Genomic DNA, 46,336 nt, shown 5'->3' on the forward strand with positions numbered 1-46,336 from the left:
CCAGCGACCCGGCCGGCGCGGGTCCGACCGACAGCGCGGCCGGCCCCGTCGACGGAGGCCCGGCAGGCGGCGGCAACGGCAGCGGTCCCCACGGCAGCGGCTCGAACGGCAGCGGCCCGAACGGCAGCAACGGTGCCGGTTCGAACGGCCACGGCACGGCGGTGGGCTCCCCCTGGAGCGCGCCGGAGTGGTCCCCGCGGCCTCCGGAGCCGGCCCCGGGCGCGGCGGCACCTGCTGCGCCGGGTGCCGCGCTCACGTATCCGGCCCCACCGGCCGAACCTGTCGCCCGTCCCGAGGGCCCCGGCGCCTACGCCCCGGGCGGCCCCGGCCCGTACCCGCCCGGTCCGCCTCCGCCCGGCCCGCACCCGTGGGAGCTGTACCCCCCGGGCGGCTACCCCCCGGGCGGCTACCCGGCGAACGCCTTCCCGCCGGGGCCCTACCCCGGTGCCCTGCCGCCGGGTCCTCCGCCGGCGGGGCCGGCGGCCACGCGCCCCGCGGGCCGGGCGCGCGGCCCCTTCCCGGTCCGCACCCACCGGTGGGGCCTCGGCGCCTACGTGCTCGTCGAAGCCGTGTTCCTGCTCACCTCCGTGCTGGTCGGCTGGGCCGTGCTCGGGGACGTGCCGATGGTCGGCAGCCTCATCATCGCGCTGGCGGTGCCCACCGTGCTCGCGGCCGGCACGGCGGTGCTGATCACCGTGCTGCGCGGCAACGGACCGCGGATCGACCTGCACCTGCAGTGGTCGTGGCGCGATGTCGGACTGGGCCTCGCGTTCGGGCTGGGCGGCCTCGCCGTGACGATCCCGGCGTCGCTCGTGTACGTCTCGATCGTCGGGCAGGACGCCAGTTCGGCGGTCGGTGACGTCTTCGGCTCGATCAGGACCGGCCCGGTGCTCGCCGTGGTCGTGCTGGTCATCGTGGTGTTCCTCGCGCCGCTGTGCGAGGAGATCGTCTACCGCGGGCTGCTGTGGGGCGGGGTCGAGCGGCTGGCGAACCGCTGGGTGGCCTTCGCCGTGACCACCCTGCTGTTCGCGATGGCCCACTTCGAGTTCACGCGGACGCCGCTGCTGCTCGTGGTCGCGATCCCGATCGCGGTGGCGCGCCTCTACTCGGACAGGCTGCTTCCCAGCATCGTCGCCCACCAGGTCAACAACCTGCTGCCCGGCGTCGTGCTGATGCTCGGGCTGCTGGGGGTCATGCCGGCCGGGTGACGGCCGTACGGGCGGATCGGGCGGCTCCGTGCGTCGCGGCGCCAGTGCGTCTGGCAGAATGGTGGATCGGCTCTGCGGCTGGCCCTCTACCGTGCCGCGGCCACCACACGTCGACGAAGCGCAGCCCGTAACCCCACGCGAGCCGCGCGGACTCACCCGAAGCACCATGATCCGCGAGGAGCACCCACCAGCGTGGCCGTCAAGATCAAGCTGATGCGACTGGGCAAGATCCGTCAGCCGTACTACCGCATCGTCGTGGCCGACGCCCGCAACCGCCGCAGCGGCCGGGCCATCGAGACCATCGGCAAGTACCACCCGAAGAACGAGCCGAGCCTGATCGAGGTCGACTCGGAGCGGGCGCAGTACTGGCTCGGTGTGGGTGCGCAGCCCACCGACCCGGTGCAGCACCTGCTGGAGATCACCGGCGACTGGCAGAAGTTCAAGGGCCTGCCCGGCACCGAGGGCACCCTGAAGCCGCAGAAGGAGAAGGTCGACCGCCTCGCGCGCTTCCAGGCGGCACTCGCCGCGGCGGGCGAGGAGCCCACCACGGAGGCCACGACGCCGCGCAAGCGCGGGGACCGCCGGCCGAAGGCCGACTCCGCCGAGGGTGAGGCCACCTCGGCCACTGAGGCCACCGAGTCGTGAGTGTCCTCGCGGACGCGCTCGACCACCTCGTCCGGGGCATCGTCGACCACCCGGACGACGTGCAGGTGGAGCTCGTCACCACACGCCGGGGACGCACCCTCGAGGTTCGGGTGCACCCGGAGGACCTCGGCAAGGTGATCGGCCGGGGCGGCCGCACGGCCACCGCGCTCCGCACCGTCGTCGGGGGTATCGGAGGCCGGGGCGTGCGGGTCGATGTCGTCGACACCGACCGGTAACGGCACCCGGCACGACTCCGGCACCACCGAGCTGCTCGTGGGTGTCGTCGCCCGGGCCCACGGCCTGCGCGGCGAGCTCGTCGTCGACGTGCACACCGACTCACCGGACGAACGGTTCGCCCCCGGCGCCGTGCTCACCGCACGCCGCGCCGGGGTTCCGGACGGCCCGCTCACCGTCGAGTCCGCCCGGCCGCACTCGGGGAGGCTCCTCGTGCGCTTCGTCGAGGTGCCCGACCGCAACGCGGCCGAGACGATGCGGGGTGCCCGGCTGCTGATCAGCACCGACGCCGTGGCACCGCCCACGGATCCGGACGAGTTCCACGTCCACCAGCTCGAGGGTCTGCGGGCCGAGCTGGAGGACGGTTCCGTCGTGGGGACGGTCCGTGAGGTGATCTACGGCCCGGGTGGGGAGCTGCTCGTGCTGGCCCGTCCCGACCTGCCGGACGCGCTCGTGCCGTTCGTGCGCCCGATCGTGCCCACCGTCGACCTGGACGGCGGGCGCGTGGTGCTCACCCCTCCCGAGGGCCTGCTCGACGTGACCTGACCTCCTCACCGCTTTCTGCTTCCTCCCAGCGGGGTGGCACCGCCGACGTTCGACGTCCGCGGTGCCACCCCCCTGTCGTTTCCGGACTGTCAACCAGGGTTGACAACGCCGCCACTGTCAACGTAGGTTGACACCCATGACGGATGCGACACAGGTCGCGGCGGCGGCGTCCAGCAGGGACCCGGCCGTCGGGTTGGCGGCGGTGGCGTCCCTGCGGGGGCTGTTGGAGTCGTTGGAGGAGCTGCAGGTCACCAACGCCCGAGCGCAGGGCTGGTCCTGGCAGCAGATCGCGGACGTGCTGCGGGTGAGCAGGCAGGCCGTCCACAAGAAGTACCGCCGGTTCGGGTTCTGAGGGGAGCGGAGATGTTCGAACGTTTCACGGAGAAGGCGCGCCTGGTGGTGGTCGGCGCGCAGAAGCAGGCGAGAGAGCGCGGGGCCGACGCCATCCGCAGCGAGCACCTGCTGGCTGCGTTGTTCGCCGTACCGGACAACCTGGCCGTCACCGTCCTGGGAGCGCTCGGCGTCGACCGCGACGTCGTGGAGGCCGAGGTCGGGAAGCTGCGACCGGACGGCACCCCGATCCCCGACGCCGAGGCGCTGGCCACGCTCGGCATCGACCTCGACGAGGTGCGCCGCCAGGTGGAGGAGGCCTTCGGCCCCGGGGCGCTGGACCGGACCCGGGCTGCGGCGGGCCGTCGCCCGAGGGGGCACATCCCGTTCGACCGCACGGCGAAGAAGGTGATGGAGCTCGCCCTGCGCGAGGCCTTGCACCTCAAGCACAACTACATCGGCACCGAGCACATCCTGCTCGGCATGCTGCATTCCGCCACCGGGGCCGCGCACGACATCCTCGTCTCGCGGGGAGTGCGGCAGGACGCCACGCGGATCATCGTCGAGGAGCTCGTCCGCGGCCGCCGGGCGGGCTGACCCGCCGCGTACGGTGCCCCGGTGCGGATCGACGTCGTCACCATCTTCCCGGCCTACCTCGCGCCCCTGCGGGAGGCGTTGCTGGGCCGGGCGATCGGGGCCGGGCTCGTCGACCTGGCGGTGCACGACCTGCGGAGCTGGACCCGCGACGTCCACCAGGCCGTGGACGACTCCCCGTACGGCGGCGGTCCCGGGATGGTGATGCGCCCGCAGGTGTGGGGGCAGGCGCTCGACGACGTGCTGGCGCAGAACGGTCCGGCGCGGCTGGTGGTGCCCACCCCGGCCGGCCGGCCGTTCACCCAGGCCACCGCGGAGGCCTGGGCCACCGAGCCGCGCCTGGTGTTCGCCTGCGGCCGCTACGAGGGGATCGACCAGCGGGTGATGGACGACGCCGCCACCCGGATGCCCGTCGACGAGGTGAGCATCGGGGACTACGTACTCGTCGGCGGCGAGGCGGCCGTGCTGGTGATGGTCGAGGCGATCGTGCGCCTGCTGCCCGGGGTGCTCGGCAACCCGGAGTCCGCGCAGCAGGACTCCTTCTCCGACGGGCTCCTGGAGGGGCCCGCCTACACCCGGCCCGTGAGCTGGCGCGGGCTCGACGTCCCCGAGGTGCTCCGCAGCGGCAACCACGCCCTGATCGCGCGCTGGCGCCGCGACCGCGCCCTCGAACGCACGGCGGCGCGCCGCCCCGATCTGCTCGCTCTCCTGCCCGAGGATGCGCTCGACGACAACGACCGAGCGTTCCTCGACCGCATCTCGGACGGGTGATTTCACCGTGCCGGATCGCGTCTGGCACTATGGACGGGTTGCCAGCGCTCGACGACTCGTCGAGCCCGTCGGCGCCACCAGACCTGAGTGGGAACGGCGCCCCCGCACGACCGCTATCACGGACCGAGGACGGATCTTCGCGATGAACACCCTGGACGCCCTGGACGCACAGCAGCTGCGCTCCGACATCCCCGCCTTCCGGCCGGGGGACACGCTCAAGGTGCACGTGAAGGTCGTCGAGGGCACTCGCTCGCGCGTCCAGGTGTTCCAGGGCGTCGTCATCCGACGCCAGGGTGCCGGGGTGCGGGAGACCTTCACGGTCCGCAAGGTGTCGTTCGGCGTGGGCGTGGAGCGCACCTTCCCGGTGCACTCGCCGAACCTCGACAAGATCGAGCTGTTCACCCGCGGCGACGTCCGCCGGGCGAAGCTCTACTACCTCCGTGAGCTCCGCGGCAAGGCCGCGAAGATCAAGGAGAAGCGCGAGACACCGTCCGCGTCCTGACCACACCGGTCAGGTTGACGTAGCCTCGTGGGCGTGGCCCTACCCGAGCTCCCCGACGACCGACGGGCCCCGCCCCGGCGTTACTCGCCGGCGGACCAGCCGGCGTCAGCGCGGCCCGAGGGGCAGTACCCCGGGGCGCGCGTCGGGCCGCAGGCTCCTGGTGGATCGTCGCCCGGCATGCCGCCGGCACGGCCCGGGGCTGCGTCGCCGTACGGCGGGCAGCAGGCCGTCAGAGGGCCGCAGAACGGCGTTCCCGGCCGCGGTGGCCCTGGTGCGCCTCTCCCGTCTTCGCCGCGCCGTCCGGCCGGGCCGCCTACCAACGGGCGCCGTCCCGTCGACCGGCCGGTGCCCCCGCGGCGCCACGACCCGGCCGACGACGAGCCGACGGTCGTCCACCACGACCTGATCGGCGCGGACGACGACTCCTACTCGGAGATTCCCGGCCGGCACCGGCGCCGCGCAGGCGCTGCTCCGTCCACGCGTTCCGGAGGCGACGACGGCGATCCGCCGAGCAGCGGCAAGCTCCGCAGCGGGCGTCGCAGGCGACCGACCTTCTGGAAGGAACTGCCGCTGCTCATCGTGGTGGCGCTGGTCCTGACGTTCCTCATCCAGACCTTCCTCGCCAAGGTCTACGTGATCCCGTCGGGCTCGATGGAGACCACGCTCCACGGCTGCACCGGATGCAACAACGACCGCGTGCTCGTCGACAAGATCACCTACCGCTTCACCGACCCGGCGCCCGGCGATGTCGTGGTGTTCCGCGGCCCGGACAGCTGGAGCAGCGAGATCAGCGTCCAGGAGCCCACCAACGCGGTGACCAGGGCGCTTCAGGGGCTGGGATCGCTGATCGGTCTCGCCCCACCCGACGAGAAGGACTTCGTCAAACGCGTGATCGCGGTCGGCGGCCAGACCGTGTCGTGCTGCGACTCCCGGGGCCGCGTGATGGTCGACGGTGAACCGCTCGACGAGCCCTACATCTACTACCTGCCCGCAGCCGGGCCGCCGAAGCAGACCTACTTCGGGCCGATCACGGTGCCCGAGGGCGAGCTGTGGATGATGGGCGACAGCCGCAACAACTCCGCCGACTCGCGGGTCCCCGACCACGGGCCCGTCCCGGTGGCGAACGTGATCGGGAAGGCACGGGTGATCGTGTTGCCGCTCTCCCGCTTCGGGTGGATCGCGTCGATCGACCCGCAGTCCACCGCGGTCGGCATGCCCGCACCGGGCGCGCCGGCCGGGGCACCGCTCGGGCTCGGGCTGGTGGGCACGTTGCCGCTGGCCCTGTGGCGGCGCAGGCTGCACCGGCCCGATGCGGAGCTATGGGGCTTCCTCCCCGGCCGGTCCCGCGTCTGAGCGGGGCCCCGCCCGTCCGGCGTCCGACCGCCGGGCCCCTGTCGCCCGCCCCTGTCCGCCCGGTGGAGACTGCTCAACTGATGCCCGCACGCCCTGCCCCACGCCGCTCTCCGGCCCGCCGCTCCGCTCGGCCGGCCCTGCCCCCCGAGCTCCGTCCCGCGCGTGCCGTCGTGCGTCGATCCGCGGGTAGCTGGACCTTGCAGTCCACCCTGCAGCGGCACGGTCTCGGACCGGTGGCGGGCGTCGACGAGGCGGGTCGCGGCGCCTGTGCCGGGCCGCTGGTCGTCGCGGCGTGTGTCCTGCGGCCCGGGGACGCCAAACGGCTCGACGGCCTCACCGACTCCAAGCTGCTCACCCCGGCGGCGCGCGAGCAGTACTTCACGCTGATCACGCGGTGGGCGCAGGACCACTGCGTGGTCGTCATACCGCCGGAGGAGGTGGACCGCCGCGGCGTGCACGTGGCCAACATCGAGGGCATGCGCCGGGCCGTGGCCGGTCTGACCGCGCGGCCGGGGTACGTCCTCACCGACGGGTTCCCGGTTCGCGGCTTCGGCAGCCCCGCGCTCGCTGTGCCCAAGGGCGACCAGGTGGCGGCGTGCGTCGCGGCGGCGTCGGTGCTGGCCAAGGTCACCCGGGACCGCATCATGGTCGCCCTGCACGGCGAGTTTCCGCAGTACGGGTTCGCCGAGCACAAGGGCTACTGCACGTCGCTGCACGACGCCGCGCTCGTGGAGCACGGGCCGAGCCGGGTGCACCGCTACTCGTTCGTCAACGTGCGGGCCGCCCGCGGCGACGACGTCACTGCGGACGTCGCGGCCCTCGAGGCCGCTGCCGCCGTCGGCCTCCCCACTGCCCTGGTCCACAATGGGTCGCTCGCCATCGGGTTGTCCGAGGTGGGTGCCGAAGGAGGGATGGAACCGTGAGCGCCGAGGATCTCGAGAAGTACGAGACCGAGATGGAGCTCACGCTCTACAAGGAGTACCGGGACATCGTCGCCCAGTTCTCCTACGTCGTGGAGACGGAGCGGCGGTTCTACCTGGCCAACTCCGTGGACGTGGCCGCCCGGAACGCGGACGGGGAGATCTACTTCGAGGTGCGGATGTCCGACGCCTGGGTGTGGGACATGTACCGGCCTGCGCGGTTCGTCAAGCACGTCCGGGTCCTCACCTTCAAGGACGTCAACGTGGAGGAGCTGGACAAGCCGGACCTGCGGTTACCAGAGGGTGACCAGTTCGGTTCCTGAATCCTTTTCCGGCAGTTCGGCACATTTGTTCGCGCGATCCCGTCGCGCCTTTCCGGTAGCCGCTGAATAGCATGCGCAGCGGACTGCACGAGGAAAGGTGAGAAACTTCGTGGACACTCGTCGAGAGCGCCCCGCCGACATGATCGTGCGGGGCGCCGTCGTCTACACCCTCGATCACCGCCGCCCCTGGGCGAATGCCCTCGCCGTCCGGGACGGGAGGATCGTCGCCGTCGGCGACGACGCCGACGTGGAGGCCCTCGCCGGTGCCGGCACCACGTCCGTCGACGTCGGGGGAGCCATGGTCATGCCGGGGCTCGTCGACGTCCACACGCACGTCGGGTTCGCGGGCCAGCAGGCGGCGTGGGAGCTGGCGCTGTCCCCGATGGCCGGCCCGGAGGAGATCCTGGCGGCGGTCGCGGCCCGGGCGCAGGAGGTCGGGCCGGACGAGTGGGTGGTCGGCGGCGTCGTCGGCGGCCATGTGCTGGAGGCGGCCGGGACCGCGGAGATGCTGGCGGCGATCGACGCGGCGGGCCACGGCAGGCCCGTGCTGCTGCGGGAGGCCTCCCTGCACCACCGGTGGGTCAACTCCCGCGCACTGGTGATCATGGGTGTCGACGACAGCACCCCGGACCCGAAGGACGGGCGGTACGGGCGCGATGTCGACGGCCGGCTCGTCGGGCTGCTCTTCGAACACGCGTCCACCGTGGGGGAGCTCGCCGTCCGCAGGAGCACGGCGGACGTGCACGCCCGTGATCTGCGGTCGGCCCGCACGGCGGTGTCGATCCTCAACGCGTGCGGGGTCACCGCCACGCAGGACGCCGCCACAATGGGATGGTGGCTCGACGTGTTCACCGAGCTCGACAATGCGGATGAGCTCGACGCGTGGATCGTCGGTTCGATGCCGGCGCGGGAATTCATCGAATCCGGTCCGGTCGGCCCCGAACTGTTCGATTCCGCGGATTCGCGCCGTTCCGTCCATGTTCGTCCGAACTTCGTCAAGGCGGTGCTCGACGGGGTGCCGATGACGCGCACGTCGAAGTTCCTGGAGCCCTACAAGCCGGATCCGCAGCGGACCTGTGCCTGTGCCGGGACGTTCAGCGGCGAATCGTGGTTCACCGACGAGGATCTCCTCGACCTGATGGAGCAGGCGGTCGGGCGGGGGCTGCACGTCAAGCTGCACGCCACCGCCGACGGCACGGTGCGTCAGGTCCTCGACGCCGTCGAGATCATGCGCGTCCGGCACGGCGGCGCACCCGTCTTCCACATCGCCCACACCGAGTTCGTGCACCCCGACGACGTGGCCCGGTTCGCCGAACTGGGCGTCGTGGCCGACGCGTCACCCGTGCTGTGGTTCCCCAGCCCGATGACCGAGATCATCGGACAGCAGGTGCCGGACCACGTGATGGACCGCATGTGGCCGCTGCGTGAGCTCACGGAGTCGGGCGCCCTCCTGGCGGCGGGCTCCGACTGGCCTGCCGCCATGCCCATGCCGAACCCCTGGCTCAGCATCGAGACGATGGTGACGCGCCGCAGCCCGGACCCGGGCTTCCCCGGCGCGCTCAACCCCGACCAGGCTCTGGACCTCGCCACCGCCGTCGAGGCGCACACGGCGAACCCGGCGCGGGCCATGGGGCTCGGCGAGGAGGTCGGGCGCCTCGCGGTCGGGCTGTCGGCCGACTTCATCGTGCTTGACCGGAACCTCTTCGAGATCCCCGTGCAGGACATCCACGACACGCGCGTGCTGCAGACCTGGTTCGCCGGCCGCCTCGTGCACGACTCCACCACCTGACGCGCCCGCCCTACACCGTCGCTCCGACATCGGGGTCGCGTCCGGGCTCCCCGGGACGACGTTGTCCCCCTCACCCCCGGACTGTCCACAGTTGCGGGAACGGGCTGTCCCAGGCCACCCCGGACGTCGATCGTTGTCGGCATGGCAGCGAAGGACGTGCTCGGGCGCCACGGGGAGGACCTCGCGGCGCGATACCTGGAGCAACGGGGTCTCGTGGTCCTGTCCCGCAACTGGCGGTGCCGGCACGGCGAGCTCGATCTGGTCGCCACCGATGCCGACCGGCTGGTGGTGTGCGAGGTCAAGACGCGCTCCAGCGTCCGGTTCGGTGAGCCGGCCGAGGCCGTCGACCGGCGCAAGGCCGCCCGCATCCGGCGGATCACCCAGGCCTGGCTGGCCGCCCACCAGGTGCGGTGGTGCGAGATCCGGTTCGACGTGCTCGCGGTCGTCGCCGAGCCGGGCAGGCCGGTCACGGTGCAGCACTACGAGGCGGCGTTCTGATGGGCCTCGCGCGGGCGTGGTCGGTCGCCCTGCTCGGGGTGGAGGGCCGCGTCGTCGAGATCGAGGCCGACGTCGGTGGCGGATTGCCGGGGGTCCACCTGCTGGGCCTGCCGGACGCGGCACTGCACGAGTCGAAGGACCGGGTGCGGGCCGCCATCGTCAACTCCGGGCGGGTGTGGCCCAACGAGCGCATCGTGCTGGCGCTGTCACCCGCCACGCTCCGCAAGACCGGCAGCGGGTTCGACCTGGCCCTCGCCTGCTGCATCCTCCGCACCACCGAGGTGGTGGAGCAGTCGGCGCTCGACGGCACGGTGCTGCTCGGCGAGCTCGCGCTGGACGGCAGGCTGCGCCCGGTGCGCGGCGTGCTGCCGTGCCTCCTGGCGGCCCGCGCCGCCGGGATGAGGCGGGTGGTGGTGCCCGAGGCCGCCCTGCCGGAGGCAGCGCTGGTGGACGGCATCGACGTCCGCGGGGCGCGCAGCCTCACCGAGGTGCTGGCGTTCCTGCGAGGCAACCACAGCCTGCGCGCCCCGGTCGCGGCCCAGGAGCACGACGGTCCCGAGCCGCCCGACCTCGCCGATGTCGTCGGGCAGGACGACGCCCGGCACGCCCTGGAGATCGCGGCGGCCGGTGGCCATCACGTCCTGCTCGTCGGGCCGCCGGGCACCGGCAAGACCATGCTCGCCCAGCGGTTCGTCGGGCTGCTGCCCCGGCTGGCCGACGACGAGGCGCTCGCGCTCGCCGCCGTGCGGTCGGTGGCGGGGAAGCTCCCGCCGGGGAGCGGGCTCAGCACCGTGCCGCCGCTGGTGGCGCCCCACCACTCCAGCTCGATGGCGGCGCTCATCGGAGGCGGCAGCGGGCTGGCGCGCCCGGGAGCGGTCTCGCTCGCGCACCGGGGTGTCCTGTTCATGGACGAGGCACCGGAATGGGGAGCCACCCTGCTCGACGCCCTGCGCACCCCGCTCGAGGAGGGTGAGGTCCGGCTCGCCCGCGCCGACGGCACCGTGCAGTACCCGGCGCGCTTCCAGCTCGTCCTCGCCGCCAACCCGTGCCCCTGCGCCCCCGCCCACGACCGCGACTGCATCTGCTCGTCGCTGGTGCGCCGGCGCTACCTCGGCCGGTTGTCCGGCCCGTTGCTCGACCGCGTCGACCTGCGGGCCCGGATGTTCCCGGTCACCGCGCTCTCCGACGCCTCGGGCCTCGCCGAGAGCACGGCCACGGTGCGGGCCCGGGTACTTGCGGCCCGGGCGGCCGCGGCCGAGCGCTGGGCCGGGCAGGGATGGCGCACCAACGCCGAGGTTCCCGGCCCCGTACTGCGCACCCGGTTCGCGCTCCCGCGCAGCGCGGTGCGGCCGCTCGACGCCGGGTTGCGCGCCGGCGAGCTCACCGCGCGCGGCGCCGACCGTGCGCTGCGGGTCGCGTGGACTCTCGCCGACCTGGCCGGCCGTGAGCGGCCCGACCAGGAGCTCGTCGAGACCGCGTTGTTCTTCCGCGACCGGAGGGCGGCATGAGCGAGCAGAGCCCGACGGGTGTGCCCCCCGTGGCGCAGGACGTGCTGCTCGCGCGCGCCTACCTCTCCCGGGTGGCCGAGCCACCCGCACCCGCACTGGCCCGGCTGGTGGCCGAGATCGGGCCGGTCGAGGCCGCCCGGAGGGTTCACGAGGGGCGGGTGAGCGAGCCGGTGGCGGGGGAGACGAGTGCCCGCCGGGCGGTCCGGCGGGCCGAGGCCGACCTCGCCGCCGCTGCAGCGGCGGGTGCTCGGCTGCTCACCCCCGAGCACGCCGAGTGGCCGCACTGGCCGTTCGCCGCGTTCGAGGTCAGCGGCCGGCGGGAGCTCGCGCCGCCGCTGGCGCTGTGGGTCCGAGGGCCGGGCCGGCTCGCCGCTCTCTGCGAACAGTCCGTCGCCGTCGTCGGTGCCCGCGCGGCCACCGGCTACGGCAGCCACGTGGCGGGGGATGTCTCCGCGGGCCTGGCCGACCGCGGGTTCACCGTGGTGTCCGGCGCCGCGATCGGGATCGACGGCGCGGCCCACCGCGGGGCTCTCGGCGTCGAGGGCCCCACCGTCGCGGTCCTCGCCTGCGGGGTCGACCGGGCCTACCCGGCGGCCCACCAGATGCTGCTCGAGCGGATCGCGGGGAGCGGGCTGGTCGTCAGTGAGTACCCGCCCGGATCCGTTCCCGGACGCCACCGGTTCCTCGTCCGCAACCGGCTGATCGCGGGCATGGCGGCAGGCACGCTCGTGGTGGAGGCCGGACTGCGCAGCGGCGCGCAACGCACGGCGGCCGACGCCACGGCGCTCGGCAGGCTCGTGATGGCGGTGCCTGGGGCCGTCACGTCGGGGCTCTCGGCGGGCTGCCACCGGCTGATCCGTGAGGGAGCGCTCCTGGTCACCCGCACCGAGGAGGTATTGGAAGCCGTCGGCCGGCTCGGGCTCGACCTGGCCGAGACACCCGGTTCCGGGATCGAGCGGCCCACCGACGGGCTCGATCCCGTCGCGGCCGTGGTGCACGACGCGCTCCCCGCCCGCGCGCACCGGGAGACGCGATGGCTCGCCATGGAGGCCGGGGTGCCGATCGGCGCGGTTCGCGTCGCCCTCGTCGATCTGGAGCGGCGCGGCCTCGTGGAGCACTGCGACGGCCGCTGGCGGCGCCCGCGGGGTGACGAGCAGTGAACTACGCGACACCTGCGTCGAGGATTGCTCACCACTGCCGGTGGGAACGTCCACCTGTGCGGCCGATCATGAGTGCGCAGTCGGAGGTGGCTCAGCCCTCAGCGGCCGGCCCCCTCGAGAGCGAGCTGCGGGCGCTGCTCGCAGCCGGAGCGCTCGAGTTCCCCCTTCCCCGAGCGGGCCGCACGGCACAGCGATGGAGCCGGCTTGCGGAGTGGGGCCGTCGCGATCTGGGGTTGGCCCGGCTCGCGGAAGGTCACACCGACGCCGTCGCGATCCTGGCCGAGGCCGGACATGATCGGCGCCCCGGCGCCCTCTACGGTGTGTGGGCCGCCCGGTCGGCCGGCACCGGCGCCCGGCTCGTCGCCTCCGGCGACGAACTGCGGTTGCACGGCACGGTCCGCTTCTGTTCGGGGGCGCGCACCATCGACCGTGCGCTGGTCGTCGCCGACGCGCCCGTGCCCGCCCGGGGCGACGGCCCGGTGCTGGTCGACATCGCGTTGGACCAGCCGGGCGTCGTTCCCGATCCCAGCACCTGGGCGACCGCTGCGATGGCCGGCGCCGACACCGCCGACGTCCGGTTCGACGACGTCCTGGTCCCGGCCGCCTCGCTGGTCGCCCAGGACGGCTGGTACACCGCCCGGCCGGGCTTCCTCGCGGGCGGAGGGGGCGTCGCGGCGGTGTGGTGGGGCGGTGCGGCAGGCGTGCTCGACCGTGCCGTCGGCCATCTCCCGCCGGAGCCCGATCCTCACCAACTCGCTCACGTCGGTGAGCTGCATGCCCTCATGGAGGCCGCGTCCGCCCTGCTCACTCGCACAGCGCGAGCCCTCGACCCCCCAGCAGCGAACGGAGCGGCACCCGCCCCAGCGGTGTCGGACTCACCAGCGCCCGCCACAGCAGCACCCGCAACAGCCGCACCCGCAACAGCGGAGCTCAGCGCGGGAGCACTCGGCGCCTCGCTGGGTGCTGCCCAGGCGCGGGAACTCGCGGAGGTCCGGTGCGCGGTCGAGCGGATCGCCCGTGAGGTGGTCGAACGGGTGCCGCGGATGGTCGGCGCCGCCCCGCTCAGCCGCGACGGCCGTCTCGCACAGGCACTGGCGGACCTGTCGCTCTACATCCGCCAACACCACGGCGAGCGCGACTACGCGGCTCTGGGAGCTGCCGTCGTCGCCATGAGGAACGGCCGGTGAGCGACACGACGGCTGCCGGGCGAGCCATCACCTCGCCGGGCTCATGGAGCGATGCGATCCGGGCGCACCGGCTGCCACCGTTCGACGTGGACGCGCACGACCGCGTCGTCGTCGTGGCCGCCCATCCGGACGACGAGACCCTCGGCGCCGCAGGCGTCCTCCGGGCTCTGCATGCGGCAGGGGCGGTGATCACGCTGGTGGTCGCCACCGACGGCGAGGCCGCCTATCCGGGGCTGGGGGAGGCGGCGCGCCGGGAGCTCGGGACCGCGCGGCGCGCCGAGCTGGCCGCGGCGCTGGAGGTGCAGGGACTGGCCGAGGTGCCGGTCCACTGGCTCGGCCTTCCCGACTCGGCACTGCAGGAGCATGCCGACGCGCTGCGGCAAGCGCTGGAACCTCTGCTCGCCGACGCCGACGCGTATCTCGCGCCGTGGCCCGGCGACCCGCATCCCGACCACCAGGCGGCCGGTGCCGCCGCGGCCGCGGCGGCACCGGTCACGGCCCACGGCTGGTCCTACCCCATCTGGACGTGGGCATGGACCGAGCCTGGCGACCCCGCGGTGCCGTGGGAGCGGGCTCGGGTGGTGGCGCTCGACGAGCCGGCCAGGGCGATCCGCCGCCGTGCCGTCGTCTGCTTCGCATCGCAGGTGGGGCCCGGCCCCGACGGGTCCCCTCCGGTCCTCGCCGCGGGCCTGCTGGAGCACGTCGATCGCGACGTCGACCTGCTGTTCCGGGAACCCCGCGTCCACTCGGCGCCGGTCGAGCGGTTCACCACGCTCTACGACGGAGGGCACGACCCGTGGGACACGGACTCCTGGTACGAGCGCCGCAAACGCGGTGTCGTGCTGGCGAGCCTGCCCCGGGAGCGCTACCGCACAACCTTCGAGCCCGGCTGTGGCACCGGTGAGCTCACTCTCGAGCTCGCCGGTCGCTGCCGGCGGGTGCTCGCGTCCGACCCGGTACCGGCGGCCGTCGAACGCGCCCGCCGCCTCTGCCGCGACGCGCCGACCGCCCACGTCACGGTCGCGGCACTCCCGGACGCCGTGCCGGGCGAAGCGGTGGACCTCGTCGTGTTCAGCGAGATCCTCTACTACCTGGGCGCCCCAGCGCTCGAGGCCACGCTCGACCGCACCCTCGCCGCCCTGGAACAGGGCGGCGACGTCGTCGTGGTGCACTGGCGCGGCTGGCCGGCCGAGGCGCCCCGGGATGCGGCCGCCACCCACCGGGTGCTGTGTGCGCGCCCCGAGCTCGACGTGCTCGTGGAGCACACCGACGAGGAGTTCCTCCTGCATGTCCTCCGGCGCCGGTGAGCGTCCGCCCGATCACCGCGGTCGGCGTGGTCGTCCCCGCCCACAACGAGCAGGAACACATCGGCGCGTGCCTGCAGAGCGTCCGGACGGCATTGGCCCGGCTGCCGGTGGGAATCGCGAGCGCGGTCACCGTCGTGCTCGACCGCTGCACCGACGACACGCCCACGCTCGTCGAGGAGTGGGAACGGAGCTGGCCGGAGCTGGCGGCCCTGCGCATCGCGGCGCTCGGGGGCAGGCGCGTGGGTGGAGCGGCGGGTCCCGAACCGGCATACATCGTTGCCGGCTCGGGCGTCGGTGCGGTCCGTGACCTGGGGGTCCGCCTGACACTGGAGCGTCTGCGCGCGTATCCCACCGGGGCCACGTGGCTCCTGCACACCGACGCCGACACGACGGTGCCGCCCGACTGGGCTCTCGCCCACCTGCGGCACGCCGCGCCCGGGGTGTCCGGCGTGGCCGGTCTGACCGAGCTCTCCGGCGCGCACCACCTCTCGGTCGTGGCGCAGCAGCGCTACCGCGCGCTGGTCCGTGCCGGTCTCGACGGCGACCGGCACGCCCACGTCTACGGCGCGAACCTCGGTGTGCGCGCCGACGCCTACCTCGCCGTCGGCGGCTTCCCGCCGGACGGTTCCGGCGAGGACCACGGCCTCTGGCGGCGGCTCCGCGCCGCTGGCCACGTGCTGGCAAGGCCCACCGCGGTGCGGGTGCGCACCAGCGCACGTCTTCGCGGCCGGGCGGCAGGGGGACTGGCCGACCTGCTGTGCTCGCTGGAGGCCGGATCGGCGGGAGAGACCGCGGCGCCCGCAGCGGAACGGGGGCCGTAGCCATCTGCCCGCGCGGCCGTCCGCGGTCACGGTTGCCCGCGGGGGAAGCCCGGCCGCCCATGCCTACTGTATGCAGTGCGAGAAGATCTCCGCAGGCTCTTGACCAGGAGCGTTCGGCCGCCCACCGTCGACCTGTGACCATGCCGCCGCAGCTCGCGCCCGGTGTCGCGGAGGCTCTGGAGGAGTTCCTCCGGCACCTGGAGTTGGAGCGCGGCCGCTCTCCTCACACCGTGCGGGCCTACCGGGCCGACCTGACAGGGCTGCTGGCCGACGTCACCGATCTGCCGGAGCTCGACCTTCCGGTGCTGCGTCGCTGGCTGGCCGCCGGGCACGGGGCGGGCGCGGCCCGGTCCACCCTTGCCCGCCGGGCGGCGGCCGCCCGCACCTTCACCGCGTGGGCCCGGCGCAGCGGCCGGATCACCACCGACCCCGGAGCCCGGCTGGTGTCCCCGCGCCCGCGCCCGGCGCTGCCGGACGTGCCCACGGCGGCGGAAGCGGCGGCGGTGCTCGACGCCGCCGGCTCGGGTGCGGCGGAGGGGGAGCCCGTCGCGCTGCGCGACCTGCTGGTCCTCGAACTGCTCTACGCCACGGGCGTCCGTGTCGCGGAGCTGTGCAGCCTCGATCTCGACGACGTCGACGGCGACCGGCGCGCCCTGCGGGTGATCGGCAAGGGCGACCGGGAGCGCACGGTCGTCTACGGGGTGCCCGCCGAAGCCGCGCTGCGCCGATGGCTCGACACGGGCCGCCCGGCGCTGGTGCGCAGCGAGTCGCCGCCCGCCCTGCTGCTCGGTGCCCGCGGAGGCCGGTTGGACCCTCGAGTGGCCCGTGACGTGGTGCATCGGGCCCTCACCGCGGTGCCGGGCGCGCCGGACGTCGGGCCGCACGGCCTGCGGCACGCGGCCGCCACGCACATGTTGGAGGGCGGCGCGGACCTCCGTTACGTACAGGAGTTGCTCGGTCACGCTAAGCTAGCGACCACTCAGCTCTACACACACGTGACAGTCGAGCGGCTGAAGGTGGTACATGAGCAGGCGCACCCCAGGGCGTGATGGCGTCCTGGTCCAATCGGTGCAGCTCAGAGCCGTGGCGGGCCCGGTGGTCACCGCCCCGGTCGCGCCTGCGGACGAGCATCCGGAGCCCGTCGAGCCCGAGAACGGCGCGATCGAGCAGTCCCCGGTCGACGACGTGTGGACCGCTTACTTGGCGCAGCGGACGCGTGCGCTCCGCGACCGCCTGGTGGTGCACTACACGCCGTTGGTCCGGTCGGTGGCCCATCGGGTGGCCGCCGGGCTGCCGTCCTACGTCGAACACGCCGACCTGGTGCAGTGCGGTGTCTTCGGGCTCATCGACGCCATCGAGCGGTTCGACCCGCAGCGCTGCCCGCGGTTCGAGAGCTACGCCACCCAGCGGATCCGCGGCGCGATCTTCGACGAGCTGAGGGCGCAGGACTGGGTGCCGCGCAGCGTGCGTGGGCGGGCCCGTGAGCTGGAGCGCGCACAGGAACGGCTGGAGGGTCGCCTGCTGCGCGCGGCCACGGATCGGGAGCTGGCCACCGAGTTGGGCGTGCCGGTGCACGAGCTGCGTTCGCTGACCCGCCAGGTGCAGCTGATCAGCGTCGAGGCGCTGGAGGAGAACAGCGGGGGCGTGTCGGAGCTGCTCACCGACGAGAGCGCCCCCGACCCCATGACGATCGTGCAGGCCCACGAGACGCTGCGGCAGCTCTCGGTGGCAGTGGAGCAGCTCGGTGAGCGGGACCGCACCGTGGTCCGGCTCTACTACCTGGAGAACCGGACCCTGGCCGAGATCGGCTCGCTGCTCGGGGTGACCGAGTCGCGGGTCTGCCAGCTCCACTCGCGGCTGGTGGGACGGCTGCGCGGACGCCTGGAGGAGCTCGCCGTCGGTTGACGGCGACCCGTCTCGTGGTCACGTCAGCCGTCCGGCCACGGGACGGGCACGGGAAGCAGGCGGACCCGCGGTGGGCGCAGCAGCACGAGTGGGTCGAGGTAGTCGGTGCGGTCCCGGCGCAGGCCCCAGTGCAGGCACGCCTGCGCCGGGCAACCGGCGTGGCCGGGCCTCAGCAGGCCGATCACCTCCCCGGCGCGGACGACGGCCCCGGCGGCGACCACCGGACCCACCGGCTCGTAGGTGGTGCGCAGGCCGTCGTCGTGCTGAACCGACACGATCTCGCGGCCGGCGACGGGCCCTGCGAACACGACCGTGCCCGCCCGTGCGGCGAGGACGGGCTGTCCGGGGGCCCCGGCGAGATCGACGCCCCGATGCCCGGGTGCGTACGGGTGTGCCGGTGCGCGGTACGGGGTGACCACCGCCGGTGCGGGCAGCAGCGGCCACGCGTACCGGGCCCCGGGAGCGGGGACACCGGCGCCGGGTGGGGGAGCCGGGGCCGCGGCGTCGGCGGCGGGGAAACCGGCCCCGGCCGACCCCATGACCAGGGTGGCCGCCAGCACGGCCGTCACCAGTACCCGCACCGGGCGCACGGCGGGCGCGCGTCCACCGGGCCGCGTGCTGGGTCGGTACCGGGCCACACCTCACCCTGCACCGGCGATGGGCCCGCGGTGCCGGTTCCCTCGTCGCTGTGGACGGCCGGGAGTGCATGTGGACAACCCGGGGACGCGAGGAGAGGTGCTGTGCCGCCCCGGCGTACACTTCTCTTGCACCCCGACTGCTGTCAGGGGTGACTTCGCGCGCTCGCGTTCTTGCCCGGTTCGGCAGTGTCCGACCCACAGGCAGAAACGGTGGACGGGCGGTCCCGCATCAAGCATCACGTGGGTCCGGACACCGGCGCGACGCCAGGGCGGTGCCGCCATCCGGCGCTCCGCGTAACCGCGCGCGTGGTCGCCGAGCGGCCACGCCCGACCGAGAGGTGAGCACCGGCCGTGGCCGTCGTCACCATGAAGCAGTTGCTGGACTCAGGTGTGCACTTCGGGCACCAGACCCGGCGCTGGAACCCGAAGATGAAGCGCTACATCCTCACCGAGCGCAACGGCATCTACATCATCGACCTGCAGCAGACCCTGTCGTACATCGACCGGGCCTACGAGTTCGTCCGCGAGACCGTGGCGCACGGCGGCACGATCATGTTCGTCGGCACGAAGAAGCAGGCGCAGGAGGCCATCGCCGACGAGGCGGGCCGCGTCAACATGCCGTACGTCAACCAGCGCTGGCTGGGTGGGATGCTCACCAACTTCCAGACCGTGCACAAGCGCCTTCAGCGGATGAAGGAGCTCGAGTCGATGGAGCAGACGGGGGGGTTCGAGGGTCGCACCAAGAAGGAGATCCTCATGCTCACCCGCGAGAAGACCAAGCTCGAGAAGACGCTCGGCGGCATCCGGGACATGACCAAGGTCCCCAGTGCGGTCTGGATCGTGGACACCAAGAAGGAGCACATCGCCGTCGGTGAGGCCCGCAAGCTGGGCATCCCGGTGGTCTCCATCCTGGACACCAACTGCGACCCCGACGAGGTCGACTTCCCGATTCCGGGCAACGACGACGCCATCCGCTCGGCCGCGCTGCTCACCAAGGTGATCGCGCGTGCCGCCGCCGACGGGCTCATGGCCCGCGCCGCCCGCACCCGTGGTGACGGCGACGAGAAGCCGGACGCGGGCGTCGGCAGCGACGAGCCGCTGGCCGAGTGGGAGCAGAACCTGCTCACCAACGGAGCCGGTTCCGACGGTGCCAGCCTCACGGCCGCGGCTCCCGCAGCCGAGGCGCCGAACCCGGCCTCCGAGCCGGCTCCGGCCACCACCAGCAACGGCACGCAGCAGACCGCGGGCTGATCCAGCTCTCCGTCCGGGGCCGGCCGTACCGGCCGGCCCCGGACGTTGCTCGTCCGAACCCGCCTGAACAGAAACGGACCAGAGGCAGCACCATGGCGAACTACACCGCCGCCGACGTCAAGAAGCTCAGGGACCTCACCGGTTCCGGGATGATGGACTGCAAGAAGGCGCTCGAGGAGTCCGAGGGCGAATTCGACAAGGCCGTCGAGCTGCTGCGCATCAAGGGCGCAAAGGACGTCGGCAAGCGCGCAGGGCGCGACACCGCCAACGGCCTCGTCGCCGCCGAGGGCGGCACGATGGTCGAGCTCAACTGCGAGACCGACTTCGTCGCGAAGAGCGCCGACTTCCAGGCTCTCGCCGACAAGGTCCTCCGGGTTGCCGTCGACCAGCACCCGGCCGACCTCGACGCCCTCAAGGCGGCGCCGCTCGACGGCGGCACCGTCGAGGACGCCGTGCTGGCGCTGTCGGCCCGCATCGGCGAGAAGCTCGAGCTCAAGCGCTACATCCACGTCGACGGGCCGGTCGCGCTGTACCTGCACCGGCGCGCCTCCGACCTCCCGCCCGCCATCGGCGCGCTGGTGGCCTACGAGGGCCCCGACGACGACGCCGCACGTGGTGTCGCGATGCACATCGCCGCCGCCCGGCCGCAGTACACCACCCGCGACCAGGTGCCCGGCGACGTTATCGAGAACGAGCGGCGCATCGCCGAGGCCACCGCGCGCGAGGAGGGCAAGCCCGAGCAGGTCCTTCCCCGGATCGTCGAGGGCCGCATCAACGGCTTCTACAAGGACGTCGTCCTGCTGGAGCAGCCGTCGGTGCAGGAGCCCAAGAAGACCGTGAAGGCGCTGCTGGACGCGGCGGGCGTCACCGTCAAGGACTTCGCCCGCTTCGAGGTCGGCCAGGCCTGATCGGGCCGCCCTCTCCGCGATGAGTGACGGGACGTTCATGACCGACCTTCGGACCGGCCCCGCCGGCGCCCACCCCGGATTCCGCCGCGTGCTGCTCAAGCTCGGCGGCGAGATGTTCGGCGGTGGGGCCGTCGGCGTGGACCCGGGGGTCGTCGAGACCGTCGCCCGCCAGATCGCCGAGGTCGTCGCCACCGGGGCGCAGGTCGCGGTGGTGATCGGCGGCGGCAACTTCTTCCGCGGCTCCGAGCTGCAGCAGCGCGGCATGGACCGCGCCCGGGCCGACTACATCGGCATGCTCGGCACCGTCATGAACTGCCTCGCGCTGCAGGACTTCCTGGAGCGCGAGCACCACATCGACACGCGGGTGCAGACTGCCATCACGATGGGCCAGGTCGCGGAGGCCTACATCCCGCGGCGCGCGATCCGGCACCTGGAGAAGGGCCGCGTCGTGATCTTCGGCGCCGGTGTGGGCATGCCCTACTTCTCCACCGACACGGCGGGCGCGCAGCGCGCGCTGGAGATCGGCGCGGAGGCGCTGTTGCTCGCCAAGGGCGTCGACGGCGTCTACACCGCCGACCCCAAGCTCGACCCCAGCGCGAAGCTGTTCGACGAGATCACCCATCGTGAGGTTCTGGAGCAGGGGCTCAAGGTCGCCGACGCCACCGCGTTCAGCCTCTGCATGGACAACAGGATGCCGATCATCGTGTTCAACCTGCTGGTGGAGGGCAACATTGCCCGCGCGGTGCGGGGTGAGAGGATCGGCACGCTGGTGAGCACGCCCGACTACCCGCAGGAGCCTAGGGAGCAGCCGTGATCGACGAGACGCTCTTCGACGCCGAGGAGAAGATGGAGAGGGCCGTCTCGGTGGCCAAGGACGATCTTGCGAGCGTCCGCACCGGCCGGGCCACCCCGAACATGTTCTCCCGAGTCGCCGTCGACTACTACGGTGCGATGACACCGATCAACCAGCTCGCCTCGATCAACGTGCCCGAGGCCCGCATGGCGGTCATCAAGCCCTACGACTCCGGCCAGCTCAAGGCGCTGGAGAAGGCGATCCGCGACTCCGACCTGGGGCTCAACCCGAGCAACGACGGCCAGATCATCCGCGTGGTCATTCCTCAGCTGTCCGAGGAGCGCCGCCGCGAGATGGTGAAGGTCGCGCGGGGCAAGGGCGAGGACGCGCGGGTCACCATCCGCAGCATCCGCCGCAAAGCCATGGACGAGTTGCATCGGATAGTCCGTGACGGCGACGCGGGCGAGGACGAGGTCGGGCGGGCGGAGAAGGAGTTGCAGGCCACCACCGACCGGTACGTCCACCAGGTCGACGACCTGGTGAAGCACAAGGAAGCCGAACTCCTCGAAGTCTGACTCGGTGACGGCCTCCTCCCCCCAAGCCGCGGCCATGGTCCCTCCGGCCAGCCGGCCCTCCCGCGCGGGACGCGACCTCGCGGCGGCCATCGCCGTGGGCGTCGCCCTCGGCGTGGTGATCCTCTCGTCCCTGCTGATCCAACGGCATTTCTTCATCGGCGTCCTCGCCATGGCCACGGCCGTCGGCACCTGGGAGCTCGCGGGTGCGCTGCGCCGCGGCGCCGGGATCGAGGTGCCGTTCGTGGTGCTGCTGCTCGGTGGCCAGGCGATGGTGTGGCTGTCGTGGCCGTTCGGCCTACGTGGCCTCGCCGTCGCGTTCGCGCTCACGGCGCTGGCGATCATGCTGTGGCGGATGCGCGCCGGGGCGCTGCACTACGTCCGTGACGTCACGGCGGGGCTGTTCACCGCCGCGTACGTGCCGCTGTTCTGCTCCTTCGCCGTCCTGATGTTGGTGGCCGACGACGGCCTCGGACGGGTGCTCACGTTCCTGATCTGCGGGGTGGCGTCCGACATCGGGGGCTACGCGGCCGGGGTCTTCCTGGGCCGGCACCCGATGGCCCCCATGATCAGCCCGAAGAAGTCGTGGGAGGGCTTCGCCGGGTCGCAGATCGCCGGCATGCTCGCCGGCGCGCTGTGCGTCCACTTCCTGCTCGGCGGTGCCTGGTGGGCCGGCGCGCTCACCGGCGCGGCGCTGGTGATCAGCGCAACCCTGGGCGACCTCGTGGAGTCGATGGTCAAGCGCGACCTCGGGATCAAGGACATGGGCACCCTGTTGCCCGGTCACGGCGGGCTGATGGACCGGTTGGACTCGTTGCTGCCCACCGCCGTCGTGGCCTGGTCGCTGCTCAGCATCGTCGTCCCCGTCCGCTGATGCGGGCGCTGCGCGCTGCCCTGGCAGCCGCGGGGGACGTGGCCATCCCGAGCCCCAACATCTGGAACTGGCCCGAGGTCTACGAGCAGGAGAACGCCGCACAGGACTCCGACGGCGCCGTGTGGACGATGCTGCGTGAGCTCGTGCCGTGGGCCGGTGCGGACGTCCTCGACGTGGGCTGTGGTGACGGGTTCCACCTCCCGGTGTTCGCGGCGGAGGCGGCCTCGGTCACGGGCGTCGAACCGCATCCGCCGCTGGTCGAGCGGGCACGGCGGCGGGTCGGGGACCGCGCGCGGGTGCTGCGGGCCGGCGCCGCAGCGCTCCCGCTCCCGGATGCGAGCGTCGACCTCGTGCACGCGCGCACCGCGTACTTCTTCGGTCCGGGGTGCGAGCCCGGCCTCGCCGAGGCGCAGCGGGTGTTGCGGCCGGGTGGGGCGATCGCGATCGTCGATCTGGACGCCACCGTGTCGCCCTACGGGCGGTGGATGCGCGCTGACATCCCGCGCTACGACCCGGCACGCGTCGAGCGCTTCTTCGAGCAGCAGGGCTTCTCGATGCGGCGGGTCGCGACCGAGTGGCGGTTCCCTGACCGCGCGGCCTGTGAGGCGGTGCTGCGGATCGAGTTCTCCCGCGCGGTGGCCGAGCGGGCTGTCGCGGAGACCGTGGGCGTCACGGTCCCGGTGGGCTACCGCGTGCACGTGCGGCGCAAGGAAACCTTCCGCTCGGCGTGACGGTGCCGCCGCCACCCCGTGTCGTCCGCTGGATACCGTGGGGAGCATGCGTGGACCCGTGGAGCCCCACCTGCCCTACCTCGAGCCGATCGTCGGCGGAGCGTGGTGGACGGTCGGTGCGGCAGCGCTCGACTCAGGTGCCGGCACCGTCATCCTGGCGGCCGGACTCGGCGTCACCGGCGGGCTGATCGTCGCCCTCCGGAGCAGGTACGGCACGGGATCCCCGCTACCCCCGGGCGGGCGCGGGCGCTTCCTGCGGCTGCTGGGCATCACCGTGGCCCTCGTGGCGGTGGCCGGCACCGTGCTCGGCTCCACCGGCCTCGGCGAGCTGGCGGTCCCGGCGGCGTGCGCGATGGTCGGGGTGGCGCTGGTGCCCCTCTCGTCGCAGCTGGACGAGCGTTCGCTGCTCGCCGTAGGTGGTGCGCTGATGGTGCTCGGGGCGGCCGGAGCGTTGTTCGCCCTCGACTCCGTGGGCAACACGTACTCGCAGGGTCTGGTCGGGATGGTGGCCGGCGCCCTGCTGTGGGTGGCGGCCGCGCACCGCACGGGCCTGCTCACGGAGGCCCGCGGCCGGGTGCGCCGCTGACCGCCGCCGCGACTCCCCTCTGAGGGGGACCCGGTTCCCTCGCTGCCGGGATGGCGTAGCACCGCGCTGAGCGGATCGTTCTCCCATGGTCATCACGCACGAACGCAGACGTGCCTCGGTCCCGTCCACAGCCGCCCTGACCTGGTCGGCACTCGCCTCTTGTCTCGGCCTGTGGTGGTGGTGGCAGCCGCAGCACTACCCGTTCGGCCCGGGCGAGGGGAACACCTTCGGCACCGTGCTGGGCGTGGTGCCCGAGGCCGCCGTGCCGCCTGCACTCGTCGTTGCGGGCGGGTGGGGGCTGGTGGCTTCGGGACTCGCCGCGCTTCGGGCCCCGAGCCGGGCTGTGACCGCCGTCGTGGTGGCCACGGCGGTCGGGTACGCGGCGGTCTTCGGGTTGGTCCTGCCGGGCATACAGCCGCTCTCCCTGGTCGGTTACGCGATGGCGATGCTCGGGCCGGTCGTGCTGTTCGGGACGGTGGTCGCCGGGGCGTGGCGGTGGCGCGGTGGGCCCTGGGCAGTGGGTGCGTTCGTGCTGACGGGAGTGCTGGCGTGGGCCACGGGGCTGGCCGATGCCGCAGTGCTGCGTCGCTACCTCGACGTCATCGTCGGGACCGCCGACAAGGCAGGCCCACCTGCTGTCCTGCTGTTCTTCCTCGTCGGGGGCCTCCTCTGGGGTGTGCTCGGAACGCGAACGGTGCTGCGGGCCACGACGGGGCGACCGGTCCCGGGCTGGATGAAGCCGGAGGCCGCGGCTCGCTGGGGCAAGGTCACCGTGGCGATCGCCGCGGCCTGCGCGTTGCCGTACGGCCTGGTGCGGCTCACCTGGCTGACACCGTGGCCGGTGGGCGGCAGCGCGGACCTTCTGACCGCGGAGCCGGAGATTCGGCTGCACGGCCTGCTTCTCGGCCTCGCCGCGCTGGCCGGGGCGGTGCTCACCACGGGGCTGATCGCCCGCTGGGGCGAGGTCTGGCCCCGCTGGGTTCCGGTGGTGCGGGGACGGCCGGTGCCGGTCGCGGCGGCGGTCGTCCCCGGCACTCTCGTGGCGGCGCTGTTCACGGTCGCGGCGGTCCCGCTCTCCGTCATGGTGGTCGCGAGCGGCTCCCCGGTGCTGCTGCTGGTGTTCCCGTTCCCCGTATGGGGGCCCGCGCTCGGCGCTGCCGTGCTGGCCTACGCCCTCCGCCGCCGGGGAGAGGCCGGGCGAACTGGCACAATGGGAACGTCATGACTGCCCTGCCTCTGGTGTTCGACGCGCCCCGGCGCTCCACCCCGCCGCGCCACCTCGCCGACCTCGACCCGGCCGACCGCCGGGCCGTGGCCGGTGAGCTCGGCCTGCCCGCCTTCCGCGCCGACCAGCTGGCCCGCCACTACTTCGGCCGCCTCACCGCCGACCTCGACGCGATGACCGACCTCCCGGCCGGTGTGCGCGACACCCTGCGGACGCTCCTGCCACCGCTCGTCACGCCCGTGCTGGAGCAGTCCTGTGACGACGGGGCCACCCGCAAGACGCTGTGGAAGGGCCACGACGGCACCCGCGCCGAGTCGGTGCTGATGGGCTACCCGGACCGCGCCACCGTGTGTGTCTCGAGCCAGGCCGGCTGCGGCATGGCCTGCCCGTTCTGCGCCACCGGCCAGGGCGGGCTGGAGCGCAACCTGTCCACCGGCGAGATCGTCGAGCAGGTCCGCCAGGCCGCCGCGGCCGCCCGCGACGGCGCCCTGGGTTCTCCCGCGCGGCTGTCCAACGTGGTGTTCATGGGCATGGGGGAGCCGCTGGCCAACTACAAGCGGGTCGTCGCGGCCGTCCGGCGGATCACCGAGCCGGCTCCCAACGGCCTGGGCATCTCGGCGCGCGGGGTCACCGTGTCCACGGTCGGACTGGTGCCGGCGATCGACAAGCTCGCTGCGGAGGGGCTGCCCGTCACGCTGGCGGTGTCGCTGCACACGCCCGACGACGAGCTGCGCGACACCCTCGTGCCCGTGAACAACCGCTGGAAGGTCAGCGAGGTGCTCGACGCGGCGCGCCGCTACGCACAGGCCACCGGACGCCGCGTGTCGATCGAGTACGCGCTGATCCGCGACGTCAACGACCAGCCGTGGCGGGCCGACCTGCTCGGCAAGCTCCTGCGCCAGCAGATCGGCACCAAGCGTGTGCACGTCAACCTCATCCCGCTGAACCCGACGCCGGGCAGCGAGTGGGACGCCTCGCCCCGACGCGTGCAGGACGAGTTCGTCGCACGGGTCCAGGCCGCCGGGGTGGCGTGCACCGTGCGCGACACCCGGGGCCGCGAGATCGCCGCCGCGTGCGGGCAGCTCGCCGCCTCACAGGCCTGACGAGTAGTCCGAAATCGAGCGGCGACCGCGGCCGGCCAGTTCCGCGCGCGCCCGGCACGATCAGCTCGGTCTTGCACAGACCGATCGTGGACTCCATGAGCACGTTGTCCAGCGCGTCATCAACCGTTCCTGTCGAGCCCGCGATCCCGGCCTCGGCGCATTCCTCGGTGAACGCCGGCGCCGTGTATTGGGCGCGCCCGAATGATGCACAACAGACTTCGCAGGCATATCGGACTAAATGATCATCATCCTTGACGTTTTCGCGCGACGCTGGTTGGCTCGGCCCTAGTAGTTGCTATGTCAAATAAGTTGTAGCGGTAAGACATGACGTTCCGGGGCCACGTTTCCCCCGGCGCCGACCGGGCTTGCTCTTCCCCGAGCGCTACAGCGTGGACCCGCCCTTCGGTCCGCAGGCAACCTGACAAGAGGAGATCTCGATGAAGCTCGGACTCGGCCTTCCGCAACGCACCGGATTCGATCTGCGGCAAGACGTGATCAACGTGGCAAAAGCCGCGGAGGAGAACGGTTTCGCCAGTGTGTGGGTCTTCGAGCGCCTGCTCTTCCCCACCGAACCGACTCAGGGGCTCTATGGCTATCCCGGGCTGGACTGGCCCGAGGCGTACCAGTCGGTGGCTGAGCCTTTGGTGGTACTCACCGCCGCGGCCGCCGTCACTGAGCGGGTACGGCTGGGCACCAGCGTCCTCGTCGCACCGATGTACCGCCCCGTCCAGCTGGCGAAGTCGCTGGCGACCCTCGACCAGATCAGCGGCGGGCGCCTCATCGCCGGTCTCGGAACCGGCTGGTCGGAGGATGAGTTCGCGGCCGTGGGGGTACCGCTGTCCGGTCGCGGCCGCGAGCTGGACCAGGCACTCGACGTCTTCGAGGCGGCGTGGGGCCCGGACCCCGTCAGCTTCGAGGGCCGCGGGATCAGACTCGACAAAGCGATCTTCGGTCCGAAACCGGTTTCGAAGATCCCGGTGATGTTCGGTGGCGGCACCGCGAAGGTCACGGAGCGGGTGGCTCGGCGCGGTGACGGCTGGCTGCCCACCGCCATGCCGGTGAAGGTGACTGCTGACATGTGGAACCAGCTTCGGGAGAAGGCCGAGGGCTACGGCCGCGACGCCTCTGCGCTGGAGCTGATCGTCCGGGCGAACGTCGTTCTCACCGACCAGCCGGTGGCCGGCGAGCGGATGCCGTTCATGGGGAGCCTGGACCAGGTCGTCGAGGACTGCGTGGAGACCGCCCGGCTCGGAGCTGATGAGGTGCTCGTCGACCTCCAGGGGCAGCACCCCTTCCTGGGTGTGAACTGGGTGCTCGACACCGCGCTGGAGATCAAGCGACAGGTCGACGCGGCAGGCGTCTGACAGGTGCCGCCGGAGTGGGGAGGGCTGCGGCCGCTCCCCACTCCGGCACGCCTGCGTCAGCCGCTGCTGAGGACGTCGGCGAGATCGAAGCGCACGGGCCGTTCCAACTGCTCGTAGGTGCACGACTCCGGATCACGGTCCGGGCGCCAGCGCACGAACTGGGCGGTGTGGCGGAACCGCTCGCCCTCCATGTAGTCGTAGCGGACCTCCACCACCCGCTCCGGGCGCAGGGGGACGAACGACAGGTCCTTGCCGGCGTTCCAGCGGCTGGTCTCGTTCTTGCGCGGCGTCCGCTCGCCCTGCTCGTGGGCGGCCCAGTTCCACGGGTGTGCGTCGAACGTCGTGACCAGCGGCTGCAGCTCGGTGAACAGCGACCGCCGGGTGGCCATCGGGAACGCGCCGACCACACCGACCGAGTTGAGCACGCCGCGGTCGTCGAAGAGACCGAGCAGCAGCGACCCGAGGGCGTCCGGCCCGGACTTGTGGACCCGGTAGCCGGCGACGACGCAGTCGGCCGTGCGCTCGTGCTTGATCTTGCTCATCACGCGCTTGTCGGGCTGGTAGGGCAGGTCGAGCTTCTTGGCGATGAGCCCGTCCAGGCCGGCGCCCTCGAACTGCTGGAACCACGTCCGCGCCGTGTCCAGGTCGCGCGTGAGCGGCGTGAGGTGGATCGGCGGTGCCGCGCCGGCGAAGGCGCGTTCGAGCGCGGCGCGGCGTTCCTCGAACGGCTGCTCGGTGAGGTCGTCGTCGCCCAGCGCGAGCAGGTCGAAGGCGATGAAGCTGGCCGGCGTCTCCTCCGACAGGAGCTTCACCCGGCTCGCCGCCGGATGGATCCGCTGCTGGAGAGCCTCGAAGTCGAGTGTGTTGCGCGCGGTGTCGGCGACGACGATCTCCCCGTCGACGACGGCCCGCTCGGGGAAGTGGGTGAGTACGGCCTCGACCACCTCGGGGAAGTACCGGGTCATCGGACGTTCGTTGCGGCTGCCGATCTCCACCTCGTCGCCGTCCCGGAAGATGATCGACCGGAAGCCGTCCCACTTCGGCTCGTAGAGCTGGCCTGCGGGGATGTCGCCGATCGGCTTGGCCAGCATCGGCGAGACGGGCGGCATGACGGGGAGGCGCACCGGGCCAGTCTGGCGACTACCCGCCCACGGGTCGAGGGGATACGCCCGTCAGCAGCCATCAGTGGGCCGGTGCCGTTCCACGATCGCCGCGTCGCCGGCGCCGTCCGGGACCGCTGCTGCTCCCGCTGTCCGCAGGCAGGGGATCATCGAGGACGTGACTGCTTCGGTGAACGCATCCCCATGCCGCGGCTGACCCGGGCCGAGCTGGAGGCGGCGCGGGACCGCACGATCGAGGACGTGCTCCCGGGCCCCGGCGACCCGGCCCTGCGCGTGCTCTTCTGCGGCATCAACCCGGGCCTCGTGTCGGCCGCCACCGGGCACCACTTCGCCCGCCCCGGAAACCGGTTCTGGCCTGCCCTGCACGGGGCGGGCTTCACCCCGCGGCTGCTGCTGCCCGCGGAGCAGGGCGAGCTGCGTGGCCTCGGGCTGGGCATCACCAACATGGCGCCCCGGGCCACGGCGCGCGCGGACGAGCTGACGGTGGCCGAGATGGTGGCGGGCGGGGTGCGGCTGCGGGAGCTGGTGCGGGACCAGCGTCCCCGCTGGCTCGCGGTGGTCGGGGTGACCGCCTACCGGGCCGCGTTCGACGCGCCGCGCGCCGCGGTCGGGCCGCAGGACGAGCGCCTGGGCTCCACCCGGATCTGGGTCCTGCCCAACCCGAGCGGCCTCAACGCCCACTGGTCGCTGCCGGCGATGGCGGAGGAGTTCGGCCGCCTCCGCGCGGCAGCCGACGACTGACCGGGTGGAGTGCGGATGTCAGGAGTCGAGGTCCTGGACGTCATCGGGAGGCGGTTCCTCGGCGCCGTCGCGGGCGTCGCGGTCGGCCCACTCCAGCAGCTCGTCGATCAGGAAGACGGCGTCGTCGATGCCGGCGTGGAGGTCGCCCAGCTCGGCGTACCGGGGCGGCACCGTGGCGATGGTGAAGTCCTGGGGGTCGGCGTCGTCCACCTCGTCCCACCTGATCGGCGTGGAGACCACGGCCTCCGGCACCCCGCGCACCGAGTAGGCGCTGCGGATCGTGTGGTCGCGGGCGTTCTGGTTGTAGTCGACGAAGATCGACCGGGGGTCGCGGTCCTTGCGCCACCACGTCAGATCGACGAGATCGCAGCGGCGGCCGACCTCGCGGGCGAAGGCGTGCGCGGCCCTGCGCACGTCGGAGAATCCGTGGTCGGGGGAGATCCGCACGTAGACGTGCATGCCCTTGCCGCCCGACGTCTTCGGCCATCCGGTCGCGCCGAGCTCGTCGAGCACCTCGTGGGCGACGTGGGCGACCCGGCGCACGTCGGCGTAGGACGCCTCGGGCATCGGGTCGAGGTCGATCCGCCACTCGTCGGGCCGCTCGACGTCCGCGCTGCGCGAGTTCCACGGGTGGAACTCCACCGTGGACATCTGCACCGCCCACACGACGTCGGCCGGGTGCTGCACGCACAGCTCGTCGGCGTGCCGGTTCCAGCGGGGGAAGTGCACACGGACGGTCCGCACCCAGTCCGGGGCGCCCTTGGGCAGCCGCTTCTGGTGCACCTTCTCGCCGGTGACGCCCGTGGGGAAGCGGTGCAGCATGCACGGGCGGTCGCGCAGCGCCCGCACGATCCCGTCCGAGACGGAGAGGTAGTAGCGGGCCAGGTCGAGCTTGGTCTCGCCCCGGGCCGGGAAGTAGACGCGGTCCGGGTTGCTCAGCCGGACGACGCGGTCACCGACCTCCAGCTCGACGGCGGGACCGGCCATCGTGGCTCAGCGGCGCCAGGCGTGGCGACGCCGGATCGAGTTCATGATCAGGCTGAACGCGATCAGGACGGCGATGCCGACGAGCCAGATGTCCTCGGTGTTGCCCTCGTGGTTGCCGATCGTGAACAGCAGCAGGATCACGACGGTGGCCCAGCCGGCGATCATGGAGCCGCGGGGGAAACCGCCGTGCCAGCCCCACTCCACCGACGGCTCGTCCAGCGGGTCAACCGCAGGTCGCCGCGCCAGCTCTCGGGAGTTCCTCGCCACGCCGTCCTCCAGGTCCACGGATGTGGGCCTCATCGTCGCACAACGGCGCAGCAGGGATGATGGGCGGTGATGAGTGTGAGTAGACGTTCCGTTCTCGTGCTGGGGTCGACGGGTTCCGTCGGTACCCAGGCGCTCGACGTGCTCGCGGCCCACCCGGACCGGTTCGAGGTGACGGGCCTCGCCGCGGGCGGCGGTGACCTCGACCTGCTCGCGCGGCAGGTCAGGGCGCACGGGGTGCCCCGGGTGGCGGTGGCCCGCGCCGACGCCGCCACGGCACTGCGCGACCTGGTGCCGGGTGTCGACGTCCTGAGCGGTCCCGATGCGGCCACCGAGCTCACGGCCACCGCGGGCGCGGACACCGTGCTCAACGGGATCACCGGATCGGTGGGCCTCGGCCCGACGCTGGCGGCCCTCGCGTCCGGGGCCACGCTGGCACTGGCCAACAAGGAGTCGCTGGTGGCCGGGGGAGCGCTGGTCACCGGGGCGGCCGCGCCGGGCCAGATCGTGCCGGTCGACTCGGAGCACTCCGCGCTCGCCCAGTGCCTGCGCGGTGGCCGTGCCGACGAGGTGGAGCGGCTGGTGCTCACCGCGTCGGGCGGCCCGTTCCGCGGCAGGCAGCGGGCCGACCTGGCCGATGTCACCGTGGGCGAGGCGATGGCGCACCCGACGTGGGACATGGGCCCCGTGATCACGATCAACTCGGCGACCCTGGTGAACAAGGGCCTCGAGCTGATCGAGGCGCACCTGCTGTTCGACGTGCCCTACGAGCGGATCGACGTGGTGGTGCACCCGCAGTCGATCGTGCACTCGATGGTCACCTTCATCGACGGCTCGACGCTCGCGCAGGCAAGCCCGCCCGACATGAAGCTGCCCATCGCGCTGGCGCTCGGCTGGCCCGAGCGGCTGTCGGGGGCCGCGTCGCCGTGCCGCTGGGCCGCGGCGCAGAGCTGGACGTTCGAGCCCCTCGACGAAGACGCCTTCGCCGGCGTGCGGCTGGCGCGCGCGGCGGGCGTGGTGGGCGGGTGCCTGCCGGCGGTGCTCAACGCCGCCAACGAGGAACTGGTGGGCGCGTTCGTGGCCGGTGCGCTGCCGTTCCTCGGGATCACCGACGTGCTGGAACGCGTTCTCGACACCGCCGACGGCTGGCACGCCGACCCCGCTACCGTGGCCGACGTGCTGGCGGCGGAGGAGTGGGCGCGGGCCCACGCCCGCGAAGCCGTCTCGCGCAGCGCCGGTGGAGCGAGCATCGGTACCGGAGGACCTGGAGTGACCACATGATGACCGTGATCGGAATCGTGATCTTCTTCGTGGGGATCCTCTTCTCGGTCGCCTGGCACGAGCTCGGTCACTTCACCACGGCCAAGTGGTTCGGGATCAAGGTCCCCGAGTTCATGGTCGGATTCGGGAAGACGATCTGGTCGCGCCAGGTCGGCGAGACGGAGTTCGGGCTCAAGGCCGTGCCGCTCGGCGGCTACATCCGCATGATCGGGATGATCCCGCCCGCGAGGGGCGAGACGCTCGGGCGGAGCCGGCGCACCGGCCCGTTCCAGGGCCTGATCGACGACGCGCGCCAGCAGTCGGCGATGGACGTCCGGCCCGAGGACGCCGACCGGCAGTTCTACCTGCGGGCACCGTGGAAGCGCATCATCGTGATGTTCGCGGGCCCGTTCATGAACCTCATCTTCGCGGTGGTGCTGTTCGCGATCGTGCTCATGGGAATCGGCGTGCCGACGTCCACCACTTCGGTCGGCGCGGTGAGCGCGTGCGTCGTCTCGGCCACAGCGCCCACCGAGCAGTGCCCGGCCGGGGCGCCCCCCACGCCCGCCGCCGCCGCGGGGTTCCGCCCCGGCGACCGGATCATCGCCTTCAACGGCCGCCCGTTCACGGAGTTCGACGGCCGCGACCTGCAGGAGGCCATCCGGGCGTCCTCGGGCACGGTGACGGTCACCGTCGAACGTGACGGGCAGCGCCTCGACCTGCGCCCGACGCCCATCCGCACCGAGCTGGCCGCCTTCGACGGCGGGCAGCAGACCGTCCAGGGCAGCTTCCTCGGGGTCAGCCTCGTGTCGGCGTACGAGCGGAAGGACGTCGGCGCGGTCTTCGGCCAGATCGGGGACATCGTCGCCCGCACGGGGCACGCGATCGTGCAGCTCCCGGCCCGGGTGCCCGGCCTGTTCGGAGCGGTGTTCCTCGGCGAGCAGCGCGACGTGAACGGCCCGATCGGCATCGTCGGGGCCTCCCGGATCGGGGGCGAGATCCTCGCCTCCGACGCCCCGCCGGTCGCCGAGCTCTCGGTCTTCCTGCAGCTGCTGGCCGGGCTGAACATCTCGCTGTTCCTGTTCAACCTGCTGCCGATCCCGCCGCTGGACGGCGGGCAGATCTTCCCGGCGATCTGGGAGGCCATCAAGCGGCGGATCGCGCGGCTGCGTGGCCGTCCCGACCCCGGTCCGGTCGACGTCGCGAAGCTGATGCCCGTGGCCTACGTCGTGGCGCTGGTGTTCATCGGGTGGAGTGCCCTGCTGTTCGTCGCCGACATCATCAACCCGGTACAGCTGTTCTGATCACGTCCCCGCAGGTCGGGGGCCCGGGACGTGGCCCCCGACACGACCTGCAGCGACATCGGTGGCCGCGTGGATACTTGAGAGTCGTGAGTATTTCCGCGGGTCTGCCCGCTCCCCACCCGGGCCTGCGCGACCCGTACGCCGAGAAGGCCCCTCTCGCCGTGTTCGACATCGACGGGGTGCTGGCCGACGTCCGGCACCGGCTGCACCACCTGGAGGCCAGGCCGCAGCGCTGGGAGCGCTTCTTCCACGCCGCCGACCGCGACCCGCTCCTCGTCGAGGGTGCGGAGCGGCTGCGTGCGGCGCTCGCCGAGTACGACGTCCTGTACCTGACCGGTCGGCCCGAGCGCACCCGGGCGCTCACGGAGCAGTGGCTGGCACGTCACGACCTGCCGGTCGGCCCACTCGTGATGCGCGCCGACGACGACCGTCGGCCGGCCCGCTGGGTCAAGCGGGACGTGCTGCGCAGGCTCGCCACCGTCCGGGAGGTGGTGTCGATGCTCGACGACGACCCCGCCGTCGTCTCCCTGCTGGAGGCCGACGGGTGGCCGGTCGAGCTCGCCACCTGGCTGCCGCACTCCTCGACGCTGCGCAGCGCGCAGGAGGACAAGGGCCGAACCTAGTGTCCCCCGAACAGGAGAATCCGCCCGTGCGGGTGCTTCCCGCCACGCAGGGAGCGGTGCCGAACGGCGACGGGGGATACTGGGGGTCGTGAGCGTCTCCCTCGGCATGCCCGCACCGCCCGCGCCGACCCTGGCCCCACGCCGGCCCACTCGGCAGCTGCAGGTCGGCTCCGTCGGTGTCGGGTCCGAGCACCCGATCTCCGTGCAGTCGATGACCACCACCCTCACCTCCGACGTCAACGCCACGTTGCAGCAGATCGCCGAGCTCACCGCGGCGGGCTGCGACATCGTGCGGGTCGCCTGCCCGAGCCAGGACGACGCCGACGCACTGCCCGCGATCGCGCGGAAGTCGCAGATCCCGGTGATCGCCGACATCCACTTCCAGCCGAAGTACGTCTTCGCGGCGATCGAGGCCGGGTGCGCCGCGGTGCGGGTCAACCCGGGCAACATCCGCAAGTTCGACGACCAGGTCAAGCAGATCGCGGCGGCCGCCAAGGACCACGGCACCCCGATCCGGATCGGCGTCAACGCCGGCTCGCTGGACAAGCGCCTGCTGCAGAAGTACGGCAAGGCGACGCCGGAGGCGCTCGCCGAGTCGGCGATGTGGGAGGCGAGCCTGTTCGCCGAGCACGACTTCCACGACATCAAGATCTCGGTCAAGCACAACGACCCCGTGGTCATGGTGCGGGCCTACGAGCTGCTGGCGCAGCAGTGCGACTACCCGCTGCACCTCGGCGTCACCGAGGCCGGTCCGGCGTTCCAGGGCACCATCAAGTCGGCCGTCGCCTTCGGGGCACTGCTGCGCCAGGGCATCGGCGACACGATCCGCGTCTCGCTCTCGGCGCCGCCGGTCGAGGAGATCAAGGTCGGCTCGCAGATCCTGCAGTCGCTGAACCTGCGTCCCCGCAAGCTGGAGATCGTCTCCTGCCCGTCCTGCGGGCGCGCGCAGGTGGACGTCTACAAGCTCGCCGACGAGGTCACGGCGGGGCTCACCGGCATGGAGGTGCCGCTGCGCGTCGCCGTCATGGGCTGTGTCGTCAACGGTCCGGGCGAGGCCCGCGAGGCCGACCTGGGAGTGGCCTCCGGCAACGGCAAGGGCCAGATCTTCGTCCGGGGCGAGGTCATCAAGACGGTCCCGGAGCACGCCATCGTCGAGACCCTGATCGAGGAGGCGATGAAGATCGCCGAGACGATGGAGGCCGAGGGCGAGCCGCAGGTGACCGTCGGCTGAGCAGCCGGCGGGCCCGCCTCGCGGGGTCGCCGGTGGTTTCGGTGGAACTTTCGGTGAACCGAGACCCATCCCGTCGTGGGCACGGCGCCTGCCGTCTGGCATCGTGAAGGGGTGCTTCGTGTCGCCGGAGCGCGGCTCCTCGACGACCGGGACCGCGCGGGAGTATGCGCGGTCCTGGAGAGTGATCCGGTCGCCGCCTGCATGGTCGCCGCCCGTGTCGAGGTGGCAGGGCTCGATCCGTGGCGCCTCGGGGGCGAGCTCTGGGGTGCCGGGTCCCGTTTCGACGGTCTCTGCTTCTCCGGTGCCAACCTCGTGCCGCTGCGGGGCGAGCGGTCGGCCCTGCGCAGCTTCGCCGACCGCGCGCGCCGTTACGGGCGCACGTGTTCGTCGGTCGTCGGGCGCGCCGAGCTGGTGATGCCGCTGTGGGACGACCTGGCGGCGCACTGGGCGCCGGCCCGTGAGGTGCGGGCCGATCAGCCGCTGATGGCGCTGGCCGGGCTGCCGACCGTCGCGGCCGACCCGCTCGTGCGGCCGGTCCGTCCCGACGAGCTGGACCGGTACCTGCCTGCAGCCATCGCCATGTTCACCGAGGAGGTGGGCATCGACCCGCGCATCGGTGACGGTGGGGTCGGCTACCGGTCGCGGGTGGCGGAGCTCGTGGCCGCGGGGCGGGCGTTCGCCCGTTTCGAGGGTGGCGAGGTCGTGTTCAAGGCGGAGATCGGGGCCCTCTCGCGCCAGGTCGGGCAGATCCAGGGCGTCTGGGTGCACCCGAGCCGCCGCGGTCAGGGCCTGGGCACCGCCGGCACCGCCGCGGTGGCCGAGCGCCTCGCCGCACTGGGCCGGGTGTCGAGCCTGTACGTCAACGGCTTCAACCACGTCGCGCGGTCGGCCTACACCCGGATCGGGTTCACCCAGGTCGGCAGCTTCGCCACCATTCTCTTCTGAACGTCACACGGCGCACCCGCTCCATCACCCCGGCGATAGGCTGGGCACGACGGAGTCCCGTGTCGAGTGGAGGTCACGTTCGTGGCGGAGGAAGAGTCCGGCGTCCAGCAGGTGCCGACGATCGACACGGACGTCGCGCACTCCCCGCGCATCTGGAACTACTGGCTCGGGGGCAAGGACAACTACGAGGTCGACCGGCGCGTCGGCGACGAGTTCCGGGAGCTCTTCCCGCCGATCGTCGACATCGCCCGTTCCTCGCGGGCCTTCCTCAAGCGGGCAGTGCAGCACCTGGCGGGCGAGGCGGGGGTGCGGCAGTTCCTCGACATCGGCACGGGCCTGCCCACGGTGGACAACACCCACGAGGTCGCCCAGCGGGTGGCTCCGGAGTCGCGCATCGTCTACGTCGACAACGACCCGATCGTGCTGGCGCACGCCCGTGCGCTGCTGCTCAGCTCGGCCGAGGGCGCCACCACCTACATCGACGCCGACCTGTACGACACCTCCCGGATCCTGGAGGTCGCCGCGCGGAGCCTCGACTTCGACGAGCCGATCGCGCTCATGCTCATGAACATCCTCGGGCACGTCCCCGAGCTCGGGCAGGCCCGGGAGATCGTCACGCGGCTGGTGGGCGCCCTGCCGTCGGGCAGCTACCTGGTGGTGGCCGACGGCACCACCGACGGCGGCCCGTTCGACGCCGCCATCGAGATGTGGAACAACGCAGGGTCGCTGCCCTACATCCTGCGCACCCCCGAGCAGATCGCCCAGTACTTCGAGGGTCTGGAGCTGCTGGAGCCCGGGGTCGTCGCCTGCTCGTTGTGGCGCCCCGAGAACGGCCACGTCGGTGCCCCCGCTCCCGTCGACGAGTTCGGCGCCGTCGGCCTCAAGAGGTAGGGGCCGACGGCGCCGGATCGCGCGCTCAGCGCGCCGCCGAGTGGTACCGGCGCACGGCCAGGGGCAGGAAGATCGCCACGATCAGCACGGGCCACACCACCGCGAGCAGCAGCGCGTTCTGCGCGGGCCACGAGGTGCCCACCAGTTCGGGCACGCTGTTGCCGAACAGCTCGCGGGTGGCGGCCACCGTGGCGGAGAGCGGGTTCCACTCGGCGACGGTGCCCAGCCAGGCGGGCATCAGCGACGGGTCGACGAACGTGTTGGAGATCATCGTGAGCGGGAACAGCAGCGCCCAGGTACTGGCCGCCGCCTCCTGGCTGACGACGAGCCCGAGGTAGATGCCCACCCAGATCATCGCGAACCGCAGCAGGAGCAGCAGGCCGAACGCGGTGAGCGTGGGCAGCGGACCGGTGTTCGAGCTCCACCCGACGAGCAGCCCGCACGCGACGAGGACGGCGAGGTCGAGTACCGAGTTGACCATGTCGGCCGCGCTGCGGCCCATGACGACCGCGGGCTGGGCCATCGGCATCGAGCGGAACCGGTCGGTGACGCCGCGGGCCTTGTCGGCGGCGACCGCGGAGATGGTGGCGGCCGCCCCGAACATCATCGTCTGGGCGAACATGCCGGGCATCAGGAACTCGCGGTAGCCCCCGCCGCCGGGCACGATCATCGCGCTGCCGAACACGTACCCGTAGAGCAGCACGAACATGATCGGGAACGCCAGCCCCGCGACGATCACCGTCGGGTTGCGGGTCCAGTGGATGAGGTCGCGGCGGGCGACGGTCCAGGAGTCGGAGAGCACCCAGCGCAGCGGGCTCGCCGCGTGAGGGGGCGGTGCGGGAGCGGTCACGGCGGTCATGCGGCCACCCCGGCCTTCTCCGCCTCGGGCTCCCCGTCGGTGGACGGCTCCGCCGGGCGGCCCGTCAGCCGCAGGAACACCTCGTCCAGGGTGGGGCGGCGCACCCCGATGTCCTCGGCGACGAGACCGCCGTGGTCGAGTGCCCTCACCACCTCGGTGAGCGCGGCCACCCGGTCCTGTACCGGCGCACTCAGCCGACGCAGCGGCGCGTCGACCTCGGGTTCTGCTCCCGTGATGCGGGCGAGCAGCGCGGTGGCGGCCGGCACGTCGGCCTCGTCGCGGAGCAGGATGTCGATCCGGTCGCCGCCGATCGCCGACTTCAGCTGGGACGGGGTGCCCTCGGCGACGGTGCGGCCCCCGTCGAGCACGACGATCTGGTCGGCGAGCTGGTCGGCCTCGTCGAGGTACTGGGTGGTCATCAGCACCGTGGTGCCACCCGCGACGAGCTTGCGCAGCGCGTTCCACACCTCGCCCCGGTTGCGGGGGTCGAGCCCGGTGGTGGGCTCGTCGAGGAAGAACACGCGCGGGGCCAGCACCAGGCTGCTTGCGATGTCGAGGCGGCGCCGCATGCCGCCGGAGTAGAGCTTCGCGCGGCGGTCGGCCGCGTCGGTGAGCCCGAACTGTTCGAGCAGCTCGTCGGCCCGCCGGGCGGCCGCGCGGCTGCCGAGGTGGAAGAGCTGGCCCCACATGATCAGGTTCTCCCGGCCGGTGAGGATGTCGTCGACCGTGGCCTGCTGGCCGGTGAGGCCGATCTGCCTGCGCACCATCCCCGGTTCGCGTGCCACGTCGAACCCGGCCACCTCGGCCCGGCCCGTGTCGGCGCGCAGCAGGGTGGCCAGCACCCGTACCGCCGTGGTCTTGCCGGCGCCGTTGGGGCCCAGCAGCCCGCACACCGAGCCTTCGGCGACCGTCAGGTCGAAGTCCGCAAGTGCCACCTTGCTCCCGAATCGTTTCCCGAGTCCGTGGGTCACCACGGCGTCCCGTCCTGCTGCCACGAGAGCCTCCAAACTGGGTACGCTGTACGTGTTACTTCGTACAAAGTACCCAGTTCTAGGATCGTCGGCAAATGACTTCTGTGCAGAGTGGTGGCGGCGACCTCCGGCGCAGCCTCGAACTGTTGTGGGGCACGCCGGAGGAGCCCACCCGCGGGCCGCGCCCCGGGCTGTCCGTGCAGCGGATCGTGCGCGCCGCCATCGAGGTGGCCGACGCCGAGGGGCTGGCAGCGCTGTCGATGCGGCGGATCGCCACGGCGCTGGGCGTCGGGGCGATGTCGCTGTACCGCTACGTGCCGGGCAAGGCCGAGCTGATCGACCTGATGGTCGACGAGGTGTACGGCGAGGACGTGGCCGCCGCGAAGGCCGTCGCGGGCGACTGGCGGGAGCGCCTCGAGGCGTTCGGCCGTCAGGAGTGGGCGCTGTACATGCGCCACCCGTGGATGCTGCAGATCACCCAGGGGCGCCCGATGCTCGGGCCCAACGCGATGGCGTCCACGGATGTCACCGTGAGCGCCGTTGACGGCATCGGTCTCGACGAGCACGAGATGCTGGCGGCGGTGGTGCTGCTCACCTCGTTCGTCGCAGGATTCGCCAGGACCACGATCGAGGCGATGCAGGCGGCCGACCGCACCGGGATCAGCGACGACGAGTGGTGGGAGATCCAGGGCGAGTACGTCGGGCCCGTCGTCGCCGCGGGGAAGCTGCCGATGCTGACCAAGGTGGGGGAGGCGGGGGCCTTCCACTCGATGTTCGACAGCTTCGAGTTCGGCCTGCAGCGGGTGCTCGACGGGCTGGCGGTGCTGGTCGCGTCTCGTGGCGGGAACGCCCCGCCGCCGCGGCCCGAGCCGCCCGCGTCCGGGTGTGACTAGGCTCGATGGCGGCGTGGACGTAGTTGAACCCGACCAGTGGCCGGTGCGGGTCCGGCGGACCTGGTCGCTGGCGCGGCCGTGCACCCGCCGGCGCCACCGTCGCGGAGCCGGCGAGCTTCTTCACCTCCACGTGCGCCGGCTCGCCCGGGCGGGGGCGTTCGCAGCGGCGGATCACCGTGACTGCCGGTGGGGCGGTCGAGCCAGACCGGCCGGGCAAGTCCGTGGCGGGCCGGACGGCGTGGAGCGATCGGCGAGTCCGGCACGCCACTGCCACGAGCGCTGAACGGCCGTTGACCTGCGGCGGAGGACATCAGTTCGAACATGTGTTCGAGTATGATGAAGAGGTGTCGGACAGCCCGCTCACCACCGCCCATCGCCTCCTGGTCGAGGCGATCGACGCGCTGTCCGGCGCCACCGGCGGCGCCACCGACGACGACCTGCTGTCTGTGCTCACCTTGTGCGAGGGCACGAGCAGGCGGTTGGACCGGGTGGTCGTGGCCGCCGTGTCCACTTTGGAGCGGCGGGGCACGTTCGCGGAGCGGGGCTACAAGTCGACTCCGGCGGCGTTGGGGGATCTGCTGGGCTGGGAGCGGTTCGAGGCCCGGCAGCGGGTGGTCGCTGCCGAGCAGGCCTGCCCGCGGGTCGGGCTCGACGGCACCGTGTTGCCCGCCCGGCTGCCTGCCACTGCGGCGGTGTTCGCCGCCGGGCAGACCGGGCTGCGGCATGTCGCGGTGATCGCCCGGGTGTTCGCGAGCCCGGCCGCGGAAAGGCTTACGCCCGAGGTGTGGGCCGGTGCGGAAGCCCAACTCGCCGACAAAGCGGCCGTCTACACCCCGTCGGAGCTGCAGGCCTGGGGTACCGCGCTGGTCGAGGCCCTCGACGAGGACGGCGCCGAACCCGACGACCGGCCACCCGCCCCGGTCAACGAACTGCACCTGACCCGCCACCGCGGCAAGCCCGGCGGCACCCTCAAAGCCCGGTTCGACGACGCGGCGATGTTCGATGCCATCGCCACCGTGATCGACGCCCACGCCCGACCCGTCACCGGCGACGAGCACCGCAGTACCGCGCAACGGCAAGCCGAGGCGCTGGCTGATGTGTGCGGGTATGTGCTCGACCACGGTGATGTGCCCGAGTGCGGCGGGCGCCGTCCGCACCTGAATGTGTTGGTTCGGCTGGAGGACCTGGAGAACCGGGCCCGTGCCGCGTGCCTGGACTTCGGTGGCACGTTGTCGCCGGAGTCGTTGCGGATGTTGGCCTGTGATGCCGCGGTGGTGCCGGTCGTGTTGAACGGGAAGGGCCAGCCGCTCGACGTCGGGCGGGTCACCCGCACCATTCCCGACGGGCTGCGCCGCGCGATCGCCGCGCGTGACCGGGGGTGCGCCGGGTGCGGTCGGCCGCCGTCATGGTGCGAGGTCCACCACATCAAGGCCTGGCAGGACGGTGGCGACACCGCCCTGCACAACTGCGTGATGCTCTGCGGGCGTGCCATCGCCTGCAGCACCATTCCGAGTGGGAAGTACGCATCCGCGACGGGTTGCCCGAGCTGATCCCACCCGCCTGGATCGACCCGCAGCGAAGACCCCGCCGAAAACCACTCCTGCACCTCGCCGCGTAAAGGGGATCGTGCAGATGCGCGCGGTCGGCAGAGCCTCTGGGGAGGTCGCATGGCCCGCCGTAATGCCCGCCTGACCGTTCACGGACGCATGCTGCTGATCGAGCGCGTGTCGGCCGGTCGCCCTGTCGCTCACGTCGCCGCGGAACTCGGGATATCCCGGGCAACCGGCTACAACTGGTGGGCCTGCTGGCGCGCCGAAGGCCCACCCGGACTCCTCGACCGGTCCAGCCGCGCCCACCACATTCCCCACGAACGCGTCCAGCAGATCGTGGCGCTGCGGGTGACGCGCAAACTCGGCCCCGCCCGCATCGCCCCGCTGGTCGGGCTGCCCGCCTCGACCGTGCCCGCAGTCCTGACCCGCCACAACCTGTCCCGCCTCGCCTGGCTCGACCGGCCAACCGGCACGCTGATCCGCCGCTACGGACGCGCCCGCCCCGGCGAACTCGTGCACGTGGATGTGAAGAAACTCGGCCGGCTCCGCGACGGCGGCGGCTGGCGCGTCCACGGCCGCGACAACCTCGAACGCCGCCGCTCCCGCTACGGGCCCCGGGTCGGCTACGACTACATCCACGCCGCCATCGACGACCACACCCGCCTCGCCTACGCCGAGATCCACCCCGACGAGAAACCGACACCTGCGCCGGGTTCCTCCGCCGGCCCGCCACCGCCCTCGCCGACCACGGCATCGACCGGATCGAACGCGTCAGGCCTGGGCATTACAGCTAGCCGGCCGCCTCCCGGGCGAGCAGGCCGTCCAGTGCGGCGTCGGCGATCTGCGCGGCCTGCTCCTCGGTGAGCGGGGCGTGCCCGGTCAGCAGCCGGAAGATCAGCGGTCCGAACAGGATGTCCTGGGCGACCTCCACGTCGACGTCGGGGCGCACCTCGCCGCGGGCCAGCGCGCGGTTCCACAGCTCCCCGATGGCGCGCCTGCGGCCGGCGAGGAAGAACGTGCGGAAGAACTGCCCGGCCTCTCCGTCGGTGACCGACGCCGCGAGCAGCTGGGCGAAGACCGTGCCCGCCTGGCTCGCGTAGAACTCGCTGACCAGCCGGACCTGGACGCCGAAGTCGCCGCGGGCCGAGCCGGTGTCGGGCAGCTGCAGCGCGCTCGACATCCGCAGCCCGAACGCCTCGGCCGCCACGGCCGTGCGGCTGGGCCAGTGCTTGTAGATCGTGGCCTTGCTGACCCCGGACCGGCTGCTGATCGCGTCGATCGTGGCCGCGGGCAGGCCGCCGGCAGCGAGCAGCTCGTTCGTCGCGTCGAGCACGGCCTTCCGTGCTCGCACGCTGCGCGGCCGCTGCGGACGGGCCGCTTCGGTGGCGGCGCGGTCGGGATCCTCGGTCACGGGGGTCATCCTGCCGGAACTGAACGGATGGTTCAGTTCAGCGCCGCAGAGCGAGTTTCCGGGCTTTCAGCACCAGATCCGAGGCGTTGTTCCGGACCCGCCGCTTGATCGCCTCGCTCCGGGTGTCCTGGCGGACGGCGGGAGCCGGCTCGACGTCGGGCTCCGGCACCACCACCTCGGCGGGTGCGCCTGCGGCCGTGATGGCCGCCTCGACCGCGCCGTAGACGCCGTCGGCGGTGGCGACCCAACCGCCGGCACCGGGCATGACTCCTGTCGTCTGACGCACCTCGACGATCACCGCCGGTACGACGCGGTCCCGGTTCGAGCCGCCGTCCCGGTAGGTGGCCCGGTCGGTCCGGCCGCCGAGCCCTCCCAGCCCCTGCATGAGCTGGCGCAGGTCCTCCAGCGACTCGTTGACCGCCGGTTCCCATCGGGAGCCGTTCTGCACCTCCACGTCCCAGCCGAGCTGGTCGTGTTCGGTGTGGCCCCGGCTCGGGTCCGACCCCCGGCCGTCCGTGCTGAGCAGGTCGTGCCCGTGCACCATGCCCCGCAGCCAGTCCTCGCGGGAGGTGTTGACCCGGCCGGCCCGCACGTCGTCGCCCGCCCCGAACGCGTTCTCGATGCGGGCGCCGAGCACCCGGTCGGCAGGAGCGCCCTGCGCCCCGGCCGCCGCGTTGTAGGCGAAGCTGCTCACCATCAGGCCGACCCACTCGGTGAGGTTCGCGGCGATCGCAGCCCGCTCCTCCGCGTCGAGGAGACGGAAGGATGCGGCGAAGTCGGTGCGGGCCATGACCGCGTAGACGGCCTTGGCGAACTGCGCACGCTGCCTGTTCGCGCCCTCGTACAGGTAGTGGTTCAGCAGCTCGGTGAAACCGAGGAGCTCCCGGCTCGGCGCCCGGTACTCGGGCCGGGGAGCGTCACCGCCGCCGGAGGCGCCCGTCGTGGCAGCTACGGGAGCGGGCGCGGTGGCCGGCGCGGGCAGGCGGAGCAGGTCCTTCAGCCTGCCCTCGACATCCTCGGCCTTGCGGGTCTGCACGTTGACGCTCTCGCCCTTGAGCTGCTGGAAGAACGTCGGGATCCCGGCGAGCGGAACACCCGCGGTGACCTGCAGGTGGGGAACCCATCTCGGCCCGGGCTCCAGGTAGGCGTCGGAGACGCCGCCTTCCAGCCGGTTCGCGCGGAACCGCGCCGCCCTGCCCGCCATGCCAGCCCGGTACTGCTGGGAGAGCAGCTCACCCTCCAGCCGGAGCATCGAGGTCTTCATCCGGCTGTAGTCGCCGCGGTTGGCCATCCCCGGAGGATCGGTGACCATCTCGACGTGGTTCGGGTCCTCGGCCTGCAGCTGGAAGTAGTTGCGGTGGACGACGGGCCTGCCCTTCGGCAGGAGTTCGCCGTTCTCGCCGACCGTGTGCCAGTTGCTGTCCTCGATCTCGAGGCCGACGTTGCGCTGCACGGGGACGGCGGTGCCGGGGACGTCAGGGGCGCCGTCGGGAGCGGCCGGCGCGGGTTCCTCGCGCTCCTCCAGCATCCGGGTGAGCGCCGCGTTGCCCGCCCGGCGTTGCAACGCCATGGCGGGCGCCCACTTCCCGCCCGCCGCGGGCGCCGCCTTCCCCGCACCGGAGGACCGTGCGCCCCGTGCCTGCTCCGCGCGTCGTGCGCCCGGGCGATGGGCAGGGTAGGACGCCATGGTTCACCTTCCGCGCCGGTCACCTGACCGGCGATCGTCGAGTCGGCCGCCGCGCCCTTCCTGCGGCGACCGTTCAACTCTGAGCGTCACGGTGGCCCGGATCAAGCCCCGGGCGTCAGGCGAACAGCTTCTCCTGCTCCTCGCGCAGCTGGTCGACGAGCCGGCCGGGGGGCAGGGTCACGTCCGCGTAGGTGAGCACGGCGTCCTTCGGCACGTCCCTCCGGAGCACGCACCCCTCGGCCACGCCCATCGGCAGCAGCCCCTCGGCGCGGGTGACCGCCGTGGACTCGGCCACCCCGTAGGTGTCGTAGCCGCCGAGGCCGTCGATGGTCCGGCCGGCGGTGAGGTGCTGCTTCGCGGTGGTGACGACGTCGACGTGCGGGCCGGCCGGGGCGGCGAGGGCGGCGTCGCCGAAGTCGACGGCCCGCACCACCGAGTTGGGCACCTCGAAGTGGCACAGGTGGTAGGGGGCGTAGAAGCTGTACAACGGGCCCGTGCCCAGCTTGTAGAGCTCCAGGTAGTGGCGCTGCTTCGGGTCGTCGTGGGTGCCGAGCACGAAGATCCCGGGGCCCGGCTTCGCCTTCACGACGTAGTCGACGATGCCGCCGAGCTCGCGCAGCTCGTCCACGTCGTAGCGGCCGGTGAGCTCGTCGACGTGCCCGTCGTGGTCCCAGCCGTTCATGCCCCGCTTCGGCACGGTGAGGCCGAACGCGTTGGCCACGATCGCCTGTTCGAAGGAGACCTTCGTCCCGTCGGCGAAGCTCGTGACCATGTACGGGTCCTGGCCCCAGCGCTCGGCGAACGCCTTCTGCGTCGTCGGGGTGCGGTACTCGTCCTGCAGCCCCTTGATGTTGCCCGCGACCAGCGGCGTGACGCCCAGGCCCCGGACGAACCGCAGCAGGTTGCCCTGCACGCCGGGCTGGTCACCGTCGGCCCCGGTGAGCACGACGCCCGCCTCGCGGGCGCGATGGGCGAGCAGTGGCCCGACGGTGCCGTCGAGCTCGGCGTTCATCGTGACCATCGGCAGGCCGCGCTCGATCGCCGCGACGGTGACCCGTGCGCCGAACTCCACGGCGCCGGTGACGTCGACGACGCAGTCCAGGTGGACGGCCTTGAGCAGCTCGAACGCGTCCTCGAGCACGGCCGGGGTGCCGTTGCTGATCGCAGTGTCGAGCTGGGAGGCGTCCTCCACCCGCACCGGTTCGACGCCCGCTTCCGTGTAGGCGCGCTCGGCGTTCGCGAGCGTCCGGTTCGCGATGGCGACCAGTGCCATGCCCGGCACCGAGTTGATGATCTGGTTGGCCAGGCCGCGGCCCATGAAGCCGGCGCCGATCATGCCGACGCGGATCGGGCGGCCCTCGGCCTCGCGCTTCCGCAGCGCGGTGTCGACGATGATCATCGTGCCTCCACCGCGCTCTCGCTGAGCAGCGGCCAGTTCGCGTCCTTCTCCGACACGCTGACCGGGGGGATCGGCCAGTCGATCCCGAGCGCCGGGTCGTCCCAGCGCAGGCCGCGCTCCGCGCCCGGGGTGTAGGCCGTGCTGACCTGGTAGATCACCTCGGCCTTGTCGGTGAGGGTGAGGTAGGCGTGCGCGAAGTTGCGCGGCACGTACATCGCCGTGCGGTTGTCCTCGGTGAGCTCGGCCCCGAACCACTGCAGGTAGGTGGGCGACTCCGGGCGCAGGTCGACGATGACGTCGTAGATCGCGCCGCGGTAGCAGCGGATCAGCTTGGTCTCGGCGTTCGGCTCCATCTGGTAGTGCAGCCCGCGCAGCGTGCCCGCCTTGTGGTTGAACGAGATGTTGGCCTGCTCGACCAGTGGTTCGAGACCGGCGTCGATGAACTCCTGGCGGCAGAAGGCGCGCGCGAAGAAGCCGCGGTCGTCCTCCAGGAGTGTGAGGTCGACCAGCGCCGACCCGGGGAGCGGGGTGGGGGAGATCTGCATGGGGGGAG

General features: G+C 72.6%; 49 protein-coding genes and 2 pseudogenes. 40 read left to right on the forward strand and 11 right to left on the reverse strand.

The features are described 5' to 3' along the window. The 20 genes from HF577_RS39275 to HF577_RS15305 form a co-directional block, all read left to right on the forward strand. Positions 1-1,208 (forward strand): CPBP family intramembrane glutamic endopeptidase (locus tag HF577_RS39275; protein ID WP_211174320.1); only part of this gene is annotated, 1,208 nt, incomplete at its 5' end. 192 nt (positions 1,209-1,400) lie between these two features. Next, complete coding sequence (gene rpsP / locus HF577_RS15215; protein ID WP_169396506.1) at positions 1,401-1,853, forward strand: 30S ribosomal protein S16; 453 nt, start codon at positions 1,401-1,403, stop codon at positions 1,851-1,853. Continuing rightward, on the forward strand, positions 1,850-2,089 hold the full coding sequence (locus HF577_RS15220; protein ID WP_169396507.1) for an RNA-binding protein: 240 nt from the start codon (positions 1,850-1,852) through the stop codon (positions 2,087-2,089). The genes rpsP and HF577_RS15220 overlap by 4 nt, the downstream gene beginning before the upstream one ends. Next, positions 2,067-2,633, forward strand: a complete 567-nt coding sequence (rimM, locus tag HF577_RS15225; RefSeq protein WP_169396508.1) for a ribosome maturation factor RimM — start codon at positions 2,067-2,069, stop codon at positions 2,631-2,633. The genes HF577_RS15220 and rimM overlap by 23 nt, the downstream gene beginning before the upstream one ends. A gap of 136 nt (positions 2,634-2,769) precedes the next feature. Next, positions 2,770-2,985: a helix-turn-helix domain-containing protein gene (locus HF577_RS15230; RefSeq protein WP_169396509.1), complete on the forward strand. Its 216-nt coding sequence runs from the start codon at positions 2,770-2,772 to the stop codon at positions 2,983-2,985. An 11-nt stretch (positions 2,986-2,996) separates the two neighbouring features. Further along, positions 2,997-3,560 carry a Clp protease N-terminal domain-containing protein gene (locus tag HF577_RS40170; RefSeq protein WP_169396510.1) on the forward strand — a complete coding sequence of 188 codons (564 nt, stop codon included), beginning with the start codon at positions 2,997-2,999 and terminating at the stop codon, positions 3,558-3,560. 21 nt (positions 3,561-3,581) lie between these two features. Further along, complete coding sequence (gene trmD / locus HF577_RS15240) at positions 3,582-4,328, forward strand: tRNA (guanosine(37)-N1)-methyltransferase TrmD (protein WP_169396511.1); 747 nt, start codon at positions 3,582-3,584, stop codon at positions 4,326-4,328. Between the two features lie 142 nt (positions 4,329-4,470). Beyond that, positions 4,471-4,830, forward strand: coding sequence for a 50S ribosomal protein L19 (gene rplS, locus HF577_RS15245; protein ID WP_169396512.1), 360 nt, complete (start codon positions 4,471-4,473; stop codon positions 4,828-4,830). Between the two features lie 345 nt (positions 4,831-5,175). Continuing rightward, positions 5,176-6,183: a signal peptidase I gene (lepB, locus tag HF577_RS15250; RefSeq protein WP_312859147.1), complete on the forward strand. Its 1,008-nt coding sequence runs from the start codon at positions 5,176-5,178 to the stop codon at positions 6,181-6,183. Between the two features lie 170 nt (positions 6,184-6,353). Further along, positions 6,354-7,106: a ribonuclease HII gene (locus HF577_RS15255; RefSeq protein WP_312859148.1), complete on the forward strand. Its 753-nt coding sequence runs from the start codon at positions 6,354-6,356 to the stop codon at positions 7,104-7,106. Next, positions 7,103-7,426: a DUF2469 domain-containing protein gene (locus HF577_RS15260; RefSeq protein ID WP_169396515.1), complete on the forward strand. Its 324-nt coding sequence runs from the start codon at positions 7,103-7,105 to the stop codon at positions 7,424-7,426. Before HF577_RS15255 ends, HF577_RS15260 begins: the two co-directional genes overlap by 4 nt. 109 nt (positions 7,427-7,535) lie before the next feature. Then, a complete protein-coding gene (locus HF577_RS15265) occupies positions 7,536-9,215 on the forward strand; it encodes an amidohydrolase (RefSeq protein ID WP_312859149.1) in 1,680 nt (559 codons plus the stop codon). 141 nt (positions 9,216-9,356) lie between these two features. After that, positions 9,357-9,713, forward strand: coding sequence for a YraN family protein (locus HF577_RS15270; RefSeq protein ID WP_169396516.1), 357 nt, complete (start codon positions 9,357-9,359; stop codon positions 9,711-9,713). Further along, positions 9,713-11,221 (forward strand): YifB family Mg chelatase-like AAA ATPase, encoded by a 1,509-nt coding sequence (locus HF577_RS15275; RefSeq protein WP_169396517.1) that lies wholly within the window; start codon positions 9,713-9,715, stop codon positions 11,219-11,221. Before HF577_RS15270 ends, HF577_RS15275 begins: the two co-directional genes overlap by 1 nt. Next, on the forward strand, positions 11,218-12,381 hold the full coding sequence (gene dprA / locus HF577_RS15280; RefSeq protein ID WP_169396518.1) for a DNA-processing protein DprA: 1,164 nt from the start codon (positions 11,218-11,220) through the stop codon (positions 12,379-12,381). Before HF577_RS15275 ends, dprA begins: the two co-directional genes overlap by 4 nt. Before the next feature lie 86 nt (positions 12,382-12,467). Continuing rightward, complete coding sequence (locus tag HF577_RS15285; protein WP_169396519.1) at positions 12,468-13,568, forward strand: acyl-CoA dehydrogenase family protein; 1,101 nt, start codon at positions 12,468-12,470, stop codon at positions 13,566-13,568. After that, positions 13,565-14,875, forward strand: coding sequence for a bifunctional PIG-L family deacetylase/class I SAM-dependent methyltransferase (locus HF577_RS15290; protein ID WP_312859150.1), 1,311 nt, complete (start codon positions 13,565-13,567; stop codon positions 14,873-14,875). Before HF577_RS15285 ends, HF577_RS15290 begins: the two co-directional genes overlap by 4 nt. Further along, positions 14,872-15,696 carry a glycosyltransferase gene (locus tag HF577_RS15295; RefSeq protein ID WP_169396520.1) on the forward strand — a complete coding sequence of 275 codons (825 nt, stop codon included), beginning with the start codon at positions 14,872-14,874 and terminating at the stop codon, positions 15,694-15,696. The genes HF577_RS15290 and HF577_RS15295 overlap by 4 nt, the downstream gene beginning before the upstream one ends. A 140-nt stretch (positions 15,697-15,836) precedes the next feature. Continuing rightward, the gene (locus tag HF577_RS15300; protein ID WP_169396549.1) at positions 15,837-16,745 is read left to right on the forward strand and encodes a tyrosine-type recombinase/integrase; all 909 of its coding nucleotides are present in this window, start codon (positions 15,837-15,839) and stop codon (positions 16,743-16,745) included. 19 nt (positions 16,746-16,764) lie between these two features. After that, entirely contained in the window at positions 16,765-17,601 is an 837-nt protein-coding gene (locus HF577_RS15305) for a FliA/WhiG family RNA polymerase sigma factor (protein ID WP_312859151.1), read from the forward strand. Positions 17,602-17,624: 23 nt separating this feature from the next. On the opposite strand, the gene HF577_RS15310 is transcribed toward HF577_RS15305, so the two are convergent. Further along, positions 17,625-18,239, reverse strand: a complete 615-nt coding sequence (locus tag HF577_RS15310; RefSeq protein ID WP_312859152.1) for a M23 family metallopeptidase — start codon at positions 18,237-18,239, stop codon at positions 17,625-17,627. 351 nt (positions 18,240-18,590) lie between these two features. Between HF577_RS15310 and rpsB the strand changes: the two genes are divergently transcribed. The 9 genes from rpsB to rlmN all read left to right on the forward strand — a co-directional run bounded on the left by rpsB (position 18,591) and on the right by rlmN (position 26,282). Continuing rightward, positions 18,591-19,490, forward strand: a complete 900-nt coding sequence (gene rpsB, locus HF577_RS15315) for a 30S ribosomal protein S2 (RefSeq protein WP_169396522.1) — start codon at positions 18,591-18,593, stop codon at positions 19,488-19,490. Positions 19,491-19,582: 92 nt separating this feature from the next. Then, positions 19,583-20,398 carry a translation elongation factor Ts gene (tsf, locus tag HF577_RS15320; RefSeq protein ID WP_169396523.1) on the forward strand — a complete coding sequence of 272 codons (816 nt, stop codon included), beginning with the start codon at positions 19,583-19,585 and terminating at the stop codon, positions 20,396-20,398. Positions 20,399-20,435: 37 nt separating this feature from the next. Then, complete coding sequence (gene pyrH / locus HF577_RS15325) at positions 20,436-21,212, forward strand: UMP kinase (RefSeq protein WP_169396524.1); 777 nt, start codon at positions 20,436-20,438, stop codon at positions 21,210-21,212. After that, positions 21,209-21,766, forward strand: coding sequence for a ribosome recycling factor (gene frr / locus HF577_RS15330; RefSeq protein WP_169396525.1), 558 nt, complete (start codon positions 21,209-21,211; stop codon positions 21,764-21,766). The genes pyrH and frr overlap by 4 nt, the downstream gene beginning before the upstream one ends. 34 nt (positions 21,767-21,800) lie before the next feature. Beyond that, on the forward strand, positions 21,801-22,637 hold the full coding sequence (locus HF577_RS15335) for a phosphatidate cytidylyltransferase (protein ID WP_169396551.1): 837 nt from the start codon (positions 21,801-21,803) through the stop codon (positions 22,635-22,637). Further along, positions 22,637-23,368: a class I SAM-dependent methyltransferase gene (locus HF577_RS15340; RefSeq protein WP_169396526.1), complete on the forward strand. Its 732-nt coding sequence runs from the start codon at positions 22,637-22,639 to the stop codon at positions 23,366-23,368. Before HF577_RS15335 ends, HF577_RS15340 begins: the two co-directional genes overlap by 1 nt. 46 nt (positions 23,369-23,414) lie before the next feature. Then, the gene (locus HF577_RS15345; RefSeq protein ID WP_169396527.1) at positions 23,415-23,954 is read left to right on the forward strand and encodes a hypothetical protein; all 540 of its coding nucleotides are present in this window, start codon (positions 23,415-23,417) and stop codon (positions 23,952-23,954) included. A gap of 85 nt (positions 23,955-24,039) precedes the next feature. Continuing rightward, entirely contained in the window at positions 24,040-25,179 is a 1,140-nt protein-coding gene (locus HF577_RS15350) for a hypothetical protein (RefSeq protein ID WP_169396528.1), read from the forward strand. Beyond that, complete coding sequence (gene rlmN / locus HF577_RS15355) at positions 25,176-26,282, forward strand: 23S rRNA (adenine(2503)-C(2))-methyltransferase RlmN (RefSeq protein ID WP_169396529.1); 1,107 nt, start codon at positions 25,176-25,178, stop codon at positions 26,280-26,282. Before HF577_RS15350 ends, rlmN begins: the two co-directional genes overlap by 4 nt. Positions 26,283-26,313: 31 nt before the next feature. On the opposite strand, the pseudogene HF577_RS15360 reads toward rlmN, so the two are convergent. After that, positions 26,314-26,475 (reverse strand): annotated as a pseudogene (locus HF577_RS15360) (IS3 family transposase); the annotation flags it as partial. A 244-nt stretch (positions 26,476-26,719) separates the two neighbouring features. On the opposite strand from HF577_RS15360, the gene HF577_RS15365 reads away from it, so the two are divergent. Continuing rightward, entirely contained in the window at positions 26,720-27,646 is a 927-nt protein-coding gene (locus HF577_RS15365; protein WP_169396530.1) for an LLM class F420-dependent oxidoreductase, read from the forward strand. Between the two features lie 56 nt (positions 27,647-27,702). On the opposite strand, the gene HF577_RS15370 is transcribed toward HF577_RS15365, so the two are convergent. Then, a complete protein-coding gene (locus HF577_RS15370; protein WP_169396531.1) occupies positions 27,703-28,770 on the reverse strand; it encodes an ATP-dependent DNA ligase in 1,068 nt (355 codons plus the stop codon). A gap of 180 nt (positions 28,771-28,950) precedes the next feature. Here HF577_RS15370 and mug point away from each other — a divergent pair, with 180 nt between their 5' ends. Beyond that, a complete protein-coding gene (gene mug, locus HF577_RS15375; RefSeq protein WP_169396532.1) occupies positions 28,951-29,508 on the forward strand; it encodes a G/U mismatch-specific DNA glycosylase in 558 nt (185 codons plus the stop codon). An 18-nt stretch (positions 29,509-29,526) separates the two neighbouring features. Here the strand turns inward: mug and ligD are convergent, their stop codons facing one another. Then, positions 29,527-30,495: a non-homologous end-joining DNA ligase gene (gene ligD, locus HF577_RS15380; RefSeq protein ID WP_169396533.1), complete on the reverse strand. Its 969-nt coding sequence runs from the start codon at positions 30,493-30,495 to the stop codon at positions 29,527-29,529. Between the two features lie 6 nt (positions 30,496-30,501). Next, positions 30,502-30,795 (reverse strand): DUF2631 domain-containing protein, encoded by a 294-nt coding sequence (locus tag HF577_RS15385; protein WP_169396534.1) that lies wholly within the window; start codon positions 30,793-30,795, stop codon positions 30,502-30,504. A 36-nt stretch (positions 30,796-30,831) separates the two neighbouring features. Here HF577_RS15385 and dxr point away from each other — a divergent pair, with 36 nt between their 5' ends. The 6 genes from dxr (at position 30,832) to HF577_RS15415 (ending at position 37,013) form a co-directional block, all read left to right on the forward strand. Further along, positions 30,832-32,040 (forward strand): 1-deoxy-D-xylulose-5-phosphate reductoisomerase, encoded by a 1,209-nt coding sequence (gene dxr, locus HF577_RS15390; RefSeq protein ID WP_169396535.1) that lies wholly within the window; start codon positions 30,832-30,834, stop codon positions 32,038-32,040. Next, the gene (locus HF577_RS15395) at positions 32,037-33,323 is read left to right on the forward strand and encodes a M50 family metallopeptidase (protein WP_169396536.1); all 1,287 of its coding nucleotides are present in this window, start codon (positions 32,037-32,039) and stop codon (positions 33,321-33,323) included. Before dxr ends, HF577_RS15395 begins: the two co-directional genes overlap by 4 nt. A gap of 86 nt (positions 33,324-33,409) precedes the next feature. Continuing rightward, the gene (locus HF577_RS15400; RefSeq protein WP_312859153.1) at positions 33,410-33,946 is read left to right on the forward strand and encodes a phosphatase domain-containing protein; all 537 of its coding nucleotides are present in this window, start codon (positions 33,410-33,412) and stop codon (positions 33,944-33,946) included. Between the two features lie 88 nt (positions 33,947-34,034). Next, positions 34,035-35,177: a flavodoxin-dependent (E)-4-hydroxy-3-methylbut-2-enyl-diphosphate synthase gene (gene ispG / locus HF577_RS15405; protein ID WP_312859154.1), complete on the forward strand. Its 1,143-nt coding sequence runs from the start codon at positions 34,035-34,037 to the stop codon at positions 35,175-35,177. Positions 35,178-35,288: 111 nt separating this feature from the next. Then, positions 35,289-36,122, forward strand: coding sequence for a GNAT family N-acetyltransferase (locus tag HF577_RS15410; RefSeq protein WP_169396537.1), 834 nt, complete (start codon positions 35,289-35,291; stop codon positions 36,120-36,122). Between the two features lie 81 nt (positions 36,123-36,203). Continuing rightward, entirely contained in the window at positions 36,204-37,013 is an 810-nt protein-coding gene (locus HF577_RS15415) for an SAM-dependent methyltransferase (protein WP_169396538.1), read from the forward strand. A 25-nt stretch (positions 37,014-37,038) separates the two neighbouring features. Here HF577_RS15415 and HF577_RS15420 read toward each other — a convergent pair whose 3' ends face one another. Beyond that, a complete protein-coding gene (locus HF577_RS15420) occupies positions 37,039-37,872 on the reverse strand; it encodes an ABC transporter permease (protein ID WP_169396539.1) in 834 nt (277 codons plus the stop codon). Beyond that, positions 37,869-38,867: an ATP-binding cassette domain-containing protein gene (locus HF577_RS15425; protein WP_169396540.1), complete on the reverse strand. Its 999-nt coding sequence runs from the start codon at positions 38,865-38,867 to the stop codon at positions 37,869-37,871. The genes HF577_RS15420 and HF577_RS15425 overlap by 4 nt, the downstream gene beginning before the upstream one ends. Before the next feature lie 71 nt (positions 38,868-38,938). Between HF577_RS15425 and HF577_RS15430 the strand changes: the two genes are divergently transcribed. The 3 genes and pseudogenes from HF577_RS15430 to HF577_RS15440 all read left to right on the forward strand — a co-directional run. After that, positions 38,939-39,736: a TetR/AcrR family transcriptional regulator gene (locus tag HF577_RS15430; RefSeq protein ID WP_169396541.1), complete on the forward strand. Its 798-nt coding sequence runs from the start codon at positions 38,939-38,941 to the stop codon at positions 39,734-39,736. Positions 39,737-40,080: 344 nt separating this feature from the next. Then, the gene (locus HF577_RS15435) at positions 40,081-41,286 is read left to right on the forward strand and encodes an HNH endonuclease signature motif containing protein (RefSeq protein ID WP_169396542.1); all 1,206 of its coding nucleotides are present in this window, start codon (positions 40,081-40,083) and stop codon (positions 41,284-41,286) included. A 117-nt stretch (positions 41,287-41,403) separates the two neighbouring features. Then, a pseudogene (locus HF577_RS15440) lies at positions 41,404-42,059 on the forward strand (leucine zipper domain-containing protein); the annotation flags it as partial. A gap of 17 nt (positions 42,060-42,076) precedes the next feature. Here HF577_RS15440 and HF577_RS15445 read toward each other — a convergent pair. The 4 genes from HF577_RS15445 to rfbC form a co-directional block, all read right to left on the reverse strand. Next, positions 42,077-42,697 (reverse strand): TetR/AcrR family transcriptional regulator, encoded by a 621-nt coding sequence (locus HF577_RS15445; protein ID WP_211174323.1) that lies wholly within the window; start codon positions 42,695-42,697, stop codon positions 42,077-42,079. A 37-nt stretch (positions 42,698-42,734) separates the two neighbouring features. Further along, a complete protein-coding gene (locus tag HF577_RS15450; protein WP_169396544.1) occupies positions 42,735-44,384 on the reverse strand; it encodes a hypothetical protein in 1,650 nt (549 codons plus the stop codon). 115 nt (positions 44,385-44,499) lie between these two features. Then, positions 44,500-45,783, reverse strand: coding sequence for an NAD(P)H-dependent oxidoreductase (locus HF577_RS15455; protein WP_169396545.1), 1,284 nt, complete (start codon positions 45,781-45,783; stop codon positions 44,500-44,502). Next, positions 45,780-46,336: dTDP-4-dehydrorhamnose 3,5-epimerase (gene rfbC / locus HF577_RS15460; protein ID WP_246266405.1), on the reverse strand; the 557-nt coding region annotated here is incomplete at its 5' end. The genes rfbC and HF577_RS15455, both read right to left, overlap by 4 nt.

It is taken from the genome of Pseudonocardia xinjiangensis (assembly GCF_012911925.1).
Lineage (GTDB): Bacteria > Actinomycetota > Actinomycetes > Mycobacteriales > Pseudonocardiaceae > Pseudonocardia > Pseudonocardia xinjiangensis.

Bases quoted from the DNA above. Each gene is read 5' to 3' on its own strand.
- rimM (WP_169396508.1), top strand. From the start codon at position 2,067: ATGTCGTCGACACCGACCGGTAACGGCACCCGGCACGACTCCGGCACC.
- HF577_RS15230 (WP_169396509.1), top strand. From the start codon at position 2,770: ATGACGGATGCGACACAGGTCGCGGCGGCGGCGTCCAGCAGGGACCCG.
- HF577_RS40170 (WP_169396510.1), top strand. From the start codon at position 2,997: ATGTTCGAACGTTTCACGGAGAAGGCGCGCCTGGTGGTGGTCGGCGCG.
- rplS (WP_169396512.1), top strand. From the start codon at position 4,471: ATGAACACCCTGGACGCCCTGGACGCACAGCAGCTGCGCTCCGACATC.
- HF577_RS15270 (WP_169396516.1), top strand. From the start codon at position 9,357: ATGGCAGCGAAGGACGTGCTCGGGCGCCACGGGGAGGACCTCGCGGCG.
- HF577_RS15275 (WP_169396517.1), top strand. From the start codon at position 9,713: ATGGGCCTCGCGCGGGCGTGGTCGGTCGCCCTGCTCGGGGTGGAGGGC.
- dprA (WP_169396518.1), top strand. From the start codon at position 11,218: ATGAGCGAGCAGAGCCCGACGGGTGTGCCCCCCGTGGCGCAGGACGTG.
- HF577_RS15300 (WP_169396549.1), top strand. From the start codon at position 15,837: ATGCCGCCGCAGCTCGCGCCCGGTGTCGCGGAGGCTCTGGAGGAGTTC.
- tsf (WP_169396523.1), top strand. From the start codon at position 19,583: ATGGCGAACTACACCGCCGCCGACGTCAAGAAGCTCAGGGACCTCACC.
- pyrH (WP_169396524.1), top strand. From the start codon at position 20,436: ATGACCGACCTTCGGACCGGCCCCGCCGGCGCCCACCCCGGATTCCGC.
- HF577_RS15335 (WP_169396551.1), top strand. From the start codon at position 21,801: ATGGTCCCTCCGGCCAGCCGGCCCTCCCGCGCGGGACGCGACCTCGCG.
- HF577_RS15340 (WP_169396526.1), top strand. From the start codon at position 22,637: ATGCGGGCGCTGCGCGCTGCCCTGGCAGCCGCGGGGGACGTGGCCATC.
- HF577_RS15345 (WP_169396527.1), top strand. From the start codon at position 23,415: ATGCGTGGACCCGTGGAGCCCCACCTGCCCTACCTCGAGCCGATCGTC.
- HF577_RS15350 (WP_169396528.1), top strand. From the start codon at position 24,040: ATGGTCATCACGCACGAACGCAGACGTGCCTCGGTCCCGTCCACAGCC.
- rlmN (WP_169396529.1), top strand. From the start codon at position 25,176: ATGACTGCCCTGCCTCTGGTGTTCGACGCGCCCCGGCGCTCCACCCCG.
- HF577_RS15365 (WP_169396530.1), top strand. From the start codon at position 26,720: ATGAAGCTCGGACTCGGCCTTCCGCAACGCACCGGATTCGATCTGCGG.
- mug (WP_169396532.1), top strand. From the start codon at position 28,951: ATGCCGCGGCTGACCCGGGCCGAGCTGGAGGCGGCGCGGGACCGCACG.
- ligD (WP_169396533.1), bottom strand. From the start codon at position 30,495: ATGGCCGGTCCCGCCGTCGAGCTGGAGGTCGGTGACCGCGTCGTCCGG.
- HF577_RS15385 (WP_169396534.1), bottom strand. From the start codon at position 30,795: ATGAGGCCCACATCCGTGGACCTGGAGGACGGCGTGGCGAGGAACTCC.
- dxr (WP_169396535.1), top strand. From the start codon at position 30,832: ATGAGTGTGAGTAGACGTTCCGTTCTCGTGCTGGGGTCGACGGGTTCC.
- HF577_RS15395 (WP_169396536.1), top strand. From the start codon at position 32,037: ATGATGACCGTGATCGGAATCGTGATCTTCTTCGTGGGGATCCTCTTC.
- HF577_RS15420 (WP_169396539.1), bottom strand. From the start codon at position 37,872: ATGACCGCCGTGACCGCTCCCGCACCGCCCCCTCACGCGGCGAGCCCG.
- HF577_RS15430 (WP_169396541.1), top strand. From the start codon at position 38,939: ATGACTTCTGTGCAGAGTGGTGGCGGCGACCTCCGGCGCAGCCTCGAA.
- HF577_RS15450 (WP_169396544.1), bottom strand. From the start codon at position 44,384: ATGGCGTCCTACCCTGCCCATCGCCCGGGCGCACGACGCGCGGAGCAG.
- HF577_RS15455 (WP_169396545.1), bottom strand. From the start codon at position 45,783: ATGATCATCGTCGACACCGCGCTGCGGAAGCGCGAGGCCGAGGGCCGC.